56 protein-coding genes (2 of these 56 only partly in view) are annotated in these 56,368 nt (G+C 70.5%); 37 read left to right on the plus strand and 19 right to left on the minus strand.

Annotation, left to right across the window (positions count from 1 at the left end; genetic code table 11):
* The 4 genes from OHA17_RS21645 to OHA17_RS21660 form a co-directional block, all read left to right on the plus strand.
* Positions 1 to 251: the end of a hypothetical protein gene (locus OHA17_RS21645; RefSeq protein WP_406507961.1), read on the plus strand. It extends 523 nt beyond the left edge of the window; only the last 251 of its 774 coding nucleotides appear in the window; the start codon falls outside the window, past its left edge; it ends in the stop codon at positions 249 to 251.
* 151 nt (positions 252 to 402) lie between these two features.
* On the plus strand, positions 403 to 1,458 hold the full coding sequence (locus tag OHA17_RS21650; protein WP_406507962.1) for an ROK family protein: 1,056 nt from the start codon (positions 403 to 405) through the stop codon (positions 1,456 to 1,458).
* 11 nt (positions 1,459 to 1,469) lie between these two features.
* Positions 1,470 to 2,480, plus strand: coding sequence for an ROK family protein (locus OHA17_RS21655; protein ID WP_406507963.1), 1,011 nt, complete (start codon positions 1,470 to 1,472; stop codon positions 2,478 to 2,480).
* A 23-nt stretch (positions 2,481 to 2,503) separates the two neighbouring features.
* Positions 2,504 to 3,124, plus strand: coding sequence for a hypothetical protein (locus tag OHA17_RS21660; RefSeq protein ID WP_406507964.1), 621 nt, complete (start codon positions 2,504 to 2,506; stop codon positions 3,122 to 3,124).
* Here the strand turns inward: OHA17_RS21660 and OHA17_RS21665 are convergent.
* The gene (locus OHA17_RS21665; protein ID WP_406507965.1) at positions 3,114 to 3,428 is read right to left on the minus strand and encodes a DUF397 domain-containing protein; all 315 of its coding nucleotides are present in this window, start codon (positions 3,426 to 3,428) and stop codon (positions 3,114 to 3,116) included. The genes OHA17_RS21660 and OHA17_RS21665 overlap by 11 nt on opposite strands.
* Positions 3,425 to 4,261, minus strand: coding sequence for a helix-turn-helix transcriptional regulator (locus tag OHA17_RS21670; RefSeq protein WP_406507966.1), 837 nt, complete (start codon positions 4,259 to 4,261; stop codon positions 3,425 to 3,427). The genes OHA17_RS21665 and OHA17_RS21670 overlap by 4 nt, the downstream gene beginning before the upstream one ends.
* Before the next feature lie 156 nt (positions 4,262 to 4,417).
* Here OHA17_RS21670 and OHA17_RS21675 point away from each other — a divergent pair, with 156 nt between their 5' ends.
* The 10 genes from OHA17_RS21675 (at position 4,418) to OHA17_RS21720 (ending at position 11,955) form a co-directional block, all read left to right on the plus strand.
* Positions 4,418 to 4,846: a hypothetical protein gene (locus tag OHA17_RS21675; protein WP_406507967.1), complete on the plus strand. Its 429-nt coding sequence runs from the start codon at positions 4,418 to 4,420 to the stop codon at positions 4,844 to 4,846.
* Between the two features lie 312 nt (positions 4,847 to 5,158).
* Complete coding sequence (locus OHA17_RS21680; RefSeq protein ID WP_406507968.1) at positions 5,159 to 5,788, plus strand: RNA polymerase sigma factor; 630 nt, start codon at positions 5,159 to 5,161, stop codon at positions 5,786 to 5,788.
* A complete protein-coding gene (locus OHA17_RS21685) occupies positions 5,785 to 6,876 on the plus strand; it encodes a CU044_5270 family protein (protein WP_406507969.1) in 1,092 nt (363 codons plus the stop codon). Before OHA17_RS21680 ends, OHA17_RS21685 begins: the two co-directional genes overlap by 4 nt.
* Positions 6,877 to 7,082: 206 nt before the next feature.
* The gene (locus tag OHA17_RS21690) at positions 7,083 to 7,658 is read left to right on the plus strand and encodes a MepB family protein (protein WP_406507970.1); all 576 of its coding nucleotides are present in this window, start codon (positions 7,083 to 7,085) and stop codon (positions 7,656 to 7,658) included.
* Positions 7,659 to 7,784: 126 nt separating this feature from the next.
* Entirely contained in the window at positions 7,785 to 7,997 is a 213-nt protein-coding gene (locus OHA17_RS21695; RefSeq protein ID WP_406507971.1) for a DUF4287 domain-containing protein, read from the plus strand.
* A 147-nt stretch (positions 7,998 to 8,144) separates the two neighbouring features.
* The gene (locus OHA17_RS21700) at positions 8,145 to 8,480 is read left to right on the plus strand and encodes a hypothetical protein (protein WP_398878815.1); all 336 of its coding nucleotides are present in this window, start codon (positions 8,145 to 8,147) and stop codon (positions 8,478 to 8,480) included.
* Positions 8,481 to 8,498: 18 nt separating this feature from the next.
* Positions 8,499 to 8,810: a pore-forming ESAT-6 family protein gene (locus OHA17_RS21705; protein WP_398878801.1), complete on the plus strand. Its 312-nt coding sequence runs from the start codon at positions 8,499 to 8,501 to the stop codon at positions 8,808 to 8,810.
* A gap of 90 nt (positions 8,811 to 8,900) precedes the next feature.
* Positions 8,901 to 9,278, plus strand: coding sequence for a DUF6507 family protein (locus tag OHA17_RS21710; RefSeq protein WP_406510780.1), 378 nt, complete (start codon positions 8,901 to 8,903; stop codon positions 9,276 to 9,278).
* The gene (locus OHA17_RS21715) at positions 9,271 to 11,538 is read left to right on the plus strand and encodes a protein phosphatase (protein ID WP_406507972.1); all 2,268 of its coding nucleotides are present in this window, start codon (positions 9,271 to 9,273) and stop codon (positions 11,536 to 11,538) included. The genes OHA17_RS21710 and OHA17_RS21715 overlap by 8 nt, the downstream gene beginning before the upstream one ends.
* Positions 11,539 to 11,559: 21 nt before the next feature.
* Complete coding sequence (locus tag OHA17_RS21720; RefSeq protein ID WP_406507973.1) at positions 11,560 to 11,955, plus strand: hypothetical protein; 396 nt, start codon at positions 11,560 to 11,562, stop codon at positions 11,953 to 11,955.
* 585 nt (positions 11,956 to 12,540) lie between these two features.
* Here the strand turns inward: OHA17_RS21720 and OHA17_RS21725 are convergent.
* The 8 genes from OHA17_RS21725 to OHA17_RS21760 form a co-directional block, all read right to left on the minus strand.
* Positions 12,541 to 13,380: a serine hydrolase domain-containing protein gene (locus OHA17_RS21725; protein ID WP_406507974.1), complete on the minus strand. Its 840-nt coding sequence runs from the start codon at positions 13,378 to 13,380 to the stop codon at positions 12,541 to 12,543.
* A gap of 12 nt (positions 13,381 to 13,392) precedes the next feature.
* Complete coding sequence (locus OHA17_RS21730) at positions 13,393 to 13,812, minus strand: thiol-disulfide oxidoreductase DCC family protein (protein WP_406507975.1); 420 nt, start codon at positions 13,810 to 13,812, stop codon at positions 13,393 to 13,395.
* Between the two features lie 120 nt (positions 13,813 to 13,932).
* Positions 13,933 to 14,172 carry a hypothetical protein gene (locus tag OHA17_RS21735; RefSeq protein ID WP_406507976.1) on the minus strand — a complete coding sequence of 80 codons (240 nt, stop codon included), beginning with the start codon at positions 14,170 to 14,172 and terminating at the stop codon, positions 13,933 to 13,935.
* Positions 14,173 to 14,581: 409 nt separating this feature from the next.
* Positions 14,582 to 15,583 carry an HTTM domain-containing protein gene (locus tag OHA17_RS21740; RefSeq protein WP_406507977.1) on the minus strand — a complete coding sequence of 334 codons (1,002 nt, stop codon included), beginning with the start codon at positions 15,581 to 15,583 and terminating at the stop codon, positions 14,582 to 14,584.
* Positions 15,580 to 16,218 (minus strand): DUF5819 family protein, encoded by a 639-nt coding sequence (locus tag OHA17_RS21745; RefSeq protein ID WP_406507978.1) that lies wholly within the window; start codon positions 16,216 to 16,218, stop codon positions 15,580 to 15,582. Before OHA17_RS21745 ends, OHA17_RS21740 begins: the two co-directional genes overlap by 4 nt.
* Positions 16,215 to 16,532: a hypothetical protein gene (locus OHA17_RS21750; protein ID WP_406507979.1), complete on the minus strand. Its 318-nt coding sequence runs from the start codon at positions 16,530 to 16,532 to the stop codon at positions 16,215 to 16,217. Before OHA17_RS21750 ends, OHA17_RS21745 begins: the two co-directional genes overlap by 4 nt.
* Before the next feature lie 886 nt (positions 16,533 to 17,418).
* Positions 17,419 to 19,005: a protein kinase domain-containing protein gene (locus tag OHA17_RS21755; RefSeq protein ID WP_406507980.1), complete on the minus strand. Its 1,587-nt coding sequence runs from the start codon at positions 19,003 to 19,005 to the stop codon at positions 17,419 to 17,421.
* Between the two features lie 250 nt (positions 19,006 to 19,255).
* A complete protein-coding gene (locus tag OHA17_RS21760; protein ID WP_406507981.1) occupies positions 19,256 to 21,451 on the minus strand; it encodes an MMPL family transporter in 2,196 nt (731 codons plus the stop codon).
* 274 nt (positions 21,452 to 21,725) lie between these two features.
* Between OHA17_RS21760 and OHA17_RS21765 the strand changes: the two genes are divergently transcribed.
* From OHA17_RS21765 to OHA17_RS21790, 6 genes are all read left to right on the plus strand, one after another.
* The gene (locus OHA17_RS21765) at positions 21,726 to 23,057 is read left to right on the plus strand and encodes a histidine kinase (protein ID WP_406507982.1); all 1,332 of its coding nucleotides are present in this window, start codon (positions 21,726 to 21,728) and stop codon (positions 23,055 to 23,057) included.
* Positions 23,054 to 23,743: a response regulator gene (locus tag OHA17_RS21770; protein WP_406507983.1), complete on the plus strand. Its 690-nt coding sequence runs from the start codon at positions 23,054 to 23,056 to the stop codon at positions 23,741 to 23,743. The genes OHA17_RS21765 and OHA17_RS21770 overlap by 4 nt, the downstream gene beginning before the upstream one ends.
* 91 nt (positions 23,744 to 23,834) lie before the next feature.
* Entirely contained in the window at positions 23,835 to 25,196 is a 1,362-nt protein-coding gene (locus OHA17_RS21775; protein ID WP_406507984.1) for an aspartate aminotransferase family protein, read from the plus strand.
* 97 nt (positions 25,197 to 25,293) lie between these two features.
* Positions 25,294 to 25,965: a GntR family transcriptional regulator gene (locus tag OHA17_RS21780; RefSeq protein WP_053730110.1), complete on the plus strand. Its 672-nt coding sequence runs from the start codon at positions 25,294 to 25,296 to the stop codon at positions 25,963 to 25,965.
* Positions 25,962 to 28,385 (plus strand): dolichyl-phosphate beta-glucosyltransferase, encoded by a 2,424-nt coding sequence (locus OHA17_RS21785; RefSeq protein WP_406507985.1) that lies wholly within the window; start codon positions 25,962 to 25,964, stop codon positions 28,383 to 28,385. The genes OHA17_RS21780 and OHA17_RS21785 overlap by 4 nt, the downstream gene beginning before the upstream one ends.
* Positions 28,386 to 28,580: 195 nt before the next feature.
* Positions 28,581 to 29,231, plus strand: coding sequence for a hypothetical protein (locus OHA17_RS21790; RefSeq protein WP_053730109.1), 651 nt, complete (start codon positions 28,581 to 28,583; stop codon positions 29,229 to 29,231).
* Between the two features lie 56 nt (positions 29,232 to 29,287).
* Here the strand turns inward: OHA17_RS21790 and OHA17_RS21795 are convergent, their stop codons facing one another.
* A complete protein-coding gene (locus OHA17_RS21795) occupies positions 29,288 to 30,028 on the minus strand; it encodes an SLATT domain-containing protein (RefSeq protein WP_406507986.1) in 741 nt (246 codons plus the stop codon).
* 376 nt (positions 30,029 to 30,404) lie between these two features.
* On the opposite strand from OHA17_RS21795, the gene OHA17_RS21800 reads away from it, so the two are divergent.
* From OHA17_RS21800 to OHA17_RS21830, 7 genes are all read left to right on the plus strand, one after another.
* The gene (locus tag OHA17_RS21800; protein WP_344377127.1) at positions 30,405 to 30,740 is read left to right on the plus strand and encodes a YbaB/EbfC family nucleoid-associated protein; all 336 of its coding nucleotides are present in this window, start codon (positions 30,405 to 30,407) and stop codon (positions 30,738 to 30,740) included.
* A 113-nt stretch (positions 30,741 to 30,853) separates the two neighbouring features.
* Complete coding sequence (gene recR / locus OHA17_RS21805) at positions 30,854 to 31,453, plus strand: recombination mediator RecR (RefSeq protein WP_406507987.1); 600 nt, start codon at positions 30,854 to 30,856, stop codon at positions 31,451 to 31,453.
* Between the two features lie 32 nt (positions 31,454 to 31,485).
* Complete coding sequence (locus OHA17_RS21810; protein ID WP_406507988.1) at positions 31,486 to 32,145, plus strand: DUF5063 domain-containing protein; 660 nt, start codon at positions 31,486 to 31,488, stop codon at positions 32,143 to 32,145.
* A gap of 243 nt (positions 32,146 to 32,388) precedes the next feature.
* Positions 32,389 to 33,669 carry an aspartate kinase gene (locus tag OHA17_RS21815; protein ID WP_189961838.1) on the plus strand — a complete coding sequence of 427 codons (1,281 nt, stop codon included), beginning with the start codon at positions 32,389 to 32,391 and terminating at the stop codon, positions 33,667 to 33,669.
* The gene (locus OHA17_RS21820) at positions 33,666 to 34,724 is read left to right on the plus strand and encodes an aspartate-semialdehyde dehydrogenase (RefSeq protein WP_406507989.1); all 1,059 of its coding nucleotides are present in this window, start codon (positions 33,666 to 33,668) and stop codon (positions 34,722 to 34,724) included. The genes OHA17_RS21815 and OHA17_RS21820 overlap by 4 nt, the downstream gene beginning before the upstream one ends.
* A gap of 267 nt (positions 34,725 to 34,991) precedes the next feature.
* Entirely contained in the window at positions 34,992 to 35,663 is a 672-nt protein-coding gene (locus OHA17_RS21825; protein WP_344377121.1) for a SigE family RNA polymerase sigma factor, read from the plus strand.
* Positions 35,664 to 35,839: 176 nt separating this feature from the next.
* On the plus strand, positions 35,840 to 36,943 hold the full coding sequence (locus tag OHA17_RS21830) for a hypothetical protein (RefSeq protein ID WP_406507990.1): 1,104 nt from the start codon (positions 35,840 to 35,842) through the stop codon (positions 36,941 to 36,943).
* A 103-nt stretch (positions 36,944 to 37,046) separates the two neighbouring features.
* On the opposite strand, the gene OHA17_RS21835 is transcribed toward OHA17_RS21830, so the two are convergent.
* From OHA17_RS21835 to tatA, 4 genes are all read right to left on the minus strand, one after another.
* Positions 37,047 to 37,850 carry an SURF1 family protein gene (locus tag OHA17_RS21835; RefSeq protein ID WP_406507991.1) on the minus strand — a complete coding sequence of 268 codons (804 nt, stop codon included), beginning with the start codon at positions 37,848 to 37,850 and terminating at the stop codon, positions 37,047 to 37,049.
* Positions 37,851 to 38,185: 335 nt separating this feature from the next.
* On the minus strand, positions 38,186 to 39,961 hold the full coding sequence (locus OHA17_RS21840) for a prolyl oligopeptidase family serine peptidase (RefSeq protein ID WP_406507992.1): 1,776 nt from the start codon (positions 39,959 to 39,961) through the stop codon (positions 38,186 to 38,188).
* A gap of 196 nt (positions 39,962 to 40,157) precedes the next feature.
* The gene (locus tag OHA17_RS21845) at positions 40,158 to 41,117 is read right to left on the minus strand and encodes a threo-3-hydroxy-L-aspartate ammonia-lyase (protein ID WP_406507993.1); all 960 of its coding nucleotides are present in this window, start codon (positions 41,115 to 41,117) and stop codon (positions 40,158 to 40,160) included.
* A 22-nt stretch (positions 41,118 to 41,139) separates the two neighbouring features.
* Positions 41,140 to 41,400 (minus strand): Sec-independent protein translocase subunit TatA, encoded by a 261-nt coding sequence (gene tatA, locus OHA17_RS21850; RefSeq protein WP_406507994.1) that lies wholly within the window; start codon positions 41,398 to 41,400, stop codon positions 41,140 to 41,142.
* 174 nt (positions 41,401 to 41,574) lie between these two features.
* Between tatA and OHA17_RS21855 the strand changes: the two genes are divergently transcribed.
* From OHA17_RS21855 to OHA17_RS21865, 3 genes are all read left to right on the plus strand, one after another.
* On the plus strand, positions 41,575 to 43,086 hold the full coding sequence (locus OHA17_RS21855; protein WP_406507995.1) for an LCP family protein: 1,512 nt from the start codon (positions 41,575 to 41,577) through the stop codon (positions 43,084 to 43,086).
* Positions 43,087 to 43,231: 145 nt separating this feature from the next.
* Positions 43,232 to 44,752, plus strand: coding sequence for an alkaline phosphatase (locus OHA17_RS21860; protein ID WP_406507996.1), 1,521 nt, complete (start codon positions 43,232 to 43,234; stop codon positions 44,750 to 44,752).
* Between the two features lie 83 nt (positions 44,753 to 44,835).
* Positions 44,836 to 45,348 carry a hypothetical protein gene (locus OHA17_RS21865; protein WP_406507997.1) on the plus strand — a complete coding sequence of 171 codons (513 nt, stop codon included), beginning with the start codon at positions 44,836 to 44,838 and terminating at the stop codon, positions 45,346 to 45,348.
* A 63-nt stretch (positions 45,349 to 45,411) separates the two neighbouring features.
* Here OHA17_RS21865 and OHA17_RS21870 read toward each other — a convergent pair whose 3' ends face one another.
* Together OHA17_RS21870 and OHA17_RS21875 are read right to left on the minus strand one after the other, a co-directional pair.
* Positions 45,412 to 46,503, minus strand: a complete 1,092-nt coding sequence (locus OHA17_RS21870) for a type III polyketide synthase (RefSeq protein WP_406507998.1) — start codon at positions 46,501 to 46,503, stop codon at positions 45,412 to 45,414.
* A gap of 523 nt (positions 46,504 to 47,026) precedes the next feature.
* Positions 47,027 to 48,706: an IclR family transcriptional regulator C-terminal domain-containing protein gene (locus tag OHA17_RS21875; RefSeq protein ID WP_406507999.1), complete on the minus strand. Its 1,680-nt coding sequence runs from the start codon at positions 48,704 to 48,706 to the stop codon at positions 47,027 to 47,029.
* A gap of 212 nt (positions 48,707 to 48,918) precedes the next feature.
* Here OHA17_RS21875 and OHA17_RS21880 point away from each other — a divergent pair, with 212 nt between their 5' ends.
* The 7 genes from OHA17_RS21880 to OHA17_RS21910 all read left to right on the plus strand — a co-directional run bounded on the left by OHA17_RS21880 (position 48,919) and on the right by OHA17_RS21910 (position 55,765).
* Positions 48,919 to 49,686, plus strand: coding sequence for a CoA transferase subunit A (locus OHA17_RS21880; protein ID WP_406508000.1), 768 nt, complete (start codon positions 48,919 to 48,921; stop codon positions 49,684 to 49,686).
* On the plus strand, positions 49,683 to 50,438 hold the full coding sequence (locus OHA17_RS21885) for a 3-oxoacid CoA-transferase subunit B (RefSeq protein ID WP_406508001.1): 756 nt from the start codon (positions 49,683 to 49,685) through the stop codon (positions 50,436 to 50,438). Before OHA17_RS21880 ends, OHA17_RS21885 begins: the two co-directional genes overlap by 4 nt.
* On the plus strand, positions 50,435 to 51,157 hold the full coding sequence (gene pcaH / locus OHA17_RS21890) for a protocatechuate 3,4-dioxygenase subunit beta (protein WP_406508002.1): 723 nt from the start codon (positions 50,435 to 50,437) through the stop codon (positions 51,155 to 51,157). Before OHA17_RS21885 ends, pcaH begins: the two co-directional genes overlap by 4 nt.
* The gene (locus OHA17_RS21895; protein WP_406508003.1) at positions 51,157 to 51,732 is read left to right on the plus strand and encodes a protocatechuate 3,4-dioxygenase subunit alpha; all 576 of its coding nucleotides are present in this window, start codon (positions 51,157 to 51,159) and stop codon (positions 51,730 to 51,732) included. The genes pcaH and OHA17_RS21895 overlap by 1 nt, the downstream gene beginning before the upstream one ends.
* A gap of 61 nt (positions 51,733 to 51,793) precedes the next feature.
* Positions 51,794 to 53,035, plus strand: coding sequence for a 3-carboxy-cis,cis-muconate cycloisomerase (gene pcaB / locus OHA17_RS21900; protein WP_406508004.1), 1,242 nt, complete (start codon positions 51,794 to 51,796; stop codon positions 53,033 to 53,035).
* Positions 53,036 to 53,106: 71 nt separating this feature from the next.
* Positions 53,107 to 54,357, plus strand: a complete 1,251-nt coding sequence (locus OHA17_RS21905; protein WP_406508005.1) for an alpha/beta fold hydrolase — start codon at positions 53,107 to 53,109, stop codon at positions 54,355 to 54,357.
* Position 54,358: 1 nt separating this feature from the next.
* Entirely contained in the window at positions 54,359 to 55,765 is a 1,407-nt protein-coding gene (locus OHA17_RS21910) for a 4-hydroxybenzoate 3-monooxygenase (protein WP_406508006.1), read from the plus strand.
* On the opposite strand, the gene OHA17_RS21915 is transcribed toward OHA17_RS21910, so the two are convergent.
* Positions 55,720 to 56,235, minus strand: coding sequence for a molybdopterin-dependent oxidoreductase (locus tag OHA17_RS21915; protein ID WP_398878740.1), 516 nt, complete (start codon positions 56,233 to 56,235; stop codon positions 55,720 to 55,722). The two genes, OHA17_RS21910 and OHA17_RS21915, sit on opposite strands and share 46 nt — an antisense overlap.
* Before the next feature lie 74 nt (positions 56,236 to 56,309).
* On the minus strand, positions 56,310 to 56,368 hold the 3' end of the coding sequence (locus tag OHA17_RS21920; protein WP_406508007.1) for a DNA-binding response regulator. The gene runs 607 nt beyond the window's last position; 59 of the gene's 666 nt are visible here — the last part of the coding sequence; its start codon lies beyond the right edge, outside the window — the gene reads right to left on this strand; its stop codon occupies positions 56,310 to 56,312.

A 56,368-nucleotide genomic window follows, 5' to 3' on the forward strand; every position in this document is an offset into this window, starting at 1 on the left:
ACGCCCAGCGCAGCCGCCGGCTCATGGGCGAGCACATTCCGTACGACGAGTTCGAGGACGAGGGCGCGGTGGAGATCGTCCAGGCGCTGTACGGGTGTGTGGCTCCGGGCCGGGCGGACGCGCTGCGCCGACTCGGCGGTGAGGAGGACTGGCCCGGCCAGACCGAGGAGGTCATCGCGCTCACGCCGGTCGCGATCCGGGCCGCGGCCCAGCGCTACCCCGAAGTCGTGGACCCCACCGTCATGCCCTGAACCGCCACGCGGAAGCCGTGGATCCCACCTCCAACCCCTGAACCGCCGCCCGGAAGCGTGGATCCCACCTCCGACCCCTGAACCGCCACCCCGAACCGATGGCCCCACCTGCATGCCCTGAACTCAACCGCCGCCCCGCGCAAGGTGAGACATGAACGCGAACGACGACGCCACAGTGCGGCAGATACTGCGCCGCAGCCACGAACTCGACCACGGGGACTTCGCGATCGGCATCGAGGTCCAGCCCTACAAGCTCGTGGGGGTCCTCGCCGAGATCGACGGAAGAGTGGTGGCACGTTCGCGCCGGGACCTGACCGACATGAAGCCGGGCGAGGTCGTCAAGCACGCGGCGGAGCTGGCCGGGCAGCTGGCGGCCGTCCGGCTGGGCCGCGGGTTCCCGAGGAGCAGGCTCTGTCTCGGCGTGCAGGTCGGCGGTCCCGTCGATCCGGACACCGGCACCGTCCTGCACCTCGTGAACGCGCCCGACGACCGGGGCAAGGACCGGCCGCCGCCCTATGAATGGGTGGACTTCCCGCTGGGACCCCAGCTCGCCGCCGCGTTCGGCTGCGCCACCGCCCTGGAGAACGACGCGCACGCCTTCGCGGCGTACGAGCAGCGGCTCGGCGTGGGCGACGCGTGCGCGACGTTCGCGGTCGTCCTGATCCGCGACGGCGTGGGCGCGGGCGTGGTCGTACGGCGTCAACGGCTGTCCGTGCCCATGGAGTTCGGGCACTTCCAGGTGTGGCCGCGCGGCCGGGACTGCGACTGCGGGATGCGCGGCTGCATCGAGAGCCAGCTCGGCAACCGGGCGCTGACCGCCGTGGTCAAGGAGCGCACCGGCCGCGAGCTGGACGGCCTGGAGGCGGCGATCGCGCTCGCCGACGGCGGCACCGCGCAGGCCCCGGAGGCGATCGCCGCCTTCCGCAAGGCGGGCGTCTCGCTGGCCCGGGGCATCGCCACGCTGCTCACCACGTTCGGCCCCAGCCGGATCGTCATCTACGCCGCCGAGGACCTCATCACCGGCGGGCCCGGCCGCCGCGCCGCGAACGCCTTCCTGCGCGCGCTGCGGAACGTCCCCGAGCACACCTTCCAGACAAGCCGTAACTGTCACATCGTCACCAAGCCGCTGGACGCCGTACGGGGTGCGCAGGGCGCCGCTCTGATCGCGCTGCAGAACTGCTTCGGCGTCCAGCTCCAACCCCGCTAGGAGCACACCGCATGGGCTCTTCCCCCACCCCCGACGAGCGCCCCGTTCGCTCCATCGGGCTCGATGTCGGAGGCACGAAGATCGCGGCCGGAGTAGTGGACGACAGGGGGCACGTCATCGAACGCGTACGGCAGGTGCCCTGCCCGGCGGACGATCCCGAGGCCGTGCTGCGGACCGTCTCGCGGATCGTCGACCGACTCCGCGACCGTCACCGGGGCGTGGTCTCCCTCGGCGTCGGTGCGGCCGGTCTGGTCAGCTGGCCCGAGGGCCGCATCCGGACCGCCCCCAACAACGCCTACCGCGACCTGCCGTTCCGCCGGATGCTGGAGGAGTCCACGGGGCTGCCGACCGTGGTCGACAACGACGCCAACGCCGCGTGCTGGGCCGAGTACCGCCTGGGCAACAGCGCGTCGTACATGGCGTTCGTGACCGTCGGTACGGGTGTGGGCGGCGGGCTCGTCCTCGACGACCGGCTCTTCCGCGGCCGGACCGGCATCGGCACCGAACTCGGCCACATGATCGTCGACCCGCACGGCGGGACGCGCTGCGGCTGCGGCACGATCGGGTGCCTCGAACCGCTCGCGTCCGGCCCGGCACTCGGCCGGTACGGCAGCGCGGCCGCCGCCGCCGACCCCACCGGCCTGCTCGCCACCCTCGCCGGCGACCCGTCCGGGGTGACCGGCGAAACAGTCTCGGCGGCCGCCCGTTCCGGCGACCCCACGGCCCGTGCCCAACTGGCCCTGCTGGGCCACTGGTTGGGCATCGGGATCGCGACGCTGGTCAATCTCTTCGACGTCGAACTGGTCGTGATCGGCGGCGGCGTGGCCGACGCGGGCGACACACTCCTGGCCCCGACCCGCCGCAGCTTCGAGAGCTACGTCACCGCCCGCGGCCACCGCGAACTCCCGCCCATCAGGCCCAGCTTGCTCGGCCCCGGCGCGGGCTGGATCGGCGCGGCACTGCTCGCGCTGGACGCCTACGAGGAGAGCGCGCTGCGCGGTAGCCGCGCCGCCCTCAACTAACTGATGAACAGGGGGAGTTGATGATGCCGGAAGATGCGCATCAGCAGTGGAAGAAATTCAACGACGGGGTCAACTGGACCAACCATGCCGTGGGCGCGACGCAGAAACTGAGGTACGGGCAACTGGACGACCTGGGCGTGGTGGTGGCCCGGTCGGGCCGTGAGGCCGCGTTCAAACGCCTCGGTGCCGTCAGCGAGGGCCTGGGGCAGCTGGGAAACGCGGTGAATGTCGGCGTTTGCTCCAAGGCCCAGTGGGACCGGGACAAGGAGGAGCGGCCCGAGATGGGGACGGTCGAACACGGCACGCGGTGCGCGTACCGGGGTGCCGTCGTCGGCGGCGCGGGTGTGCTGGGCGGCGAGCTCGGGACCGCCGCGGGCTCCGCTCTCGCCCTCGCTCTGGCCGGCGCCTACTCGGCGTCCCTCGCCGGAGCCGCCGCCGGAACCGCGGTCGCCCCCGGGCCCGGCACCGTCGTGTGCGGCGTGGTCGGCGGCATCATCGGCGGTGTCGCCGCAGGCATGGGAGCGTCGAAGGTCGCCGGCCTGCTCGTCGACGACACCATCGACTCCGTCGGTTCCGGCGCCACGGCGGCGGCGGACCGCCTCAAGAAGGGGCTGAGCGCGGTACGAACCCGCTTCAGCCGTTGATCCGCCCGGCCTCTTCCCACCCCAGGAAGGCCGTCCACGCGCGGGGAGCGACGGAGAAGGAGGGCCCGTCACTCACTTTCGAGTCCCGTACGTGGACGGCTTGGGGGCAGGTGGCCACCTCTACGCATTCGCCGCCGCCACTGTCGCTGTACGAGGACTTGTGCCAGGGGAGGGCTACCTCCACGCAGTTGCCGCCGCTGTCGCTGCTGTACGACGACTTGCGCCAGGCGACGGCCGCCTCTATGCACTCACCACCGCTCGCGTTGCTGTAGCTGGACTTGAACCACCGCAGGGTGCTGCTCATCTCTGCTCTCCTGCCAACTCCTCGATGAGGCCCAGCGATTCGCGAGGATCCAGGGCCTGTGCTCGGATCTTCGCATAGCAGTGGGCATACGTACTCACCTTGGCAGAGTCGGCGATGATGAGGCTCTCGCCCTGCACTTCCAGGAATGCGAGGTGGTCGTGTTCCGGAGTTTCCGCCAGCGTCATGCCGCCACGGTCGCCTGCGTGTTCACCGCTCAACCCGCAGTTCATTGGCAGTACTTGGAGCGTCACGTTACGCCGACGCGCGCACTGAGCGAGATGCAGCATCTGGCCGCGCATGATCTCCTCGCTGCCGATCGCCCGCCTCAGCACCGACTCCTCCACCACCATTTCGATCAGCGCGACCGGGTTCCGGTCGAAGAGCACCTTGCGTGCCATCCGCGCCTCTACCAGTTCCTCGACCCGCTGCTCGGGGAAGGGCGGGTAGCCACCGCCGATCAGCGCCCGGGCGTACGCCTCGGTCTGGAAGAGGCCATGGAGGATGAAGGTCGCGTACAGCCGCAGAGCCAAGGCCTGCTGCTCCAGTAGGGAGTAGTCCTGGAACTGCACCGGGAACTTCTCCAGCCGCACCGGAACCCGCGCATCCTCAAAGATGTCCATCCCATCCCCGAGGACCCGCTCCAGCTGAACCAGCATGTCGTCGGACGCCGGCTGCGCCAGCGTCTCCATGGCGCTGACGGCCGCGCCGGAGAAGCCGAGTTCGGTTCCCAATTGCTCCTGCGTCCACCCCTTCCGTACGCGCAATTTGCGGGCCAGATTGGCCACCATCTGCGCAGTCGGTCCTGCCGTCACCTTGTTTTCCGCTCGTGCCATATGCGATCACGCTCCGACTCAACCGGTCTCAACCGGTCACAACTCAACCCCGCCGAATTCGACTCGCCTCAAAGGCAGTTGGGGCTGGTCAACGGCTCCCCGACGGTCCTCATGAGGCCATGGAAAACGCTAGCGGGGTGCGTCGAAACTGTCCCCGTGGATACGCAAATTGGCGAGGTAAACCTGGACTGGATTCCGCTCTCCGGGTTCCACCTGAGAAAGGCGGGCGTGCAATTCGACGCCGTACGGATCGAGGGGGATGCGGGGCGCTGTGTGGCGGATCTGATGGAGGAGCTGACCGGGGGCGACCCGGGGCCGATCGTCGCGGACGCGGCGGGGCGGCGGCCGGTGTACTTCCTGGTGCCGCCGCGCAGCACGTCCCACAGGCCGTGGCCTGAGCTGGCGCAGCCTTTCAACTCGGGCCCGGGGAAGGTGAGTTACGTGCCGGTCCCGGCGTTGTGCGGGCACACGTGGCCGCTGTCGTGGCGGTGCGCGCCGTCGGGCCCGGACCGGTTCGTACACACACCGCTGTTGAACTCGGTGGTGTGGCAGCTACGCGGGACGAGTCATTCCGGTGATGGGTGATAGGTGGAACTGGTGGCGGTGTCGCCGGGCAGCCCGGTGCAGCAGGTGTTCCGGGCCGCGAGCGGGGGTGGGCAGGCCGTGACCCGCAGTCCTGTTGATTGGCGGGCTCGGACATGCCAAGGGCCATGATGTCGGCTGGACGAGCCCTCATTTCCCGCCTTGGAGCAATGCCCACAGGATGTCCGGCATGCTCATTGGGATGTGCGCGACAAGACCGTTCGGTAAGGGCACGCCGGCGAGGTCCTTTCGGCCGGGATCCCGTACGTGACGCAGGTCACTGGAACGCCCGACAGTGAGCGGACAACTCTGAGCGTGAACCATTCGATATACGACCGCATACGCGACGGCGACCCCGGGGCGTTCCGGGAGCTCTTCGACGAGCACGCGCAGCTGGTCTACCGGCATGCCGTGCGTGTCACGGGCGACTGGGCGTTGGCGGAGGACGTCGTCTCGCTGACGTTCCTGGAGGCGTGGCGGCTGCGTGAGCGCCTGCGCGACGAGGGTGAGAGCCCCAGACCCTGGCTGATGGGCATCGCCGTGAACGTCCTGCGCAATGTTTCGCGCGCGGCCCGTCGGCACAGAGCGGCGATGGCCCGCGTCCCGGTGCGCAATACCGTGCCGGACTTCACGGACGAGTTGGTGGGCCGCATGGCCGACGCGGAGCAGCTCGCGGCGGCTCAGCGGGCCCTGGGCAAACTCCGCCGCTGCGAACGCGAGGTGGTCACCCTGTGCGTCTGGTCCGGGCTGACCTACCCGGAGGCGGCCGAGGCCCTGGGTGTGCCGGTGGGCACCGTGCGGTCCCGGCTGTCCCGGGCGCGGACCCGGCTGCGCAACCTCGCCGAACGTGAACTGTGGAAGGGCGCCGAAGCAGCGGCGCAGGGCCCCGCAGGGCCTTCCGAAGACCCCCGTACGGCCCGGCCGAAGAAGGAGCGGAACCGATGACGCGCATGCCCTGGGGACGGCACGAGCCGCTCCATGTCTCCGAGTTCGACCTGCTGATTCCGGCGCCGGGCGACGACCCGCAGATGGCGGCGGACCGGCATTCCGCGCTCGCCACACACCTGGAGAGCGAGATCCGGCGCGCTTCCGCGCCTGCCGCTGTCCGGCGCGCCCGTCTGTGGCGTACGGCCTTGATCGGCGTCCCGGTGGCCGCCGTACTGGCTGCCGGTGTGATCGTGCCAGGGTCCCTGCACCTGGGCGGGGCGTCCGGCCAGGGGGTACGGGCCGGCGGACACCAGGACACCGGCCCGCGGGAGAAGCCCCAGTGGATGCCACTCGTACCCGGCACCACCGAGAACCTCTCCGCGACCGTCGACCGCATCGTGCTGGCCGCGGCGGCACAGCCCTCCCTCACGCCACGGCAGGACCAGTTCATCTACATCAAGAGCAAGGTGTCCTTCCTGCGGGTCGGCACCAACCCCGCCACCGGGAAGACGGACACCTGGATCACCCCCCTGCACACCCGCCAGATCTGGAAGTCCCCTGACGGGGAGAAGGGATTCCTGTACGAACCGGGCGGCGCCCTCAGCGATGTGGAACCCAACGGCACGGACCTCGACCACGGGCCGGGCGTCTCGGGCGACACGCGGCATTCCTACGACAGCATGAGGGCCCTCCCCACCGACCCCGACGCCCTGCTGAAGCGGCTCTACCAGGGCGGGAAGCGGGGCAACCCCGACGACGACTGGATGGCGTTCAAGGAGATCAACAGTCTCCTGTCCGAGCAGATCGCCCCCTCCGCCACCAGTGCCGCCCTCTACAAGGTGGCGGCCCGGATCCCGGGGGTCGAACTCGTCCCGAAGGCCACCGACGCGGACGGCCGCCAGGGCATCGCCATCGCCTTCACCCGGGGGTCCACCCGACACGAGTGGATCTTCGACAAGGACACCTACGCGTACCTGGGCCAGCGCCAGGTCCTGGTGAAGGAGGAGGAAGGCCTGAAGCCGGGCACGGTGGTGGGGCAGACGACGGTGATCGAACGAGCCGTTACGGACGCGAAGAAGGAACTCCCGGACGGCAAACGCCTGTGACAACGCCTATGACAACGCCTATGACAGCGCCTGTGACAGCGCCTGTGACAACGTCTGTGCCAACGAGCAGCGGGCATGGTGATGGACCTGCCCACCCGCAACTGCTGGGCGCAGGACCGGCCGACCGGTCCTGCGCCCGGCTCGTGGCACACCGCCCGCATCCGCCGGGTCGGCGTTCGTGCAATCCCCTGTGACAGGGTGGACGGATGACGGCGAACCGCGAGTACTCATCCGACCCGCACTCCATCGGACTCGTACCGTGGTCGGACAACACCCCGGTCCACACCGATCTCCTGGCGGCGAAAGAGCTCGTCTACGACCCTTGCGGATTCACCTGCTCGCAGCCGGTTCCCGAATCCGAGAGTGCCGAGTACGCCGCCCACGAATTCACCCTGGACGGCCTCTCCGTCCGGTTCCGCGCGGCCAAGACGACCCCCACCAAGGTCGGCCAGTTCGTCACCGTGTGGAAGAGGTCCCCGGGTGGGCCCATCGAGCCCTTCGATGTCACGGATCCCGTAGACCTCTTCGTCATCAGTTGCCGTGACCATGACCGTGTCCACTTCGGCCAGTTCGTCTTCCCCACGGACGTGCTCCGCCGTCGAGGTGTCCTATCAGTGGGCGGCTCCGGTGGGAAGCGAGCCTTCCGCGTGTACCCGCCCTGGGTGACCACGACCAACCGGCAGGCCGGTCGTACGCAGGAGTGGCAGCTGGACCACTTCTTGCGCCTGGACCAGGACGGGCCGGTCGACCCGGCTCGCGCCCGAGAGCCCTACCACCCCTAGGGGGGCCGCCTGTTGGAGCCCCTGCAGGCGCGGAACGACTGGCCTGTGGGGGTGTTCAGCCTGCCTTCGACGAGCAGGCGTCCTTGGGCAAGCGGCGTTGTCAGTGGCGGGTGCCAGAGTGGAGCCATGACTGACACGCTGAAGGGCCCCGCCAGCTATTTTCCGTCGATCGAGAAGAAGTACGGCCGGTCGATAGCCGAGTGGAAGGACCTCATCCGTACGTCACCGTTGACCAAGCACATGGAGCTGGTCGGCTGGCTCAAGACCGAGCGCGGCCTGGGGCACGGCCATGCCAATGCGCTCGTCGCCCACACCCTGACGAAGGGCGAGCGGGGATGAATTGACTTCGCGTCCTTGGCTCGGAACCGCGTTGCATCCGCAACGCCCGTTCGATAAAAATTGACCTATCCGGTGGGGCGTATGAGGCGCAAGGGGCAACTTGCGGAAGCCCGGCCCGCTGGAGATGACGATTACGGGGGTGTGTGCGTGAAGTTCGACATGGGGTCCACGACTCTGTCCGATCTGGGGAAGAGCACCGAGGGTTCGAGTGGTGATCTGGGTTCGCTGATCCGGCAGTTGATCGCTGCGGCCGAGCCGTTGGAGGGGAAGTTCAACGGGGCGGGGAAGGCCGCGTTCGACTCGTTCAAGAACCACGCGGACGAGATCACAGGCGATCTGAACGGGTCGTTGCAGGACATTCTGGGTGGTCAGTCCGGGATGGACACGGCGTTCGGTACGGGTGATCACGAGCAGGAGTCCAACGCCCACCAGAACATGTCGGCGGCCAACTTCGACGCGGCCCGCTTCGGCGGACGTCACTAACACCGGGGGATCAGGATCATGGGTCAGAATCTGGACCGGCTCAGCTACGACACCGGCGCATCGACCGAGGTGCAGGGTGGTCTCGCCGGGATCGTCGGGCACCTGGAGCGTGTGCTGACGGACCGCGACCGTGCCGTGAAGGCGGCGATGGCGGAGTTCACCGCCGATGGTGTCTCGGACGAGTACCACGGCAAGGAGCTGCGCTGGAACAAGGCGGCGGCCGAGGTGCGGGAGATCATCCGTCTGGTGCGCGGCACGCTGGAGCTGAACGACGGGACCGCGCAGTCCACGCTGTCGAAGGCGAAGGCGGCCGTCGACGCCATCGGCTGAGCCACGACACAAGCGACATACAGAACGGGTCTTGCGGGCACCGGAGTTGGGGCAACGGGGAGCAGGGAGTTTGCGGTGACGGGGTGGGACGTGAGTCCGTCCGGTGTGCAGGGTGCGTTGCAGAAGACGGCGGTGTCGGCTGGGGAGTTGTCGACGGCGGGGACGAATCTGAGTGACACGTTGCCGCGGACGGTGACGGCTGCGGGCACGGTTGCGTCCGGGTATACGGGGCCGGCGTTGGCGACGGGGCCGGTGGCGGCGGCGCTGGGTGAGTTCATGCAGCACTGGCAGAAGGACCTTCAGTACGTCGTGGAGCGCACGGGCAAGTCGTTGACCGGGGCGGCCGAGGCGACGAATGAGTACGTCAAGGGTGATCTGAGGATGGCCGCGCAGACCCAGCACGCAGCTCTGGCGGAGCCGATACCGGCGCCGCCGGGGTTCTCGGGGAAGCGGGCCGGCGGTGAGTGAACCCGAGTCGATCGTTCCCTCGGGGATACCTCAGTTCACCGGCGACCTGGACAGCCTGGACCATGACACGGCGCTCCTGAATGCGGAGGCCGGGGCGTTTCGTGATGCCGGGGCGGGGATCCACTCCCACTTCCAGGGGGTGGCGGCGTTCTACAAGGCGCCGGAGGCGGAGCAGTTGTTCGCCACGACCGCGCCGGTGGCCGCGAAGACGGCGACGTTCGCGGACAGCCTGGAGAAGGTGTCCAGTGCTTTGAGTGCCTACAGCCAGGAGGTGCGGCCGCTGGCGAAGAAGCTCGAAGACCTGCAACGCCAGGCGTTCGCGTTCACCGCGAGTATCGCGGGCGACGAGCACTGGCAGCGTGATGAGAAGAAGCGGGACCGCAACGACGGCATCAAGGACGAGGTCCATGCCACGTTGCAGGCGTTCTACGAAGCCGAGATCACCTGCCACAACAAGATCACCGCACTCGTGGGCGGCACCACTCTGGTGCTCGGCAACCACGGTGACAAGAAGCTGGTGCGTTTCGGCACCATCGAGTACGGGGCCACCGCCGATGACCTGAGCCACCTGGACAAGGCCCCCTGGGGCAGCTACGCGGAGCCCGAGTACACCGGCCTGAACTGGCTGTGGCACCAGGGCAAGAGCCTGGTGTGGGACGGCTTCGTCGTCGACGGGGTCTGGGGCACCGTCAAGGGGCTCGGCACGCTCGTCGGCACCGATGGCTGGGACGCCGCCGGGCAGGCCTGGACCGGGCTGGGCAAACTCGCCACCGGCCTGGTGATACTCAGCTTTCCCGGTGCCCGGGAGGCCTTCATGGCCACGCCCGACAGCATGATGCCGAAATGGTTCCGCGATTCCCGCACCGCGCTGAAGGAGACCGGCAAGGCCCTGATCGCCTATGACGAGTGGGGCAAGAACCCGGCCCGCGCCACCGGTGCCGTGGCCTTCAATGTCCTGACCACCGTCTTCACCGGCGGCGCCGGCTCGGCCGCGAAATCCGGCGCGGTCGCCAAGACCGTCTCCGCACTCGGCAAAGTGGGACGCGCCGTCGACCCCATGACGTACGTCTTCAAGGCAGGCCAGTTCGGCGTCGTCAAGGTCGCCGATGTGTTCAAGGGCCTCAAGGGCCTGTCCGTCGGCCCGCTCTCGGACGCCGCCCACCTCACCCACGACCCCAACGTCCCCCACGTCACCGACACCTACGCCGAATGGCCCGACGGCACCAAGCTCTCCTTCAAGGACGGCGAGTACACCGTCACGCGCCCCGATGGCACGGTGTCCGCAGCCCATGTCGAACTCTCCGCCGACCAGATCGCCCAGCTCAAAAGCTCCGTGCCGCACGCGGCGGAGCCTTCCCTGCCCGGGTCCGAATCGCCCGTGCTTGTTGGCGCTGGCGAACAGGCCAGCCATGGAACGCTGGACAACACCACCCGCGACTCGATCCCGGGCCCGACCGCAGCGCATGAGCCACCCGGGGGTGGCGGTACGCACAACACGCTGTCCACAGGCGGCCATGCCGCGGACCATCCGACCGGCGGCGGCTCGGGCAGCGGTGCGGGTTCGCACACGCCGTCGGGTGGCGGCGGGTCCCACACGCCGAGCGGCGGCGGTGGCGGCGGCGAAGGGCACACTGGCGAACACGGCAACCATGGCAATCCCGATCACTCCGCCAGTAAGGACACCGATCACGGGACGGCGGAGCCCGCGCCGGATCCCGCACACACCATGCGGTCGGACTATGTCCCGCCGGACGCGCCGGAATCCAAGCTGCCCGCTCCACCCAAGGAGCACGGTGACGTCGTGTTGGCGACTGGTGACCACGTCTACCAGCAGCCGCACCTGACTACAATCGGCTACGACAGCATGACCCAATTGAACCGGGAATTCACGGCACGGCTAGACGGCTACCACGACGTGATCGTTCACGGCAATGACAAGGGATTCTTCATGCCCGGCAGGAAGAATGCTGCTGGAGTCGATTTCCCGCCTGGCGAGGTACACCCCTCCCACATAGTCGAGGCCATCAGGAACAATCCCAGTTACAAGGGTGGGCCCATCAGGCTCATCTCTTGCCATACGGGACGGATTCGCGACGGCATAACAGATATCCCTGCGGCGCAGCAGCTGGCGAACGAACTGGGTGTTCCGGTCATGGCTCCGACGGACGAAGTGGGTATCTACCCCTCACGGCCAAAGGGCCAAGTACCGGAGGTACAAAATGGTGGATACTGGAGGACCTTCCTCCCCATTGCCAAGTAGCCCTTGAAGGGAAGTGTCAAGATGAAGGTTCTCGGCTTCTACAGCGAGCTTTGGTCGTCGAGCCCGGAGGCCACCAGCAGCATCCGCTCGTTCGTGGCGGATGCGCCGCAGCCGAACGAGAGCGAGATCGCCTCTTATCTCCGCGGCGGGCATATGCTCTTCGCCTCCATGGGCGTCGTCGACGACGTGCTCGGGTCGGGCGAAAACATCATGGGCGGCGGTTCGATGTTCACGGACGGAGAGTGGGTCTGGCGCGGTGACCTCTGGTTCTACGTTTCCAGGTACCATGCCGTGCTTCCGGAAGAATTCCGGGCCAGGGCCGAGTCTTCGGGTTACGTAGTTCCCGCTGTCGAGCAGGAGCGTCTCATGGCCCTTACGGACGAGCTCCAGGCATTCCGGTCCGGTAAGCGGAAATAGGCCCGGTGGTCGATACCTCCGCTTACCATGGCTCCGCACCGCTCTCGCCACTACGCCCAAAAAGAATGCGGGGCGCCGTGCTTGAATGGCCCCGAGGAGCTCAAATTTCGGGGACGCTGGATAACCTCAAAAATCCAGCTTCCCGGTCGTGACCATGCCGGTCATGTGACCCCTGCGAGAGGGCGGCACCATGACCAGCGACCGCTAGGAAAAGGCCACGCCCACGGGAACCACGGGGGCACCGCATGACCAAAGGGAGCGCGAAGATTCCGAAGGTGAATGGTAATGGCCTCCCTGGTTTACTTCAAAAAGTATCCGAGCAGTCGGGTGTGATTTCCTATTCATTCGGTGAGGATCCGGCAGAAATGACACGCCGACTCGCCATGGACACCGAAACTCGAACTTCGAAACCCGATGACGGCCAAGTCGACTACGTATACCTCCAAGCTTCCCGAAAGATTAACTCCGTATTTGCGGAAAGGGGTCAATGGCCCGAGCGCGGCATGAGCGCCAGCTGATCAACTCCTCTCCGTAGCCTGCGCCGGGACGGCGAGAGCTGTGGCAGGGACAGCTCTCGGGACGGGTTCAGCTCGCCTTCGGCGCAGCGATGTTCCGCAGAAGCCCGATGCCGAGTTCGTCGGTCTGTTCGGCGTTGCCCGAGAGGCGGTGGATCAGGACCCAGGTGCCGTCCGGGAGGGCGCCGGTGAAGACGGAGGCGTCGCGGGTGGCGCCGTTGTGCCAGCGCAGGGGGCCCGCGGTCTGCCAGAACGGTGTGGGCTCGCCCAGTTCCTGCTCGACGAGCAGGGCCACGGTGAGGCGGGCGGCGGCGCGAGGGGTGGCCCACAGGCCGCCCGCGGGCAGGATGGCGCCGTTCATGGTCCAGGGGCGGACCGGGCGGCCGAACAGCCCGGGTCGGAGCAGCCGCCGCTCCGGTGGCGGGTCGGCCGATATCTCCGTAATGCCTAGCGGGGCCAGTACGTGGCGCTCCAGGAGATCCCTGTACGAGGTGCCCGTTGCCGAGACGAGAGCGGCGCCCAAGAGGGCGTAGCCGAGATTCGAGTACTCCTCGGTGTGCCCCGGGGCGGTGGTGGGCAGCGTGTCGAGCCGGCGTACGAGGGTGTCCAGGGCCTGGGCGCCGAAGGGGGCGTACGGGTCGCGTCGGTGCAGGTGCGGTGGCAGGCGGGGCAGGCCCGAGGTGTGGGCCGCGAGGTGGCGCAGGGTGATGCCTGTGCCGGGCGGTGCGGGGAGGAACTGCTCTATGGGATCGTCGAGTTGGAGCTCACCAACCTCGGCGAGGCGCGTCAGCACGGTGGCAGTGAGGGGCTTGGTCAGCGAGCCGATCTGGACGTACCGATCGAGATCGTGGCCGTCCACGGCCTGGGGGGCGTCGGCGCTGCTGAGTATGCAGGTGGGAACGGGGCGCATGCGGGGAGGCTTTCAGGTTTGGGTGCGTGGAAGCGAGCAGGCCGGTGTGCCGGCGGGCATCCGGTGGCGATTTCGAGCGACCCATCGGTAGATCCCGTGAGCAGCCAGGCTGAGGGGAGGGAGCCGCACCAGGAATGTCGCAACTCGGTATCGCCGCTGCGGGGAAGAGCCGAGAAAACGGGCCAGCGCTGTCGCACCGCCGCAGCGGACGGACGTTCCCGCGAACAGGATCACCTCGTGGTCCAAGCGCTCAAGGTGAGGTTGCGTCAGCTGCGAGGGGAGGCTCTGCCACGGTGCGGCTGGAATTGCGGGCTTGGCTCGGCGGCGGATCTGGTCGATGGCGGTTTGGCAGAATCCGCAGTCGCCGTCGAAGGCCAACAGCACGTCCGGTCGGGTGGCGCCGCTTGCAGGGGCAGCATCTGTTGCTGACATCTCTCTCCTTGTTTCCAGGGGTTGGATGGCGGTACTGCTGCACGGGCGCTTGCCTTGTCGTCGAGGGGCGGCAGCGGCGCGAGATGGCACCTCCAGGTATCGGCGTGCATCAGGTGCGCGTCAAGCCAGGCCCAGCCAGCCTTCCAGCGTGGCCTCGCGGGTTCGGGACCGCAGGATTTCGCCAGGCGAGACCTCGTTCCACCAGTGTGTTAGGGCGGCGGGTGAGGATTCGCGGCGCACGAAGCGGGCGAGCAGCCCTAGCGAAAGATCGACCTCTCGCTGGCTGTAAGCGACCGCTGCACCTGAGAGCACTCGCGTCTCGCTACGGTCACCCTCCTTGGTAATGAGGGTGACGGTCATCTCCGCCGGGCTGCTTGGAGTCCATGCGTCGAGGGCCGCGGCCGCCACGGACAGTGCGTGGGTTGCCCACCGTGTGACCGTGGACCGGACCGGTGCGTCGGCTACCTGGAGATCCATCACGGCCGCCCAAGGCCATTCTTGCGGCGCCTCTCCAGTGATCAGCACCCCCATCGGGAAGAGGAGTACGCCCGCCCTCCCTGGCATGGGCGGCGTGCCCAGGTATACCCCTTCCCCGTTGATCCAGAAGAGGCCGACCATGCTGCCGGCCCTGTGATCCGCAGCAGGGGACGGTGATGATTGCAAAATGTCAGCTCCTTCTTTACTGGCTGAGGCGCGGTGCACCCTGCCGAAGCACCGAACATAGACGCGCGTTGTCCTAGTGCCACCGCATTCGCGCCATGCCGCAGGATCAAGCCGCCTTCTCCGGGGCCAGGTCCGAGACTGGGCGCTCCCCCTCGGAAACTGCCCGGGCCCCGGCGGTCCGCGAGCGGGCTCTGTCAACCAGGCGGCTGCTGATGACGACGGCCTGGTCGAGGCCTCGGCTCAGGAACACGAGGTCGCATGCCACCATCGTCAGGGCGAATCCGGTCAACCCCATCAGTAGGGCGATCCCTAGATGGAAGCCGATCGACATGACCGCCGCCCACGGCCGCAGGGCCGGCACCAGGATCCCCAGGGGGAAGTAGACCAGGAAGAACACCGTCAGATAGGTCCCGAAGAACACCAGGAGGTCGTTCTCGTAGACCAGATGAGACAGGGCGGGGGACGAGAATTCGGGCACCCTGAGCACATAGAACAGGGCGGTGCCGTCCTGCCACATCTGCCCCTGGACCTTGTAGAGGCCGCTGACCATGTACACGAGGCACATCTGCCCGGCGATCGCGAGGACGCCGAGATTGTGCAGCGGACTCGCCAGCGCGCGCAGCTGGCCCGGAACCCGCTCCGCGATCTTTCGTGACAAGCCGCTGGTGAGCGAGAAACGGTCGTAGCAGCGGGTCAGCAGGAGCATCGGGATGACGAGATACGCCAGGTTGTCTCCCCCGTCCAGCAGGACGGGCTGGCGCTCGTAGATCGACCACAGGAACACCCAGTGGACGGCCAGGCCCACCCGGCCGCCGATGCCCATAGTTACCAGGAGCGCGGCGAGCATTCCCAGGTGGAAGACCGCCTGGAACCACAGCCCCGAGGTACTGACCGCATACAGGCTGAATGATCCATTCTCATGGATCTGGTCAACGAATTCCTGCCATGGAAGAGCGCCGTGCGGGCCGAAGAGATATGACCGGTCGCTGTATTGACTGGCGTAGAACATGAGGCCGACGAATCCGAGGAGGGCCCGAGTCCCGGACACTCCGACCGAGCTGATCGGGACAGTACTCCACTTGTCGATCGCCGAGGTTATCTTTTTCATTTCAGATCACCCGCCGCCCGCCATGCAAGATTCTGGAAATTATGCTTTCCGGCGGCGGAAGCGTCCTTGCGTTGGGACCATGACGGCAGTTCATTCACATAGACACGCACCTGAACGCCGGCCAGATCACCCCGGCACACACCAGACAGCTGCCGCATGGAGTACCTCGCCAGGAACTTCTCCCCCTGTTCCTGCGATGTTTTTTCGTGCGGCAGCAGGGGGATCTGGGGCTTCTTCTTCTCCTTCTCGGTGTTCCGTAGTCGCTCCAGGATCGGGTCGCTCACGTCCATCTGTGTGATCGTCCCGCTAACGAGCCGGTTCATCCGCGAGGGGAAGAAGCGGTCGCCCTGCTCCTGCTTCACATACCGGCGTGTGACGTCGTAGAAGTCGGTCACGCGGCCGTCATTGCAGCGGGCCCGTGCCAGGATGCCCCGGTCGTCCGAGACCGGGTTCGGCGCGAACAGCATCCAGTTCTGGGCCAGGTAGGGCTGGGTCACCGAGTTGATCTCGTCGTAGTGGCGCAGTTTGACCGGGTTGAGCGGCATCTGAGTAAGGGAAGAGACCATGAAATAAGCGCCCAGGAGGGCAGCGCCGACAAGCAGCGCTGCCCTCCGGACCACGGTGTGCTCCGTCACTTGTCGAAGACCGTGTCAATCGTGTTCACGCTGCCAAGGTCCTTGTTGGGCTGGCTGTGGGTCCCGAAGAAGTCGTTGGCGACCGAGCCGACCGCACCGGCCACCGACGGGCAGGCGGCCTTTGCGTGGACGGCGACCTTGCCGAGTACGCTGCCGATCGCCTGCGGCTGTGCCTCCGGGTCCTGTGTAGCCGCCACCTGCGTGCTCTCGGCGCGCGGCGGCGTCGAGGCGGCCTGCGCCGAACCCTGCATGCTCAGCACAAGAGCAGCCCCGCCCAGGACGATTCCCCCAGCCGCCAAAATCTTCCTCTTCATGTGTCTCTCCTTCTCTACCCGGAATTCCGTCCGGGTGTATCTCGATTTGCTTCCGATAGGCAGAACAAAGGGAATGAGGCATTCGACTGAGAGTGCCAGGTGGCACGCTTCAGCCTCGTAAGAAGTGCCAAGACCCCCGTTCCATTCGCGGGGAAGCAGGAGGTGCGTGGTCAATGCCCCCCACCGGTCTTTTATGTGCGGCCGGTTGTGCCCCGTCGAATTCGAGATGACGCTTTCACGCGACGAGATCAAAAGTCCACCCCCAGTGGATCTTCTGCTCCGGGCTTGAAGTCGACAGTTGCCAGACTCTCGGGCGCCCGGGCGTATCGAATAAAATCGAACAGCAAAACATATCAAAAATGGACATTGGTGGCCGTTTGGAGAACGGAGAATCTGGTTCCGCTCGGCGGAGTCGTGCACTCCGCCACTGCCTACTCATGTTTGACGCCAGCGTTTTGCGTCAGGGTTTTTGTTTCACGATGAAATGAGATGGCAAGAGATGGCTAAAAAGGGGGTGCGCCCTTGTGACTGCCGTCACTTTGTGCTGGCTCGCGATGGCGGTGGGCTGACCGCCCAGGAACGGGTCCGGCGTGAGCAAGTCCGGCTCGGCGGCTGCTGATGAGATCCAGGCCAGAGTCGGTGACAGGGGGCAGCCGTTTCAGGGTGACTCGGAGGCCGGCTATCCATCGGCGCCGGGTCTGGGACACCGGCGGTCGGCGAGTCCTGGCGGGCTCGGGTGTCTGGCTGCGCTTAGAGGGCGACGCCAGCCTGGACCCGGGGGCGATCGTGGCGGACGCGGTGCTGCAGCGGCCGGTGTACTTCCTGGTGGCAAAACCACCTCACCGGAAGCCGACTGGATCCAGCGAGTCACCGGCGTGCCCGGGGCTTAACTCCTCCTCGTGTAGTCGAGGAACTCTCCCGTGCCCACCGTCTGGCGGTGCAGTCGGCCGTCCGGCATCAGGGATACCGTGCTCGGCTTGCCCGGGTTGCAGGCGCCCGTTGAGCCCGGGGCCACCTCGGACGGGCCTATCTGGAGCAGGGTGTCCGTCGAGGCGGGGGGTTCGGTGAGGCGGGCCTCGAAGATGCAGTGGTAGCCCTCGCCGTCGGCCGTCAGGGTGAGGACCTCGTCGCCCACCCGGCCCGCCCGGATCACCAAGTGGCGTGCGTTGTCACCCGAGTTGCTCGGGATCACGGCCGACCAGCTGCCTATGTACGACTGCGGTACGCCGTCGACGGGGGCCGGGGACGTCGTCGTGCCCGTGCCGTCGGGGCTCGCGTCCCCCGAGTGCGTTGAACTCACGGACGGGGAAGGGGAGTTGGTGGTCACCGGCTTGTCCCTCTGCCCGCCGTCGCTCATGAACGCGTACACCGAACCGCCCGCGCCCACCGCCACCACAAGGGCCACCGCTATCAGCGCCGCCGTCGACTTGGCGTTGCGCGTCGGTGGGGGCTCCGGTGCGGGGGAGTGGTACGGGTTGAAGGGCGGGGGCGGGGGTGGGGGCTGGTACGAGGGCGGGGGCCTGAGGCCGGTCGGCGCCGCGTGCGTATGCGGTGCGGGCTCGCTCCCGGGGTCCTCGATGTCCAGCAACCGCACTGCGTGGCTGCCCAGTTGGGCCACCAGCGGCGCGGGCAGCCACGGGTCCGTCGCGTCCTCCGGGACGCGTTCCAGGATGCGGTCCAGGGTGGGGCGGGCCGACGGGTCCTTGTGCAGGCAGTCGCCGATCAGCTCCTGGAGGGACTCGGGGACGCCGTCGAGGTCCGGCGGCTCCTGCGCGATGCGGAACATCAGCGCGTGCACCCCGCTCGCCGCCTCCCCGAACGGCAGCCTGCCGCTCGCCGCGTACGACAGGACCGAGCCGAGGCAGAACACGTCGCAGGCCGGGGTGATCCGGTCGCCGCGGACCTGCTCGGGGGCCATGAAGCCGGGGGAGCCGACCAGCGCGCCGGTCCTGGTCAGCCCGGCGTCGGTGCCGGTCTCCAGGGCGCGGGCGATGCCGAAGTCGATGACTCGGGGGCCGTCGATGGTGATCAGGACGTTGGAGGGTTTGAGGTCGCGGTGGACGAGGCCGGCCTCGTGGATGTCCTTCAGGGCGTGGGCGAGGCCGCGCGCCAGGACCCGTACGGAATGCTCCGGCAGCGGGCCGTGCGGGCCCGCCACCACGGACTGGAGGGAGGGGCCCGCCACGTAACCGGTCGCGACCCACGGCACCGGGGCCTCGGTGTCCGCGTCGAGTACGGGTGCGGTCCACTCGCCGCCGACCCTGCGCGCCGCGATGACTTCCTGGCGGAACCGGCCCCGGAACTCGTCCTGCTCGGCGAGGTCGGGGCGCACCAGCTTCACCGCGACCGTACGTCCCCGGTCCGAGCGCGCGAGGTAGACCTGGCCCATGCCGCCGGACCCGAGCCGGGCCAGGAGCCGGTAGCCGCCTATTCGTTCCGGATCGCCCGGCTCAAGATGTTGAGTGCTGCCCATGTCGGACGCGCCTCCCCTGCTCACACCGCCCCTACGGGCTGAGAATAGTGCGGGGGCCCTCCGGGGGTGGGGTCGGGTTGCGTAGTTCCCCGCGCTCCTTGAAACCCCGCCTTCGGCCGCGGGCCGTGCGTGGTTGCTCGCTCCCCCAAGGCCTTAAGGGCCAGGGGGGACCCCCATCGCGGCGGAGCCGCATATGTCACAGCCCCGCGCCCCTTAAGCCCGTCTTCGGCCGGGAGCCCGCCTCACGGTTTCAGTACGCCGTGACCCGGTCGGGTTCCGGGGCGTGGTGCAGGTCGGTGTTCGTGGTGGCGCGCGGGCGGACCGGCCACCAGATGGCTCGGCCCAGGAGTGCGGCCAGGGCCGGGACCAGTACCAGCGACAGGACCAGCGCGGAGAGCATGATGCCCAGCGCCATCGCGAAGGCGACCTGCTCGCTGCCCGGGGTCGTGGCGAGGCTCGCGAACGAGCCGGCGAGCACCAGGCCGGCCGTGGCGATGGCCGGTGCCGTGTGCCGTACGGCGCGGGCCACCGCGGCGCGGGCCGGGCCCGGGCGGCGCATCTCCTCCCGGATCCGGTCGGTGATCAGGATGTTGTAGTCGGTGCCGAGCGCCACGACGAACAGGAACAGGACCAGGGGGAGCGTGAAGCTGACGCCCGGTTTTCCGAGGGCGTGCTGGAACAGCAGGGTCGCCGCGCCGAGGGTGGCGGCGAAGCCGAGACCGACGGAGACCATCAGGATCACCGGGGCGAGCAGGCTGCGCAGGAGCAGCAGCAGGATCAGCCCGATCAGCGCGGCCGCGACGGGGAAGACGACCCTGAGGTCGTGGTCGACGGCGGTCGAGATGTCGGCGATGATCGCGGGCGTTCCGCCGACGTGGGCCGTCGTCCCGGCGGGCGTGTACCGGGCGACCGCGTCCCGGACCGGCCCGGAGGCCAGGTCGCGGGCCTCGCGGCTCTGCGGGTCTGCGGTCGGGTAGAGGTCGATGCGGGCGGCCCGGTGGTCCTTGTTCAGTACGGTCGGCGCGACCTGGCCCACGCCCTTGACCCGGGTGAGCGCCTGGGCGAGGCCGTCGAGGCGGGTGGTAGTGAGGGGGCCGCCGTCCTTGGCGGTGACGTACACGCTGGTCGGGTCCGAGACGCCGGCCGGCAGCGCGCGGGAGATCTCGGCGGCGGTGGCCGCGGCCGGGGTCTTCTCGCCCGAGCCGCCCTGGCCGTAGTCCATGCGGATGCCGATCAGGCCGGTGGCCAGCGCGCCGAGCAGGGCGACGGAGGCGGTCAGCATCAGCAGCGGGCGCCGCGTGACCAGCGCGCCCAGGCGGGCGGCCCGGCCCTCGCGCGGCTCGCGGCGCAGCGCCCGGGACGGCCAGAACATCTTGCGTCCGGCGGCCGCGAGCAGCGCCGGCATCAGGGTGAGGCTGCCGAACAGCATCACCAGGACCGCCACGGCGATCGCCGGGCCAAGGGAGCGGAACTGCCCGAAGGTCGCGACGCCCAGGGTGGCGAACGCGGCCACGATCGTCAGCGCCGCCGAGGTGATCGCGGTGCCCACCCGGGCGCATACCTGCGCGGCCGCCTCGCGCGCCAACTGCTGTGGCTGGGACCGGAGTTGCTCGCGGAAGCGGAACAGCAGGAACAGCAGGTAGTCGATACCGATGCCGAGTAGGACCACGTTGATCAGGCTCGGGGTGCTCGCGTCGAGCTTGAGCCCGGTGAGCATCGCGGCCACCCCGACGGCGCCCGCCGCCGCGCCGCCGATGACCGCGACCGCGAGCAGCGGCAGGATCGCCGCCAGCACGCTGCGGAACACCAGCACGTTCAGCAGGACGATGAGCCCCGTCAGGAGAGCGCCCCCGATCGTCGTGGCGGTCTTGTTGGCATCGGTGGTGTCCACGGTGTCGGCGAGCGCTCCGGTGAAGCCCGTACGCATTCCCGCCTCGGCGAACTGTGTCCGGGCGGCGTCCCGGAAGGCCCGGTAGACACCCTGTACGCCGGTGTCCGAGGGATTTCCGGTCAGCTCGACGGAGAGCAGCTCGAAGCTCCGGTCGGGCGCGGTCATCGCCGGGGCGATGCGGGGTGTCTGCGAGCGGTCCGGGACCAGGAACTTCGGCGCGTCGTCCTCCCTCGGCATGACGACCCGCCGCCCGCCGAGCTTGGCAGCCTCGGCCTCGACGCGCTTCTGGTCGGCGGCGCCGAGGGCCTTGCCGTCCGAGCGGGCGACCAACACGGTCACCGTGGTGGCATCGGGATCCACCCCGAACTGCTCCTCCGCTATGCGCAGGGCGGCGGCGGAGTCGTAGCTGCGGGGCAGGAAGTTGCCGGTCTGGTTCTGGGTGACACGGGCGAACAGGGTCGGGGCGAGGGCGGTCAGGGCGAGCCCGAGGACGGCCCAGAGGGCGATGACCTTCCAGGGGTGTTTGGTGGAGTATCCGGTCAGGGCGCGGATCACGAGGTCCTCCGGCGGACGGGCTAGGGGTGTCCCATGACCCATCGGGCACCCCCTAGGAACGAAGTACGTCGACCGGGTGCTCCCGGCCGCTCTCCAGCCCATCAGGGGGCGGGGCCGGTCGGCGTCCTGGTTGCGGATGATCCGGGCGGGGGCCCTGGGTCCCCTGCGGGGCGGTGACCAGGACCGTGGTCCTGGGCCGGGGCGGGACCCGGCGCCGATGCCGACAGGGGGAGGGCCGTGACACGCTGGCCGGGACGGACAGAGGGGAACAGGCATGCGCGGGCTGCGACACGTGGGGCGGGGCGAGGCGCCGGGCACCGGGGCCGGTGGCGCGGGGGAGTCGCCCGATGCCCGGCCCGGCGAGACCGAGGGTGTGCCGGGCGGCGGTCCCGGCGCGGCCCGGAAACTCCCACCCCTCCGCCCCGACAACCCCGAGCCGCCCCGCACCCCCCAACCCCCCTGGACCCGCAACGACGCCCTCGTGGCCGGGGCCTCCTGTGCCATCAACCTCCTCAGCTACGTCTTCGTCAGTGACCCCGGCGGGCAGCGCGGCGTCAGCGTCGCCGGGTTCCTGCTCGTCGCGCTGGCCGCCGTGCCCCTGCTCGCCCGGCGCACCCACCCCGTCGCCACCCTCGCCGCCGTCCTCGTCCTCGACTCGGCGGCGTCCCTCGCCCTGCCGCTCTCCACCCACTTCGGGGCCGTTCTCATGGTCGCCCTGTACTCGGTCGCCCGGGCCCGCAGCGGCCGGGTCGCGGCGGGCGCGGTCTTCGTGACGGCCGCGGCGAGCCTGCTCAGCCAGAGCGGTGGGCGGTTTCCGCCCTGGCAGGAGGCCCTCTCCGCGATCCTCTCGCCGCTCATCGTCGTCGGCGCCGCCCTGGCCGTCGGCCGCTGGCAGCGCGAGGTGGACGCCAATCGCCGGCTCCTCGCCGACCGCGCCGTGGCCGACGAACGCCGCCGCATCGCACGGGAGTTGCACGACATCGTGGCCCACCACATCACCACCATGCAGCTCATGGCCGGCGGCGCCCGCGCCAACCTCGCCCGCCCCGAGGTGGCCCGGGACGCCCTGGTCACCATGGAGGCCTCCGGGCGGCTCGCGCTCGGTGAGATGCGCCAGCTCCTCGACGTACTGCGGGCCGGAGACGAGCCGGAATCCGCGCCGGCCCAGCCGCAGCCCGGCGCCGACGACCTCGACCGTCTGGTCGACGAGGCCCAACTCGGCGGACTGTCGGCCGAGTTCAGTGTCCACGGGCCGCCGCGCCCGCTGCCGCCGACCGTCGGTCTCACGGTCTTCCGGGTCGTCCAGGAGGCCCTCACCAACGCCCGCAAGCACGCCGGGTCCGCCCACGCCTCCGTACGGCTGACGTACCGTCAACAGCACGTAACCGTCGAGGTGTTGGACGACGGCGGGGGTGCGTCACCCCCGCATCCCGGCTCCGGCGGGTACGGGCTCATCGGCATGCGCGAGCGCGTCGCCCTGCACGGCGGCACCCTCACCGCCGGGCCCCGGGCCGACGGCGGGTTCGCCGTGCTGGCCGAGCTGCCCCTCCCCCCGGACGAGGCGGCCGTCGAGCGAGAAGCCGAGCAAGAAGGAGTACGCCCATGACCGAGGCTCCGATCAGGGTGCTCATCGCCGACGACCAGCCACTCGTGCGGCGTGGCCTGTCGCTGATCCTGTCTCCCGACCCGTCCTTCGAGGTGGTCGGGGAGGCCGAGAACGGCGCGCAGGCCGTCGCCCTGGCCCGCCGGCTGCGCCCCGACGTCGTCGTGATGGACATCCGGATGCCCGTACTCGACGGGGTCGCGGCGACCGGCGAGCTCGCCGCCGCCGTGCCTGGCAGCCGGGTCCTCGCGCTGAGCACCTTCGACATGGACGAGTACGTGGTGGGCGCGCTGCGCGCCGGGGCCTACGGGTTCCTGCCCAAGGACAGCTCGCCGGAGGACCTGAGCGCGGCGATCCGTACCGTCCACGCGGGCGAGGCCGCGGTCGCGCCGCGCCTGCTCACCCGGCTGATCTCCACCTTCGTCACCGCGCCCCGCGATCCGCGGCCCGCCCCGACGGGACTCGGAGAGCTCACGCCCCGCGAGGTCGAGGTGTGGCGGCTGATGGCCACCGGCCTCGACAACACCGAGATCGCCCGCGCCCTGGAGCTGAGCCCGTCCACGGTCAAGAACCACATCACGAGGATCTTCGACAAGCTCGCCGTCCGGGACCGCGCCCAGGCGGTCATCGCGGCCTACGAGTCGGGGCTCGTGACCGCCCGCGCGGCGGCCGGGGAGGGGCCCGGGTGAGGCGGAGCCCCGACACCTTGCCGAGCCTGGAAGGTCTCGGTGTACAAGATGGCCATGGCCGCTCCCACCTGCGCGTCCTTACCCTGGAAGCATGACCCCTCAAGGCATCCCCGATCCTCAGGCCGGCGCGGCAGTGAAGGCCGCCGACCGTGCGCACGTGTTCCACTCCTGGTCCGCCCAGGGCCTGATCGACCCGCTCGCCGTGGCCGGCGCGGAGGGGTCCTACTTCTGGGACTACGACGGCAACCGCTACCTCGACTTCACCAGCGGGCTCGTCTTCACCAACATCGGGTACCAGCACCCGAAGGTCGTCGCCGCGATCCAGGAGCAGGCCGCGAAGATGACGACCTTCGCGCCCGCGTTCGCCGTGGAGGCCCGCTCGGAGGCGGCCCGGCTGATCGCCGAGCGCACCCCCGGGGACCTCGACAAGATCTTCTTCACCAACGGTGGTGCGGAGGCCGTCGAGAACGCCATCCGCATGGCCCGCCTGCACACGGGCCGCCACAAGGTGATGAGCGCCTACCGCTCGTACCACGGCGGTACGAACACGGCGATCAACCTCACCGGCGACCCGCGGCGCTGGGCCTCCGACAGCGGCTCGGCGGGCGTCACCCGGTTCTGGGCGCCGTTCCTGTACCGCTCGCCCTTCCACGCCACGACCGAGGCGGAGGAGTGCGCGCGGGCCCTGAAGCACCTTGAGGAGACCATCGCCTTCGAGGGCCCGGCGACCATCGCCGCGATCATCCTGGAGTCGGTGCCCGGCACGGCCGGCATCATGACGCCGCCGCCCGGCTACCTGCCCGGCGTGCGCGAGCTCTGCGACAAGTACAAGATCGTGCTCGTCCTGGACGAGGTCATGGCCGGGTTCGGCCGGACCGGCAAGTGGTTCGCCTCCGAGCACTTCGACGTCGTACCGGACCTCATGACCTTCGCCAAGGGCGTCAACTCCGGATATGTGCCGCTGGGTGGCGTCGCCATCAGCCAGAACATCGCCGAGACCTTCGAGCACCGGCCCTTCCCCGGCGGGCTCACCTACTCCGGGCACCCGCTGGCCTGCGCCGCGGCCGTCGCCACCATCAACGTGATGGAGGAGGAGGGCGTCGTCGACCAGGCCGCCCACATCGGAGCGACCGTCCTGGAGCCGGGCCTGCGCGAGATCGCCGAACGGCACCCCTCGGTCGGCGAGGTGCGCGGCATGGGCGTGTTCTGGGCCCTGGAGCTCGTCCGCAGCAAGGAGACGCGCGAGCCGCTCGTGCCGTACAACGCGAGCGGAGCGGACAACGCGCCGATGGCCGCGTTCGGCGCCGCGTGCAAGAAGAACGGTCTGTGGCCGTTCATCAACATGAACCGCACCCACGTCGTGCCGCCCTGCAACATCACCGAGGCGGAGGCCAAGGAAGGCCTCGCCGTGCTCGACGAGGCACTGACGGTGGCTGACCAGCACACCGTGTGACGCTTCTGTCCCGATCCAGCGGCAAAAGCCCGCTCTCCTTTGTCCGGTTTCCGGGCACCCCATAGGGTGGCCCGAAGCCGGAGGAGGGGAGCGAGTCATGCCCGCTAGCGGAGCGGTCACCCGCAGCACCCTCCGACAACAGATCGCGGACGCGCTCCGTGACGAAGTGCTCGCGGGGCGTATGCAGCCCGGCGAGGAGTTCACGGTCAAGCAGATAGCCGAGCAGTACGGCGTCTCCGCCACGCCTGTGCGCGAGGCGCTCGTCGACCTCTGCGCACAGGGCCTGCTCGACTCCGACCAGCACCGCGGCTTCCGCGTACGGGTCTTCTCCGTCGAGGACTACAAGGGCATCGTCGAGGCGCGGGCCCTGGTGGTCGACGGGATATTCCGGCGGGCCGCGGTCCCCGGCTCCCTGGAGGCGTACGGACCGGCCCTCGTCTCGGTACGCCGCCGGGGCGAGGAGGCCGCGCGGGCCGCGCGCGGCGGTGACCTGAACATCCTGGTCGGCTACGACCTGCGGTTCTGGCGGGAGCTGTGCGCGCTCGCCGGCAACACCTACATCTCCGACTTCCTGCACCGGCTGCGCATGCAGAGCTGGGTGTTCGCGGTCCCGTACCTGCGCTCCCACTGCGACCTCAGCGACTGGCTGTGGACCGGGCACGGCGAGGTCGTCTCCGCGCTCGCCCGGGGCGACTTCGAAGAGGCCCGCTTGCTGATCGCCGCCTACAACGACGAATCCCTGATGTGGGCGGAGCGGCTGCCCCGGTGATCAACGAACCGGCCGGACAGGTCGAACTGAGCGTTGTCGTCCCCGCGTACAACGAGGAGCAGCGTCTCGCGCCCACCCTGGAGGCGATCCGGGACCACCTCGGCGACAGCTGCAGCTGGGAACTCATAGTCGTCGACGACGGCTCCGCGGACGAGACCGTGCGGGTGGCCCGCGAGGCCGCCGCCGTCGACCCCCGCATCAACGTCGTCGTCAGCGAGAGCAACCGCGGCAAGGGCCACGCGCTGCGGCTCGGGGTGCTCGCCTCCTACGGACGCCGCGTCCTGATCACGGACGCCGATCTGGCCACCCCCATAGAGGAGTTGGACCACCTCGCCAAGGCGATGACCGAGGGCGAGACGGCCGCCGCGATCGGCTCGCGCGCCCACCCCGAGGCTCGCATCGAGGTCCACCAGAGCCGGCTGCGCGAGGTGCTCGGCCGGATGGGCAACCGGCTCATCAGGGCCGTCGCCGTCCCCGGCATCCGCGACACCCAGTGCGGCTTCAAGCTGTTCGACGGCGAGAAGGCCCGCGCCGCGTTCTCCGACGCGCGCCTGGACGGCTGGGGCATCGACGTCGAAATACTCCAGTTCTTCCGCCGCAAGGGCTGGGCGGTGTCCGAGGTGCCGGTGCGCTGGTCGCACCAGGACGGCTCGAAGGTGGGCGCCGCGGACTACGGCAAGGTGCTGTGGGAGCTGGCCCGCCTCAAGGCGCGCGCGGTCCGCCGCGTCGACCTGGTGCTCGGCGCCCTGTATCTGCTGTCCTGCGTACTGCTCTACAAGAACCTGTGGGGCGACCTCGGGCGGAGCTACCTCACCGACTCGATGCAGGACCAGAACCAGTGGGAGTGGTTCTTCTCGGTCACCGCGGACAACGTGACCCACCTGCGCGACCCGCTGTTCACAGACGTCCAGAACTTCCCCGACGGCGTGAACCTCATGGGCAACACCCCGATGCTGGGCCTGTCCGTGCCGTTCACCCCGATCACGCTCGCCTTCGGGCCGACCGTCACCTGGGCGCTCATCCTCACCCTGGGGATATCCGCGACCGCGTACGCCTGGTACTGGCTCTTCGCGCGCCGGGTGACCGGGAACCGGTGGGCGGCCGGGCTCGGCGGGGCGCTCGCGGCCTTCGCGCCGCCGATGATCTCGCACGCCAACGCGCACCCGAACTTCTGCGTCCTGTTCATGATCCCGGTGATCATCGACCGCGCGCTGCGGCTGTGCGAGGGCCGGGACGTGCGCCGCGACGGGCTGATCCTGGGCCTGTTCACGGCGTACCAGATCTTCCTCGGCGAGGAGGTGCTGCTGCTCGCCTCGCTGGGCATGGCCCTGTTCGCGCTGTCGTACGCGCTGGCCCGGCGCGATGTCGCGCGTGCGGCCGTGCGACCGCTGGCCAAGGGGCTCGGGTACGCGCTCGGGGTGTGCCTGGTGCTCATCGCGTACCCGCTCTACCGGCAGTTCGCGGGGGCGCAGAGCTATCACAGCGTGCTGCACGGCGACAACGCGGGCAATTCGCCGCTCGCGCTGATCGAGTTCGCGGGGCGCTCGCTGATGGGCGACGACGCGACCGCCGACAAGCTGGCCCTCAACCGCACCGAACAGAACGCGTTCTACGGCTGGCCGCTGGTGGCCCTCGCCTTCGCGCTCGTCGTACGCCTGTGGCGGCGGCCCGAGGTCAAGGCGCTGGCGTTCACGGGTGTGGCGGCCGCGGTCCTCTCGCTCGGCCAGAAGATCCGCGTCCCGTACACGGACGTGGTCCTCCCGGGCCCCTGGAAGCTCCTCGCGCACAAGCCGCTCTTCGAGTCGGTGATCGAGGGCCGGGTCGCGATGATCTGCGCGCCGGTGCTCGGCGCGCTGGTCGCGCTCGGCGCGGGACGCCTCGCGCTCAGCCGGGTCCGGGCGACGCGGGCGGCCGGCTTCACGGCGATCGCGCTGGCCCTGCTCCCGATCGTCCCGACGTCGTTCCCGACCGACGCGCGCCCCGAGGTGCCCGAGTTCATCGCGTCGGGCATGTGGAAGAAGTACGTGAAGCCGGGGGAGTCCCTGGTCCCGGTGCCGCTCCCCGACCCCGGCTCGGCGGAGGCCCTGCACTGGCAGTCGTCGACGGGCCTCGGCTTCTCCGTGCCCGGCGGCTACTTCAACGGCCCCTGGGGCCCGGACCGCATCGGCATCTACGGGGCCTCCCCGCGCTGGACGTCGAACCTGTTCGGCGACATCCGCGCCGGCAAGCCCATCCCGGACATCGGCACGGACTGGCAGAACCAGGCCCGCGCGGACCTCGCGTACTGGCACGCGGGCGTCCTCGTCCTCGCCCCCCAGCCGCAGGCGCCCGAGCTGTACGAGACGGTGACCCGGCTGCTCGGCCGCGAGGGCACGAAGGTGGGCGGGGTGTGGATCTGGGACGTGTCGTCGGTCCGGTGACACGTTCCGCATCCGGGGCGTGCTCAAGTGCGAGCATCCGAGTAACGGACGGGTTGGTGGGTAAACCCTCCCGACCGGGGCGCGGGGGGATCCGGTCACCCCGCATCAGGAGTTGACGGGCACTCTTCGCGCGGCGTGCCCGGCGCACTACGCTGTCCCGACCATCGCACGAAACGAGTTGAGAGCGAGCCCGTCTTGGCCTGTGACCTGTGGCTGGTCCCCCTCGTCGATGTGCTGTGCCACAGCCCCGACAACCCGTTCGCGGAGGAGATCGCCTCGTACGACAAGGCGCTCGGCGACGCCGGGCTCCCGCCCGTACCGGTCTTCGCGTACATGCCGGGCCTGTCCGGTGACGTGGCACCTGTCGCGGGGTTCGACTACGACGCGCTGCACTTCCTGCGCCGGGCCTACCTCCTCCAGCTGTGCGGCCTCGCGGTCACGCCCGTCGACGAGCTCGGCGGCGACTACGAGCAGCTCCTGGAGATGTTCGAGGCGACCGCCCAGCAGTCGCACCTGGTGTGGCACTACGACCACGCGGGTGCCTACGTCCCGGTCGACTTCGCGATCCCGCTCTCCAACGAGGAGCTCCTCGCGGGCGGCGGACCGCTCGGTTCCGCTCAGGGGCTGCTGCGGGAGCTGGAGTTCGTGGGGCCCGCGATCGGAATAGATCCGGCCAACCCGCCGACCGCACCCGCCCCGCCGGACCGGCCCACCTCACTGGAAGAACCGGCCGGACCCATCCCGTACGACGAGAGCCCCTTCGCGCGCGAGCGGCACGTGTGGCTCGGGCTGCACGCGGCGGCGACCCGCAGCCTCGCCCAGGGCTCGATGATCATCTTCAGCTGAGCAGGACGACCGCCTTCGGCCGAGGGGCCCAGACCCCGCCCCCGGCGCCCCGACGTTCAGCGCGGCCCCTCCGGCGGCCGCTGGCGCGGCATGTTCGGGCGGGCGGCCGGGGGGAGCGGGAAGCGGCCGGGACCGGGGGCGCCGTCCGTGCGCGGGGCGGCCGCGCTCAGGGTCTGCATGACGAGCGGCGCGGGCCCCGAGCGGAACTCCACCATCCAGTCCGCCGTCTCCGAGCGGACCAGCTCGGTCACGTCCTCGGTGAACCGGCGCAGCACCGCCAGGCACCGCTCGGCCGCCTCGCTCGCGGTGCCCTCGGTGGGCCCGAGCACCTCGCGCACGCTCTCCGACGCCCAGTCGAACTGGAGGGTCTGGAGCCTGCGCTGTACGGCCTGGGCGGTGGCGACGTCCCTCATCCAGCCCGAGGTGAGCCCGAAGTAGCGGTCGCAGGCCATGCAGGCGGCGCCGAGCAGCAGACACAGATAGCCCCAGCCCGCGGCGCCCTCCAGGGTGCCGGTCAGGTCGACGAGCGGAAGCACGGCCCCCGCGATCGCGCCGCTCGCCGTGCCGCAGCGCAGGGCGCGGGCGCCGCGGCGCTTCCAGAGCCGGTCGGCGAGGTACCAGTCCGCGGTGCGCAGGGCGCCGTCCTCGACCCAGCGGTACAGCGCGTCGAGACGTTCGGCCGGCTCGCCCCAGTCGCCGAGCGGGAACGGCCGCCCGGTCAGATCGCCCGTCTGCGCGCCCTCGTCCCGCCGGGCCTGGCCCGGGGGCCCCTCGGGCTGCATGTCCGGCTGGCTCACCCGGCCGCTCCCTCCGCACTGCTGCTGTGACCCTCTGTGACATCGAGTGACGTACGGGCACCTGGATGTGTATCTGGACGTACTGGACGTGTACTGGACGTAGTAAAGGCCGTGCCGCAGTGCGGCCATCCCCGGTGCGCGCGTGCGTATTGACGCGTACTGACGCACCCGATCGCCATTCCTACCGCCGAATGGTGGGCCCGGCGGGCGATATCCAGGTATTTCCGCCCGGAAGTGTCCCTTGATCAGGTATAGGAATGCGCACCGCATCACTCGAAAGAGTTGCGGAGCAGGGCGCCTGTCGACCACGTAGGCTCGGAGTGCCGAAAGCGGCAGCCGTCCTACCGGCCCGCCTTACCAAAACCTGGAGTGAAACGTGATCCCTGGTGGTGGCCAGCCCAACATGCAGCAGCTTCTCCAGCAGGCCCAGAAGATGCAGCAGGACCTCGCCCTTGCCCAGGAGGAGCTCGCGGCGACCGAGGTCGAAGGACAGGCCGGCGGCGGTCTCGTCAAGGCGACCGTGACCGGCTCGGGCGAGCTGCGCGCCCTGGTCATCGACCCGAAGGCGGTCGACCCGGAGGACACCGAGACCCTCGCGGACCTCGTCGTCGCGGCCGTGCAGGCCGCCAACGAGAACGCGCAGCAGCTCCAGCAGCAGAAGCTGGGCCCGCTGGCGCAGGGCCTCGGCGGCATGCCGGGCCTGCCGTTCTAGGACCGGGCCACCGGCGTGCGCCCGCCCGCGCGGACGTACCCGTGCGCCTGACCTACTGAGGCGGACGCACAGCAACTACCGTAGGCGTCAGAAAACCCACGAGAGGCGTTCCGTTGTACGAAGGCGTGGTTCAGGACCTCATCGACGAACTGGGCAGGCTGCCCGGCGTCGGTCCCAAGAGCGCGCAGCGGATCGCCTTCCACATCCTGCAGGCCGAGCCGATCGACGTGCGCCGCCTCGCGCACGCCCTCCTGGAAGTCAAGGACAAGGTCCGGTTCTGCGCGGTGTGCGGCAACGTGGCGCAGGAGGAGCGGTGCAACATCTGCCGCGACCCGCGCCGCGACCAGACGGTCATCTGCGTCGTGGAGGAGCCCAAGGACGTCGTGGCCATCGAGCGGACCCGCGAGTTCCGCGGCCGCTACCACGTGCTCGGCGGCGCCATCAGCCCGATCGAGGGCGTCGGCCCGGACGACCTGCGCATCCGCGAGCTGCTCGCCCGCCTGGCGGACGGCTCGGTCACCGAGCTGATCCTGGCCACCGACCCGAACCTGGAGGGCGAGGCCACCGCGACGTACCTCGCCCGCATGATCAAGCCCATGGGCCTCAGGGTCACTCGGCTCGCCAGCGGCCTGCCGGTGGGCGGCGACCTCGAATACGCCGACGAGGTCACCCTGGGCCGGGCCTTCGAAGGAAGGCGGCTGCTCGATGTATGACGCCCACGAGGGGTACGAGGAAGGTCAACTCGATGTCTGACGCAACGCTGCACGCGACCACCCAGGACCCGGACTCCTTCGCGGTCCAGATCGCCGACCAGGTCGAGTCCTTCATCGTCGCGGTCACGGAAGTGGCCAAGGGCGACGAGCCCGACAGCGCCGTGCCGTTCCTCCTCCTGGAGGTCTCCCAGCTGCTCCTCGCCGGCGGCCGGCTCGGCGCGCACGAGGACATCGTCCCGGACGAGCGGTACGAGCCGGACCTGGGCCCGGAGGCCGACGTCGACGAGCTGCGCGAGCGGTTCGCCCGCCTCCTGGAACCCATCGACGTGTACTCCGAGGTCTTCGACCCGTACGAGCCCCGCAAGGCGCCGGTGCCGTGCCGGATCTCCGACGACCTCGCCGACGTCGTCACCGACCTGCGCCACGGCCTGGCCCACTACCGCGCGGGCCGCACCACCGAGGCCCTGTGGTGGTGGCAGTTCTCGTACTTCTCCAACTGGGGCTCGACGGCCTCCGCCGCGCTGCGCGCGCTGCAGTCCCTGGTCGCGCACGTCCGCCTCAACCAGCCGCTCGAAGCCCTGGACGGGCTCGACACGGACGAGGACCTGGCGGAGGACGCCCTGGAGGAGGAGGCGGGCCGCGTCATGGTCGAGGAGCTGGCGGGCCCACTGGGCCTGCGCGACCTCAAGTAGGCCTGCGCGTACGGGAGTTGGCGCGGGGGTCCGGTTTGCCCCCGTTGGTCCGGCGTTTGTGACCCCGGCCACAAAGTCGCGTACAACGGCCATGCAGGGGCAGGCGGATCTCGCGAGCGGATCGGACAACGCCCGGTGATCAAGTCGTGAGCGGGACATCTCACGAAGTGATACGGCGCGGGCGAATCCGGCCCGCTCGTTAGACTGAGCCGACCGCAGTAATGAACTGAGCGAGGAGCGCACGTGGGCCTTGTCGTGCAGAAGTACGGAGGCTCCTCCGTTGCCGATGCCGAGGGCATCAAGCGCGTCGCCAAGCGGATCGTGGAAGCCAAGAAGACCGGCCACCAGGTGGTCGTCGTGGTTTCCGCGATGGGCGACACGACGGATGAGTTGATCGAGCTCGCGGAGCAGGTGTCACCCATGCCTGCCGGGCGGGAATTCGACATGCTGCTGACCGCCGGAGAGCGGATCTCCATGGCACTGCTCGCCATGGCGATCAAAAACCTGGGCCACCAGGCCCAGTCGTTCACGGGCAGCCAGGCCGGTGTCATCACCGACTCGGTCCACAACAAAGCGCGGATCATCGACGTCACCCCGGGCCGCATCCGGACCTCGATCGACGAGGGCAACATCGCCATCGTCGCCGGGTTCCAGGGCGTCAGCCAGGAGGGCAAGAACATCACCACGCTCGGCCGCGGCGGGTCCGACACCACCGCCGTCGCCCTCGCGGCCGCGCTCGACGCCGAGGTCTGTGAGATCTACACGGACGTCGACGGCGTCTTCACCGCGGACCCCCGCGTCGTGAAGAAGGCGAAGAAGATCGACTGGATCTCCTTCGAGGACATGCTGGAGCTGGCCGCGTCCGGCTCCAAGGTGCTCCTGCACCGGTGCGTCGAGTACGCCCGCCGTTACAACATCCCGATCCACGTGCGGTCGTCCTTCAGCGGACTTCAGGGCACCTGGGTCAGCAACGAACCACGTTCCCAGTCGGAAGGCCAGCAGGTGGAGCACGCCATCATCTCCGGAGTCGCCCACGACGTCTCCGAGGCGAAGGTCACGGTCGTCGGGGTGCCCGACAAGCCGGGCGAGGCCGCGGCGATCTTCCGCACCATCGCGGACGCCGAGATCAACATCGACATGGTGGTGCAGAACGTCTCCGCCGCGTCGACGGGACTCACCGACATCTCGTTCACGCTGCCCAAGGCCGAGGGCCGCAAGGCCATCGACGCCCTGGAGCGGTCCAAGCCGGCCATCGGCTTCGAGTCGCTGCGCTACGACGACCAGATCGCCAAGATCTCCCTCGTCGGCGCCGGCATGAAGACCAACCCGGGCGTCACGGCGGGCTTCTTCGAGGCCCTCTCCGACGCGGGCGTCAACATCGAGCTGATCTCGACCTCCGAGATCCGCATCTCGGTCGTGACCCGCGCCGACGACGTGAACGAGGCCGTGCGCGCCGTGCACACCGCCTTCGGTCTCGACTCCGACAGCGACGAGGCCGTCGTCTACGGAGGCACCGGGCGATGACCCGCAGACCGGCACTCACGGTCGTCGGAGCGACCGGGGGCGCCGGTTCGGTGATGCTCCAGATCCTGTCCCAGCACGCCGATGTCTGGGGCGAGGTCCGGCTCGTCGCGTCCGCGCGCTCGGCCGGCCGCAAGCTGCTCGTACGGGGCGAGGAGTGCGAGGTCCTCGCGCTGAGCGAGGAGGCCCTGGACGGGGCCGACGTCGTCGTCTTCCTCGCCCCCGACGAGATCGCCGCCCGCTGGGCGCCGGTCGCGGCCGCCAAGGGCGCGGTGGTGGTGGACAGTTCGGCCGCCTTCCGGATGGACCCGGACGTGCCGCTGGTCGTGCCGGAGCTCAATCCCCATGCCGTACGGATGCGTCCGCGCGGCATCGTCGCGAGCCCGCACCCCACCACCCTCGCCATGATCGTGACGGTGGGCGCGCTGCACGCCGAGTTCGGCCTGAGCGAGCTGGTGCTCTCCACGTACGAGGCGGTCAGCGGCGAGGGGCAGGCCGCGGTCGAGGCGCTGCGCCGGCAGATCTCGCTGGTGGCCGGGACCGGGCTCGGTACGAGTCCGGGCGATGTGCGCCGGGCCGTCGGCGACGACCTCGGGCCGTTCGCTGCGCCGGTCGCGCTGAACGTGGTGCCGTGGGCCGGGGAGCTCGCCGAGGGAGGCTGGTCCTCGCAGGAACTCGGACTCCGGGACGAACTGCGCAAACTGCTGGACCTGCCGCGGCTTCCGGTGGCCGCGACCTGTGTGCGGGTCCCGGTCGTCACCACGCACTCGGTGTCGGTGCACGCCCGCTTCGAGAACGAGGTGGACGTGGCGCGGGCCCACGAGATCCTGGCGACCGCGCCGGGTGTGGTGCTCTTCGACAACCCGGCCGTCGGAGAGTTCCCGACGCCCGCGGACGTGGTCGGCACCGACCCCACGTGGGTGGGCCGGGTGCGCAGTTCGCCGGACGATCCGCACGTACTGGAACTTTTCGTCTGCGGTGACAACCTCCGCAAGGGCACGGCCCTGAACGCCGCGCACATCGCCGAGCTGGCGGCCCGCGAATTCACCGCACGATGAGGTCCACCGATTTGTAGGATCTGTGAACGCTCTGTGAGCAAGTCGCTGGTCTGTATCACTTGAACTGCGCCAACGCCTTGTTACACGATTCATTTCCGTGTCCCTGCAACCGCAGTCCGGCATGGAGCGTCTATGCGGTCGCCCCTCAAGGTGCCGTAAAAATCGGGGCATTGGGGAAGAGCGGGTACGGATGAGGGCATGTGGTGCACCGCCAAAAACAGTGTCGTACGCGTACAACCCTGACGGGGAGGAACGTGTCCAACAGGCGTGGCAGAGGTACTCGATTTCCGAGCGGTACCGGCACGCGGTGGCACGGTCGTCCGCCCGCGTCGGCGCCTCGGTGCGCCCGGCGGCATGCCGGTGATCGCGCCCATGCCCGCCACCCGTCCGGCCCGCGTACCCTCCCAGGCGCCCTCGCGCGAGAGCGCTGACGAGGTCATGGCGGCCGGCACCACTGTCGATCACCTCACCGAGACCTACCGCGCGCACTACCGCTCGCTGCTCGGCCTCGCGGCCCTGCTCCTGGACGACACCGCCTCCTGCGAGGACGTGGTGCAGGAGGCGTTCATCCGGGTCCACTCGGCGCGCAGCCGGGTGCGCGAGCCGGAGAAGACCCTCGCCTACCTGCGCCAGACCGTCGTCAACCTGTCGCGGTCCGCGCTGCGCCGCCGCATCCTCGGGCTCAAGCTGCTCTCCAAGCCGATGCCCGACATGGCGAGCGCAGAGGAGGGCGCGTACGACCAGCTGGAGCGCGACGCGCTGATCAAGGCGATGCGCGGGCTCCAGCGCCGCCAGCGCGAGGTGCTCGTGCTGCGGTACTTCGCGGACATGACGGAGGCTCAGGTCGCCGAGACGCTCGGGATATCCCTGGGCTCGGTGAAGGCGTACGGATCGCGGGGCATCGCCGCCCTGCGGATCGCCATGGAGGCACCGGCATGACGGGGCCCGACCGGAACGGCGACGGGCGGCCGGGGGACGGCGGCACTCATGGGGAACAGGGTGCCTACGCAGAGCGTGGCGTCCACGGAGAGCGTGGCGCCCATGGGGAGCACGAGAAAAGCGGGCCGGACCAGCGGCCCAGGAATGACCTGAACGACCTGACTGGATACGGATTCGTGGACAAAACGCCGGAAAAGAACAGCACCGGCACTCCCCCCTTCGGCCTCCCGCCCGCTTCCGCGGGCGCGGACACGGCCGACGAACTCGCGCTGCGCAGGCTGCTGCACGGCGCGGTGGATGACCTCACACCCTCGGAGGGGGCGCTCGACCACCTGCGGGCCGCGGTGCCCGTGCGGCGGGCCCGCAAGCGGCAGGCCGTCGTCGGCTCGGTCGCGGCCGCGCTCCTGGTGGCCACCGCCGTACCGGCGTTCATCCACGTCGCCAACACCTCGGGCAGCGCGGGCGACCAGCCCGCCGTCGCCGGACACGGCGAGCGGACGCACGGCACCTCGGACTCCGCTTCCGGCACCTCGGACGACGTGCAGGAGAGCACCCCGCCCTCCGGCGTCGACAGCCGGTCCGGCCCGCCCGACAGCACGGGCCGTACGCCGCAGCCCAGCAAGGGCACGACCGGAGCCAGCGCCGGCGGTGCGACCGGGGCGGGCAGCGGGCCCGTGCAGGCGAACTCGCCGGTGTGCGAGGCGGGCGAGCTGAGCGTGAAGTCGGCGAGCGTCGGCAAACCCGACTCGACCGGCAAGGTCTACGGCGCGTTCCGCATCGTGAACGCGTCCAACAAGCAGTGCGCGATCGGCGGCGCCGGCAAGTTCAACGTGCAGGCGCAGGGCGCGGCCAACCCGGCGAAGATCACCGTCGTCGAGCACGCGGCGGGCGACCCCGCCCCCGGCCTCCCCGACCCCTCGCAGGACACCACCCGCCTGGTCCTCAAGCCGGCCGCGGCGTACGAGGTGCGGTTCGCCTGGGTGCCGTCGGACACCTGCCCCAAGGCCCCGCCGTCGCCCGACCCGAGCCCGTCGAACGGCAGCTCCGGCAGCACCAGCGGGATCGTCTCCCCGACGACGGCCGCCGGCGGCCAGACCGCCCAGCTCGGCGCGGACGGCGGCTCGCCCACCGCCACGGCGGACGGCACGGTCGCGGTGACCCACGTCGCCGAGCCGGGCGCCCCGTCCGCGGAGGCGAAGATCCCCAACGCGTGCGCCGGAACGATCTACAAGACGGGCGTGCTGGACGCGGGAACACCGTCGGTGGCCCCGCAGCAGTAGCCCTGGTCGGAAGCGAAGTATTCGGGACGGCTCCTCGTTCGCGGAGGGGGAGGAGCACGAAGGGGGCCCGCCTGATGGCGGGCCCCCCTTTTTTTCGTGGCTCTTATTGAAGCGAGGCAGATGCGGCCGGGGCGTCATCCGTCGCGGTTTCGTTCTCCGCCTCGGGGGCGAGGCCGAGCTCGGCGTCCTCCAGGGCCTCCGCCTCGCGGCGTACGAGGCGGAACCACATGAAGACCACGAACCCGGCGAAGACGAACCACTCGCCGGTGTAGCCGAGGTTCTGGAACGCCTTCAGGTCGAGCCCGCTGTTCTGCGGGGCGCTGGCGGGTACGGGGGTCATCCCGGCGTCGGCGCCGGGCAGCGTCACCCAGGCGTCGTACACCTGGTACGGCACCAGGTTGACCAGGGCCGCCGCGCTGATCATGCCGACCTGGCCCTGCGGGAGGCCGCCCTGCGCGTGCACCCCGTCGGAGCCGGCGTTCTCGGAGGCCTGCAGTACGCCGGTGACGTCGACCTCGCCGGCGGGCGCGGCCGGAGCCTTGGCGCCCTGCGGGATCCAGCCCCGTACGACGGGCAGCGCCTTGCCGCCGTCGGTGCGCAGCAGAGTCAGCACATAGCTGCCCGACTTGCCGTCGACCTCGCGGTCGGGCACCAGGAACTGCTCGGCGTACCGTCCGCGCGCCTCGGCGGGGCGGCCGGAGGTGCGCTGGTCCACGGGGAGCAGTCCGGCGAGCGGTTCGGCCTTCTGCGTGGCGGGGTCGGGCGCCTTCTCGGCCGCTTCGTGGGACTGCACGCGGTCCTCGAAGCGGCCCAGCTGCCAGCTGCCCATGAAGATGCAGACGGGGATGGCGAGCAGGACGAAGACGTGGATTCCCCACCAGCGGGGTGTGAGCAGGAACCGGTACACACACCCCACGGTACGGAATCCTGCCGGGGGGTGGGGCTGCGGGGTCCCCGCAAGCCCCCCCGGGGCCTTGGCCCCGGGCCCCCGGCCGGTCGGTTCGGCTGCGGGCCGTGCGTGGCTGGTCGCGCAGTTCCCCGCGCCCCTAGCAGGGCTGGTGCCGGCCAGTACTGGCATCTTCAGCCCGTCCGGCGTTTGAGGACGAGCGCCCTTCAGGTGCGATACGGGGTCTGGGGCGGAGCCCCAGGAAAACCGGCTTCACCTCTTTCCAACCCCCGGCGGGTTTCGGGAAGGGGTGGGGTGGGGCCTCCCGGGGTCTGGGGCGGAGCCCCAGGGTGTTTTCAGGGCGCCAGGTGGCGGGCCGCGAAGGCGAGTTCCAGGCGGACCTGCTTGATGCGTTCCTCCACCACCAGCGAGCCGTGCCCCGCGTCGTAGCGGTAGACCTCGTGCGCCGCCCCCCGCGCAGCGAGCCGGTCCACATAGTTCTCCACCTGCCGGATCGGACAGCGCGGATCGTTCACCCCCGCGGAGATGTAGACCGGCGCCCGCACGGCGTCGACGTACGTCAGGGGCGACGAGGCCCGGAAGCGGTCCGGGACCTCGTCCGGGGTGCCGCCGAGGAGCGTCCGGTCCATCGCCTTCAGGGCTTCCATCTCGTCGTGGTACGCCGTGACGTAGTCCGCGACCGGCACCGCCGCGAGCCCCAGCGCCCACGCGTCCGGCTGCGTGCCGAGGCCGAGCAGCGTGAGGTAGCCGCCCCAGGAGCCGCCCGCCAGGATGAGGCGCGCGGGGTCGGCGAGGCCCGAGGCGACCGCCCAGTCGCGGACCGCCGCGATGTCCTCCAGCTCGATGAGCCCGACCCGGTGCTTGAGCGCGTCGGTCCAGGCCCGCCCGTACCCCGTGGAGCCGCGGTAGTTGACCCGGACCACCGCGTAGCCGTGGTCGATCCAGGCCGCGGGACCGGACGCGAACGAGTCGCTGTCGTGCCAGGTCGGCCCGCCGTGGATCTCGAAGAGGGTGGGGAACGGGCCGTCGCCCGCCGGGCGTTGGACCAGGGCGTGGATGCGGCCGCCGGGCCCCTCCACCCAGGCGTCCCGCACCGGCACGGACCCCGGCGCCTTGAACCCGGGAGGGTCGAGCACGACCTCGCCCGTCGTGGAGCGCACCTCGGAGGGGCTGGCCGCCGACGACCACAGGTACTCCACCGTGCCGTCGGGCCGTGCCGTCGCCCCCGACACCGAACCCGCCGGGGTCTCGATCTCGATCAGCGAGCGCGTCGCGAGGTCGAAGCGGAACAGGCCGCTGCGCGCCTCGAAGCTGTGGACCACGAGCAGCCCGGAGCCGTCCGGGTACCACTCGGCGGACACGTCGCCCGGCAGGTCGAGCGCGAGGTCGATCTCCTCGCCGGAGGCGACGTCCCAGATCATCGGCTCCCAGCGGCCGCGCCGCTGGTGGGCGACCAGCAGCCGGGTGTCGCCCGCCAGCGGCGCGAACCCGAGCACTTCGAGCCCGAGCTCCTCGGTGCCGCCCTTGGTGTCGTCGAGCTCGGCGACCGCCGAGCCGTCCGGGCGCACCACGCGCAGCGCCGAGTGCATCGCGTCGCCGTGCTCGGTGTGCTCGACGGCGATCAGCGTCCCGTCGTGCGACAGGTCGCCCACGCCCGCCGACTCGCGGTGCCGGTAGATCTCGACGGGCGCGGAGCCGGGGCGTACGACATGGATCGTGGAGCCGTCGTCGTCGGTGGAGCGGCCGACCACCGCCGTGCCGTCCCGGCCGAGCGCGAGGCCCGCCGGGTAGGACGGTTCGAGCCCGGGCACGGCCGGCTCGTCGTCACCGCCCCGGAACGGCTGGCGCCGCCACACGCCGAACTCGTCGCCGTCCGTGTCGTCGAACCACCAGATCCACTCGCCGTCGGGCGTCAGCACCCCGTCGGTGGTGCCGTTGGGGCGGTCGGTGGCGCGGCGCTGCGACCCGGTCGCACGGTCCCACGCGTACAGCTCGTACGTCCCTGTCGCGTTCGACACGAACAGTGAGCGGTCCGGGGCGTCCTCCGCCCAGTCGGGAAGCCCCACCCTCGGCGCCCTGAACCGCTTCTCCCACTCCGGCATCTCGTTCATGCCCCCATCATGCGCCGTGCCGCTCCGCTGGGGGTGCGGTGCCTTCGGTCTGCGGGCCGTGCGTGGCTGGTCGCGCAGTTCCCCGCGCCCCTAGCAGGGCTGGTGCCGACCAGTACTGGCATCTTCAGCCCGTCCGGCGATTGAGGACGAGCGCCCTTAAGGCGCGAACGGGGTCTGGGGCGGAGCCCCAGGAGCGCTACCCCACCAGCTCCGCGAAGCGGGCCACGTCCACGTTGCCGCCGCTGACGATCACTCCCACCCGCCCACCCCGGTACCGCTCGGCCAGAGCGACCGCCGCGGCCACGCCCAGGCACCCCGTCGGCTCCGCCACCAGCTTCATGCGCGCGGCCAACAGCCGCATGCAGTCCACGAGTTGGGCGTCCGACGCCGTGACGATGTCGGTCGCGCGGTCGCGGATCACCGGGAACGTGTACGCGCCCAGATGCTGCGTCTGGGCGCCGTCCGCGATGGTCGCCGGGGTGTCGATGTGCACGATCCGGCCCGCGCGCAGGGACCGCCGCCCGTCGTCGCCCGCCTCCGGCTCGACCCCGTACACCTCGCAGGAGGGTGACAGCGCGCCTGCCGAGAGGAGGCTGCCCGACAGGAGCCCGCCACCGCCCAGTGGGACGAACAGCGCGTCGAGCGGGCCGGTCTCCTCGAAGAGTTCCTTCGCGGCGGTGCCCTGACCGGCCATCACGTGGGGGTGGTCGTACGGCGGGATCAGCGTCAGGCCGCGCTCCTCGGCGAGCGCCCTGCCGATCTCCTCGCGGTCCTCGGTGTAGCGGTCGTACGAGACCACGCTCGCCCCGTACCCCTTGGTGGCCGCGAGCTTGGCCGTGGGGGCGTCGTGCGGCATGACGATGGTCGCCGGGATGCCGAGCAGGGAGGCGGCGAGCGCGACGGCCTGGGCGTGGTTGCCGGACGAGTAGGCGACCACGCCCGCGCGGCGCTGCTCCGCGTCGAAGCGCGACAGCGCGTTGAACGCGCCGCGGAACTTGAAGGCCCCCATCCGCTGGAGGTTCTCGCACTTGAAGAAGAGGCTGAGGCCGAGCTCGGCGTCGGTGAGCCGCGAGGTCAGGACCGGGGTGCGGTGGGCGTGCGGGGCGATCCGCTCATGGGCGCGGACCACGTCGTCGTACGTCGGCAGCTGTTCCATGCCTGCCGAGCGTACGGCGGGATCACTGGACCGGGCGCGCGTCCGTGGGGGTCGGAGTCTGGACCGGGGCCTGGGCCGGGGTGACCTGCGGGGCCGGGGCGGCCGCAGTGGGTGAGGATTCGGTGCCGTCCTCGCGCATCGCCTTGGTCTCGCTCTTGAGGATGCGCAGGGACTTGCCCAGCGCGCGTGCCGTGTCGGGCAGCTTCTTCGAGCCGAACAGCAGGATCAGTACTACGGCCACGATCAGCAGATGCCAGGGCTCAAGCCCGTTGCGCAGGAACATCCCGCCGTCCTCCCTCGTTCGCGTCCTACAGCCGGTTTCGTCCAGCCGATTTCTTCGTACGGCTGGGGCTGATGGCTCTCAGTGAGACTTGCTACATTGCGCAACTGTACAACCAGAGTGTGCGACTCACCGTCTCCTCTACAGAAGAGGCGTGAATGAGGGATGAGGGGTCCGATGGCGGGCAGCCACAAAGCGGGAGCGGCAAGCAGGCGCGAGGGCGGCGGCTCCGCCGCGCCACGGCGCCGCAACAAGCGCAGCCGCGCCCGCATCGCCGGGGTCACGGTCCTGTCGGTCGTCGTGCTCGCGGTCGCCGGAGGTGGCTGGATCTACTTCCAGCTGAACGGCAACATCAAGACCTTCGACGACGGCGGAGTCTCCGCCAACCGCCCCGCCGCCTCGACCAAGGGCTCGAACGTCCTGGTCATCGGCTCCGACACGCGCTCCGGCGACAACGCCTCGTACGGCCACGGCACGGGTGACATCGGCCGCTCGGACACCGCGTTCCTGATGCACGTGTACTCGGACCAGAAGCATGCCGTCGCCGTGTCCATACCGCGCGACTCCCTGGTCGACATACCCCCGTGCAAGCTGCCGAACGGGACGTGGACCAAGGACAAGCACAATGTGATGTTCAACTCGGCCTTCGAGGTGGGCGAAACGGTCGAGGGCAACCCGGCCTGCACCCAGAACACCGTCGAGAAGCTGACCGGTCTGCGCGTGGACCACACCGTGGTCGTCGACTTCGCGGGCTTCGCGAAGATGACCGAGGCCGTCGGCGGCGTCCAGGTCTGTGTCCCCAACGACGTCTACCAGGGCGACCTCAACCCCAAGCTGGGCCACAAGGGCAGCCTGATCTTCGGCAAGGGCCCGCAGACCGTCTCCGGCCAGAAGGCGCTCGACTACGTACGCATCCGGCACGGCATAGGAGACGGCTCCGACATAGGCCGCATCCAGCGCCAGCAGGCGTTCGTCGGCAGCCTGATCAAGAAGGTCAAGGGCAACGGGCTCGACCCGACCAGCTTGCTGCCGCTCGCCACCGCCGCCACCAAGTCGATGACCGTCGACCCGGGCCTCGGCTCGGCGAACAAGCTGATCTCGTTCGCGATGTCCATGAAGGACATCGACCTGCACAACACCAAGTTCGTGACCCTGCCCTGGCGGTACGAGGGCGCGCGCGTCGCGGTCGTCAAGCCCGAGGCCGACGCGCTGTTCGCGGCCCTCAGGGCGGACCGTACGGTCGACGGCCAGGACGCCGCCGGGAAGGGCGCGAGCGCCGCGCCGAGCCCGGCCGCCTCCGCTCCGGCCCCCGCCTCCGGCCAGGGGATCAGCGTCGCCGTCTACAACGGCACCATCGAGAAGGGCCTCGCGGGCAAGGCCGCCGAATCCCTGAAGTCGGCGGGCTTCACGGTGACCGGCGCCACGACCGCCGCCACCCAGGACTACACGCACACCGTCATCGAGTACGGCCCGAACGACGAGGCCAAGGCCAAGACGCTCGCCACGCACTTCCCCGGCGCGCTCATGCGGCAGTCGAAGACGCCGGGCCTGAACGTCATCCTCGGCACGCAGTACAAGGAGAGCGGCGCGGACGCGGCGCCCAGCGCCCCCGCCTCGGTGCCGCCCGCGGTCGCGGACAAGGCCCGCTCGGCCGACGACAACATCTGCTCCAACCTGTCGTACGGGTAAGCCGGCGGCCAGGCCCGCGGGTAAGGGAAGCACCCAGAGTAGGCAAAGGGCCGGGACGCAAAAGTTATGCGGCAGGTAAAGGGGTTCGCTTCGCGGCTGCCTGAACCTCCCGGTCCGTTCACATGCGACTCATAGCTTCACCGCCATGACACACAAGGCAATGAAGGTGCTCGCGGTGTTCGCGGCGGCCTCCGCGGTCGCCGCGGGCTCGGCCGTCACCGCCAGCTCCGCACCCCAGCACGGCGGTCACGGCGGCGGTCGCGAGATACGCAACGTCATCTACCTGCTCGGCGACGGCATGGGCCGCACCCACGTCACCGCGGGACGCGAGCGCTACTACGGCGCCCAGGGCAAGCTGAACATGGAGCGCCTGCCCTACACCGGCGCGGTCGCCACGTACGCCGTCGAGAAGGGCGGCGACCAGCCGGCCCTGGTGACGGACTCGGCGAGCGCCGCCACCGCCTGGGCCTCGGGCGTCAAGACGTACAACGCCGCGATCGGCGTGGACAGTTACGAGAAGAAGCGCGCCACGCTCATGGAGCAGGCCAAGGCGGCCGGCTTCGCCACCGGCAACGTCTCGACCGCCGAGATCACCGACGCCACGCCCGCCGCCCAGTTCAGCCACGCGCTGCTGCGCGGCTGCCAGGGGCCGACGTACTCGGACGCGGCCTGCCTGCCGAAGAACGCCGACGGCAGCTATGAGAAGGCGCCCGCCGACAAGACGCTGATCACGCCGATCGCCGAGCAGATCGCCCGCAACGGCACCGCCGACGTGGTGCTCGGCGGCGGTCTCGCCCGCTTCGAGCCGGACGACCAGAAGGCGCTCCAGGCGCAGGGCTATCAGGTGCTCGGTTCGTTCGGCGACCCGAAGCTGGCCGCGCAGACCGCCGATTCGCAGCAGGTCGCCACCAAGGCGGACCTCGACAAGGCGCGCGGCAAGAAGGTCGTCGGGCTCTTCAACCGCGGCAACCTGACCGTCGAGCAGGCGAAGGCGTCCCTGCCCGCGGGCGCCCCGCAGAAGCAGGAGCCGACGCTCGCCGAGATGGCGAAGAAGTCGATCGACCTGCTCGACGGCCGCTCGAAGAAGGGCTTCTTCCTCCAGGTCGAGGGCGCCCAGATCGACAAGCGCTCGCACGCGAACGACGCCGCCCAGACGCTCGCCGAGGTCAAGGCGTTCGACGACGCGGTGAAGGCGGCCACCGACTTCGCGAAGAGGGACGGCCACACGCTGGTCGTCGTCACCGCGGACCACGAGTGCGCGGGCTTCAACATCATCGAGAAGGGCACGTACACCAACGCCGAGTCGGCGGCGCCCCCGGCGAACACGGACGCGGGCAACCCGGCGAACAACTCCCGTCCCTCGCGGGCCACTTCGGGCGCCAAGGACCCGGCCCGCTCGTCCGGCATCGTGAACGGCGCGGGCGCGGGCGACGCCAAGAACTTCGGCCCGGCGACCTTCCGCACCCCGGACGACCCGAAGGGCGTCAAGGACGGCAGCCCCGAGGCGAGCCTGTGGCTGACGTACCTGTCCGGTAACCACACCGGCGCGGACGTCCCGATCTTCGCGTACGGCCCGGGCGCCGACCGCTTCGCGGCCAGCCAGCTCAACACCGACCTGTACGGGAAGATGTACGGCTCGCTGTTCGGCCGCTCGCCCCGCGGCTGACCCCGCCCGCCGATGAGGGGCCGGGGGCAGGCAGCCCCCGGCCCCGTTCACCGCAGTACGCGCAGGAGCAGGAGTACCCACCCATGAGACGCATCGCCCCGGCCGTCCTGGCCGCCCTCACGCTCGCCCTGGCCACGGCCTGCGGCGGCGGATCCGGCGGGAGCGGGGCCGAGGACGCCCCGGTCCCCGTCCCCTCGGTGAGCTTCGCGGCACCCAAGCAGGCCGCCGCCCCCGCCGCGTACCGGAAGCTGGCGAAGGGTGAAGTGCGCCTGGAACAGGGCCCGTTCACGGACCGCGTGAAGATCACGGGCAGCGCCCTGGCCGCCGGATCCGCCGTGACCGGCCACCTCGCCGTCACCTCGGACGTCAGTGAACTGATCGCCCTGGAGCTGAGCGCCGCCTACTACGACGCGGACGGCAAGCTGCTCGGCACCGGCTCGTTCCAGTACGCGGAGGAGGGCCACGACGACCACGGGGGCGCCCACACCCCGGCCGCCGAAGGCGCCGGCATCGACTTCGAGGTGCGGCCCAAGGCGTCGCTGACCGGCACGCCGACCAGTGCGGTGCTCTCCGTCCCCGTGCTGGTCAACGAGTAGACGAGTAGGGGAGACGAGCGGCGGGCAAGGGAAGCGGGCAACGGGCGGGGAAGTGGCCGGAGTTCAGATCCGGGCGGCCATCGCGTCGAGCTCGTCGTCCATGTCCGGGCCCGCCTTCCAGCTGCCCACGCCGATCTCCGCGGTGATGCCCGGGCCGAAGCCGGCGATCACGCCGCGGGCGCCGTCGTCCATGCCGCCCTCGTCGAAGAGGCGGGCCAGGGCGTCGAAGACCACCGAGCTCGCGATGTTGCCGCGTTCGGTGAGGGTGGTGCGGCTGAAGCGGAACATCTCGGGGCCCAGCTCCAGGAAGTGGCACAGGTCGTCCAGGATGCGGGGGCCGCCCGCGTGGATGATGTAGAAGTCGAGCTCGCCGACCTCCCAACTGTGCTGAGCCACAAGGGACTTGAGGGCCGGGGCGAGCATCTCCATGGTGCCCGGGACCCGCTTGTCGAGCTGGAAGTGGAAGCCCGTCTCGCGCACCGCGTACGAGATCCAGTTCTCGGTGTCCGGCACCAGGTGCGAGCCGTTGCGCTCGATCCGCATGCCGGTGCCGCCCTCGCCGCGCACCACCGCGGACGAGAGGGCGTCCCCGAAGAGGCCGTTGGAGAGCAGCGAGCCGACGCCGATGTCGGTGGGCTGGTAGAGCAGCGAGCAGAACTCGCAGGACACGATCAGCACGTTGGAGCCCGGGTAGGCCGTGATGAAGTCGTGCGCGCGGTTGATCGCGGCGCCGCCCGCCGCGCAGCCCAGCTGGGCGATGGGCAGCTGCCGGGTGTCGCTGCGGAAGCCCATCGTGTTGATCAGCCAGGCGGTCAGCGAGGGCATCATGAAGCCCGTGCACGACACATAGACGATCAGGTCGATGTCGGCGGGCTCGACCCCGGCGTGGGCGAGTGCCTCGCGCACCACCGCGGGTGCCCGTCTCTTCGCCTCGGCCTCGTACACCCGGTTGCGGAACTCGAACCCGGGGTGGGCCAGGGTGTCTTCGAGGGGCTGGACGAGGTGGCGGGTCTTGACGCCGGTGTTCTCGATGAGGCGCAGGACGAGGTCGCGCTGCGGGTGCCCGGCGTGGGTCTCGCGGGCGAGCGCCAGGGTCTGCTCCTGGGTGATGACGTGGTCGGGCACGGCGACCGCCGGTCGGCACAGGGTTGCCATCTAACTTCCCTTCGTTGACGGGTGGTTGGTCACCAGGCGACCGGAAGGCGGAGAGCCTGCCGCCGGATGGAGTGGGTGTGCCACGGCACGCCGGCGGCGCCCACCGCCCGGATTCCGGGGACGCGGGTGACCAGCCGGGCCTCGCCCTCGCCCTACGCCATCCGGACCCGCACGAACCGGCTCCTCGGCCGGCGTCCGCTGGAGCCGCGAGTCGCATGCGAGCGCATCGGCGTAGCCGAGAGGGCAGCTCCACACGGGCTCTGTGGTCTCCACGAGGCGTACTCCGGTGTGTCAGGGACAGGCTGGGGCGGACTAGCCCTGTATCCCCGAATGACGTCATGAACATGTCCGGGTTCACCCGAATTAACCGATTAGAGGGAAAGTGCTGTCGCTCAAGGTGACAAATGCGTCCTGATCAGGATCCGGGGCCTCAGGGCCGGTCTTCCGGACGGACACGGGTACCGCCTGGAGGCACACCGGTACCGGCTCGAACGGCGCCGGTACCGGGCAGCGGAGGCGCCGGTTACGACAGCGGCGTGCGGCAGAACCGGCTGACCACGTGCAGCTCGGCCTCGATGGCCGCGGCCGTGGCGCGCAGCTCGGGCAGCACCTCGGCGAGGCACTCCGGCACGGTGCGCCGCGTGGTGTGCATGGCCACGTTCACGGCCGCCACCGCCCGCCCCCCGGCGTCCCGCACGGGCACGGCGATCGAGCGCAGCCCCTCCTCCAACTCCTCGTCGACCAGCGCGTACTCCTGGTCCGCCACCTGTTCCAGGACCGAGGCCAGCGCGGCCGGGGAGGTGACGGTGTGCGGAGTGAGCGCCGCCAGCTCCGCACGGCCGAGCCGCGCCGCGCGCTCCCCGGCGTCCAGATCGGCGAGCAGCACCCGGCCCATCGAGGCCGCGTACGCGGGGAAGCGGGTGCCCAGGGTGATGTTGACGCTCATGATCCGGGTGGTGGCGACCCGGGCCGTGTACTGGATGGCGTCGCCGTCGAGCACCGCGAGCGACGCCGAGTCGTGCACGGTGCGCACCAGGGCGGCCAGGTGCGGTGCCGCGATGTCGGACAGCGTCGTACGGGACAGGGGCGGGCAGCCGAGGGCCAGGACGCGCGGGGTCAAGCGGAAGGAGCGGCCCTCGGTGGCGACCAAGCCCAGGTGATCCAGGGTGATCAGGGCGCGCCGGGCGGTGGCGCGGGCGAGGCCGGTGGCCTCGGCGACCGCGCTGAGCGTGAGCTCGGCCCGGTCGGCGCCGAACGCGGTCAGCACGGTCAGGCCGCGGGCCAGCGATTCGACGAACTCCGAGCCGAGCTCCTGCTTCGAGGCCGAGGTCCAGGCGGCGAGCGCGTGGGGCCGCGCCGGCGCGGTGTCGAGCGAGGGGGTGTGGTCGCGGGCCAGCTCGGCCTCCATCGCCGAGGCGGCGGCTCGCAGGCGGGGCAGCACGGCCTTCCGTAGCGATGCCGCGCTGTGGCGGCTGGTGTGGCTGACCACGCTGACGGCGCAGACCGGGGTGCCCGCCGGGTCGCGGAGCGGCGCGGCCACGGCGATGAGGCCCGGCTCGATGAGCTGGTCGTCGCTCGCCCAGCTCGCGGTGCGGGCCGCTTCGACGCGCTCCTCGAAATCGTCGGCCGCGGTTCCGGCCGTGGTCCCGGCTCCGGTTCCGGTTTCGGCTTCGGCGGGCGGGGCCGCGGTGAAGGCGAGGCCCGCCGGGTCGGCCGTGCGTCGGTGGTGCCAGGCCCGCCACTGCTCGGGCGTCCAGTGCCCGGCGAACAGGGGGCCCGGCGCGGTGCGTTCGGCCGGGAGGAGGTCGCCGATGCGGAAGGTGAGGGACATCGCTCGGCGCCGGGTGCTCTGGTGGACGAAGCGGATGCCGTCGCCGTCGGGTACGGCCAGGGACACCGACTCGTCCAGTTCCTCGGCCAGTTGGACCGCGTACGGGCCGAGCAGGGCGGGCAGCCGCAGGGCGCCGAGGTAGGCGTTGGCGAGCTCCATCAGGCGCGGGGCGAGCGTCGCGGTGGGCCCGTCGAGGCGCAGGTACCCCATGCGGGCCAGCGTCGCGGCGACCCGGTCGACGGTGGAGCGGGCGAGCCCGGTCACCCGTACCAGCTCGCCGAGGCTGAGCCGCCCGTCGGCGTCACTGAGTGCGCGCAGCACGGCGACCCCGCGCATCAGCGGGCCGACGGCTTCGGCGGGGGCGGTGCTCATGTGGCCTCCGGGAGTGGGGAGTTGAGGCACGGGGATTGAGGCATGGAGGTCGCGACGCGGGGATCGAGACACGGGGTGTTGACGCGTGCGCCGGCTGAACGCACACTCGGGGCGAGCGCAATTCTGAACTCTAGTTCATCTGGCGAACACATAGCGAGAGCTTCACGGGCAGGTGCCGAGCGAGAACGGGCGTGGGCGTTTCCATGGACAGAATGGACAAGGTCGTACGGGTCCCCGCCGACGCGGTGGCCGACATCCCCGACGCGGCCTCCCTCGCGGTCGGCGGCTTCGGCCTCAGCGGGGTGCCGAACGTGCTGATAGCCGCCCTGTACGCGCAGGGCGTCACCGAGTTGAGCGTGGTCTCCAACAACTGCGGGGTGGACGGCGGCGGCCTCGGCGTGCTGCTCGCGGCCGGCCGCATCGCCCGAGTGACCGGCTCCTACATCGGCACCAACAAGGAGTTCGCCCGCCAGTACCTGGGCGGTGAGCTGGAGGTGGAGCTGGTCCCGCAGGGCACCCTCGCCGAGCGCCTGCGGGCGGGCGGCTGCGGCATCCCCGCGTTCTACACCCCGGCGGGGGTCGGTACCCAGGTCGCCGAGGGCGGGCTGCCCCTGCGGTACGGCGCCGGGGGCGAGGTGGCCGTGGCCTCACTGCCCAAGGAGGTGCGCGAGTTCGGCGGGCGCGAGCACGTCCTGGAACACGGCATCACCACGGACTTCGCCCTCGTACGGGCCTGGAAGGGCGACCGGCACGGGAACCTGGTCTTCCGCCGAGCGGCCCGCAACTTCAACCCGCTCGCGGCGATGGCCGGCCGGGTCACGGTGGCCGAGGTCGAACACCTCGTGGAGGCGGGCGGGCTGGACCCGGACGAGGTGCACGTGCCGGGGGTGTTCGTGCAGCGCGTCGTGCCCCTGACGCCAACTCAGGCTGCAGACAAGGGAATTGAGAGACGCACAGTACGGGTGGAGGGGCGCCGGTGAGCGGGTGGACGCGGGAGGATATGGCGGCGCGGGCGGCCGCCGAACTCGGGGACGGCAGCTGTGTGAATCTCGGCATCGGGCTGCCGACCCTGGTCCCAGGTCATCTACCCCCGGGTGTCGCGGTGGTGGTCCACTCGGAGAACGGCATTCTCGGCGTCGGACCGTACCCCCTGGAGGCGGACGTGGACCCGGACCTCGTCAACGCGGGCAAGGAGACGGTGACCGTGCTGCCGGGCGCCGCGTTCTTCGACTCCGCGCTGTCGTTCGGGATGATCCGCGGCGGCCACGTCGACACCGCGATCCTCGGCGCGATGCAGGTGTCGGCGGGCGGCGACCTCGCCAACTGGGCCGTGCCGGGGCGGCTGGTGAAGGGGATGGGCGGCGCGATGGACCTCGTGCACGGGGTGCGCCGCGTGCTCGTGCTGACCGAGCACACCGCGAAGGACGGCACTCCGAAACTCGTGGAGCGCTGCACCCTGCCGCTCACCGGCCGGGCTTGTGTGCACCGGGTCATCACCGATCTGGCCGTGCTCGATGTGCACCCCGACGACGGTTTCGTGCTGGTCGAGACGGCGCCGGGGATCGAGGTGGAGGAGGTGCGCGCGAGAACGGGGGCGTTGGTTCACATCCGTACCGCAGGCGGCGACACCGCGGGAAGCGGTACGGCAGGCGGCGACACCGCAGGCTGCGGTACGGCAGGTGGCGACACCGCAGGCAGCGATTCGGGCTCGGGAGAGGTGGCAGGGCGATGACGCTCACTCAAGGGCAGGTCGGCATGGTCGAGGAGGCGCCCGCACCAGGTGTGGTGGGCCCGTACCGCAGTGGCGCGTTGCGCGAACCGTTGCGGGCGCCGGTCTCCGTGGGCGGGGACCCGGAGGCGGTGGAGCTGTGCGGCCCGGTGTTCGGCGTCACCGAGGTCACGCCGCTCGACGCGGACCTGACCCGCCAGCACGTGGGAGACCCGCACGGAGAGCGGATCACGGTGTCGGGGAGGGTGGTCGACCGCTCTGGGCATCCCGTCCGGGGCCAGCTCGTGGAGATCTGGCAGGCGAACGCGTCCGGTCGCTACGCCCACCGACGCGACCAGCACGCGGCCCCGCTCGACCCGCACTTCACCGGGGCGGGCCGGTGTCTCACGGATGCCGAGGGGCGGTACGCGTTCACGACGATCAAGCCGGGGGCGTACCCCTGGGGCAACGACGAGAACGCGTGGCGTCCGGCACACATCCACTTCTCGCTCTTCGGCCGGGCGTTCACACAGCGCCTGGTCACCCAGATGTACTTCCCGGGCGACCCGCTCCTGGCGTACGACCCGATCCTGCACACGGTCACCGACCAGGCGGCGCGGAACCGGCTCGTGGCGGCGTACGACCCCGAACTGTCCGTCCGTAACTGGGCGTTGGGCTACCGCTGGGACATCGTGCTCGACGGCCCGGCCGCGACGCTGCCCGACCCGGAGGTGACCGCGTGATGCCGGAGCCGGTTGGACTTGACCCGACCCCCTCACAGACGGTCGGCCCCTTCTACGGCTACGCCCTCCCCTTCCCCGGCGGCGAGGAGATCGCGCCGACCGGGCATCCGGCCTCGATCACTGTCCACGGGTACGTGTACGACGGGCGCGGGGAGCCGGTGCCGGACGCGCTCCTGGAATTCTGGCAGGCCGCGCCCGACGGCTCCCGCACGGGCGGGGCCGGCTCGTGGCGCCGGGACCCGGCGAACGGGGCCTTCCTCGGCCGGGACGGCATCGGCTTCACCGGCTTCGGCAGGGTGGCGACGGGCGCGCACGGCCACTGGTCGGTACGCACCCTGCCCCCGCCGCCGGCCGCGCCCTACCTCGCGGTGTGCCTGTTCGCGCGGGGCCTGTCGCGCCACCTCTTCACCCGGGCGTACGTCGAAGGGCTGGGCGGGGAAGGGGAGTTGAAGGGGCTTGCGGGGGAGCAGGGGGAGACGATGCTGGCCCGGAGGGAGGGCGAGCGAGCCGGGCTGTTCCGCTTCGACATCCACTTGCAGGGGGAGAGGGAGACGGTTTTCCTTGACTTCCAGTGAGGTGCCTTCGAGTGACGCGCCTTTGAGTGACATGGCTTCCCGTACCAAGGGTTCCAGTGACGTGCCTTCGAGGGACGCGTCTTCGTACGGGGGCGGGGATGTCGGCCTGCTGACCCCGGTGAGTGCGGGGAGCCCGGCCGAGGGGGCGACGGGTGACGCGGCGGTGCTGCGGGCGATGCTCGACGCGGAGGCGGCGCTGACCAGGGCGCAGGCGGGGATCGGGGCGGTGCCGGGGCGGGCGGCGGAAGCCGTCACGAAGGCGGCGGGTTCCGTCGGGTTCGACGCGCGGGGGCTGGCCCTGCGGGCCGGGGCGGGCGGCAATCCGGTGATCCCCCTCGTGACGGACCTGAGGGCGGCGGTGGCGGAACTCTCGCCCGGGGATGAGGAGTTCGTCCACCGGGGTGCCACCAGCCAGGACATCCTGGACACCGCGCTGATGCTGGTCGCCGCCCGCACCCTCGACCTGATCGGGGTCGACCTGGCGGCGACGGCCGCGACCCTGGCCCCCCTCGCCGATCGGCACCGGGCGACCGTGATGGCGGCCCGCACCCTGACCCGGCATGCGGTCCCGACGACGTTCGGCCTGAAGGCGGCGGGCTGGCGCTCCCTGGTCCTCGACGCACACGACCGTGTCGTACGGGTCCGGTCCACCCTCCCCGTACAACTGGGCGGCGCGGCGGGAACGCTGGCGGCCTTCGAGGCGTACGGGATGGAGGGGGAGGCGCTGGTGAGCGCCTTCGCCGCCGAACTGGGCTTGTGCGCACCGGAGTTGCCGTGGCACGTGCTGCGTACACCGGTGGCGGATCTGGCCGGGGCGCTGGCGTTCTGCGCCGGGGCGCTGGGGAAGGTGGCGGCGGACGTACTGGTGCTGTCCCGCACGGAGGTGGGGGAGGTGGCCGAGGGCACGGGCGGGATTTCCTCCGCGATGCCGCACAAGAGGAACCCGGTGCGGTCCGTGCTGCTGGCCTCGGCGGCCCGGCAAGTACCGGCACTGGCGTCGACCCTGTACGCCTCGATGGCCGCGGAGGACGAACGCCCCCCGGGTGCGTGGCACGCGGAGTGGTCGCCACTGCGGGAGGCCCTGCGGCTGTGCGGGGGCGCGGCGCGAGGGGCGGCGGTGCTGTGCGGGGAACTGTCGGTGTTCCCCGCACGGATGCGGAGCAACTTGGCGCAGGGGGAGTTGGGAAAGCTGGGCGAGGCTGCGGGGGGTGTGGGGGCGGCGGAGGCGATGGTCGCCCGAGCGCTGAGGAGGGGGGCGCTGGCGGCGCCCCCGGAGGACGTTCGCCCACCCGCCCACCCGTGACGGGAGCTGAAAAGGCTGAACCCTGAGGGCTCCGCCCCCGCCCGCACCCACACCCACCCCCGGGAGGCCCCATGCTGAACCACTGCCTAACCCCCGCCCTAACCCCCGCCGCCCCCACACTCGTACTGGCCCCCTCCCTGGGCACCACCCCGGCCCTCTGGGAGCCCCAACTCCACGCACTGACCGCACACTTCAACATCCTCCGCTGGGACCTGCCGGGCCACGGCAACTCCCCCGCATGGGACCCACCCCCGCCGCGGCCCACCCTCGAAACCCTGGGCGCCCTCCTCCTGAGTCTCCTCGAAGAGCTCCGCATAGACACCTTCAGCTATGCCGGAATCTCCCTGGGCGGAGCCATCGGCACCTGGCTGGCCGCCCACCACCCCGACCGCGTCGAATCCCTCGCACTCCTCTGCACCTCCGCCCACTTCGGCCCGCCCGAACCCTGGCGGGAGAGGGCGGACACCGTACGCACCAAGGGAATCGGCGAGGTCGCCGACAGCGCGCCGAACCGCTGGCTCAGCCCCGCGTTCGACGCCCCGGGGCGCCTCCTCGCCGACCACCACCGTGTGGACCCCGAGTCGTACGCCGCCTGCTGCGAGATCCTCGCCGGGCTCGACCTGCGCCCGGAACTGGCCCGTATCACCGCCCCCACCCTGGTGATCGCGGGCCGGAACGACGTATCCACCCCGCCCTCCCACGCCCGCGAACTCGCCGACGGCATCCGGAATGCCCAGCTCCTCGAACTCCCCCGAGCCGCCCACTTGGCCAACCTGGAGCAGCCCGAGGCAGTGACCGACGCCCTGCTCAGCCATTTCGCAGGCACAGGCACAGGCACAGGCACAGGCACAGGCACAGGCACAGGCACAGGCACAGGCACAGGCACAGGCACAGGCATCCGCACCGCCGCCGGCCCCCGTACCCACCCCGACCCGCTCAGACGAGTCGGCGAGGCCACCCGCCGCTCGGTCCTGGGCAACGCCCACGTAGACCGAGCAACAGCCCGCACCACCCCCTTCACCGCCCGCTTCCAGGACTTCATCACCCGCTACGCCTGGGGCGAGATCTGGGGCGGCGGCACCCTGGACCGGCGCACCCGCAGCGCCATCACGCTCACCGCACTCGTCGCGGGCGGCCACAAGGACGAGTTGGCGCTGCACGTACGGGGCGCCCTGCGCAACGGCCTGAGCCCCGACGAGATCGGCGAAGTACTGCTCCAGTGCGCCGTGTACTGCTCCGTCCCCGCCGCCAACGCCGCCTTCGCCGTCGCGGAACGGGCGATCAGCGAGTACGCGGCCGACACTGACGAGAAGGACAGCTGAAATGCCCCCCAGCGTCCCCACCCCCACCTTCACCCCCACTCCCACCCACACCACCATCGGCATCATCGGCGCAGGCCCCGCCGGACTCCTCCTGGCCCGCCTCCTGCACAACGCCGGAATCGACTGCGTCGTCCTGGAGAGCCACGACCGCGCGTACATCGAGCAACGTCAGCGCGCCGGCATCCTCGAACAGACCACCGTGGACGTTCTACGGGCCGCCGGCTCGGGCGAGCGCATGGACCGCGAGGGGCTGCCCCACGGCGGCATCGAGCTCCGCCACGACCGCCGCTCCCACCGCATCGACTTCCCGTCCCTCACCGGCGGCCGCCGAGTGATGGTCTACGCGCAGACCGAGATGGTGAAGGACCTGGTGGCCCTGCAACTGGCAGCCGGTGCCCCGCTGCTCTTCGATTCGGAGGTGACGGGAATCGAAGGCGTTCGCGACACGAACGCCACTGCCACCGAGGCTGGCACCACGGCTGGCACCGCGACCACGGCTGGCACCGCGACCGCGCCCGGCACCGGCACCGTGACCGGAACCCCGACCGCCGCCGCGACCGGCACCAGTACCCGCACCAGCACCCGCACCCGCCCCACCACCGAGACGCCCACCATCCACTACCGCCGCCACCCCGACCGCAGGCCCGCCACCCTCACCTGCGACTACATAGTCGGCTGCGACGGCTTCCACGGCATCGCCCGAAACGCCGTCCCCGCCGAGCTCCGCAGAACGTACGAGCGCACCTACCCCTACTCCTGGCTCGGCATCCTCGCCCAAGCCCCGCCCGCGTACGACGAGTTGATCTACGCCCACTCCTCGCGCGGCTTCGCGCTCGCCAGCATGCGCTCGCCCACCGTCAGCCGGCTCTACCTCCAGGTCCCCAACGGCACCGACCCCGCCGACTGGCCGGACGTCCGCATCTGGGACGAGCTCGACTCACGCCTGGCAACCGACGCCGACCCGGCCTGGAAACTGGAACGCGGCCCCGTCGTCGCCAAATCCGTTCTCCCCATGCGGAGTTGGGTCATGGAACCCATGCGGTACGGGCGGCTCCTGCTGGCCGGGGACGCGGCGCACATCGTGCCGCCGACCGGCGCCAAGGGCCTGAACCTCGCCGTGGCCGACGTCGTCGTGCTGGCCCGCGCGCTGGTCCAGCGGCACGTCACCGGCTCGACGGAGCTCCTCGACGCCTACTCCGAGACGTGCCTGCGCCGGGTCTGGCGCGCCGAGCACTTCTCGTACACCATGACCGAGCTGCTCCACGCGGACCCGGCGCACTCCGCGTTCGAGACCCGGCTCCAGCTGTCCCAGCTCGACCGCATCGCCCACTCGCGGCACGCGGCCGCCGAGCTCGCCGAGAACTACACGGGCCTGCCGATCGCCCCGCCCTCGCCGTACGCGAGCTGATCGGCCGCCTCGCCCGCGCCGCCGCACGCACGCAGCCGGATCTGAGTGATCCCGCTGATGTAGCGCGCCCCGCACCGGTCCGACGGAACCACCAACTGCGCGCCCAGAGCGTCCAGTTGGACCCCGTCGAGGGCGGTGGCGAGCAGCACCGGCGAGTCGCCGAAGTCCTCGTCGATCTCGGCCCAGGACAGCACCGTGGCGTGCCCGTCCTCGCCGGTGACCTCCAGGAGGAAGCGGGACCGGTCCTTGCGGCGGGCCGGATCGAACCCGGGCCCCGCCGCCGTGATCACCTCGCGCAGCAGCGGGCCCGTGAAGGTGTGGGCACGCGGGCCGCTCGTCGCGCAGTCGAAGGTGACCGCCGCCGTCCGCTGTGCCCACCGCTCGCGCAGCTCGGCCACGCTCAGCCGGACCGGCCGGTCGACCGCACCCACCACCGCCATGTGCCGATCCGCCACGCGTTTATGAGTCATGTACGAGATTATGGCTCGCATATGCTGTTTTGCATCAGGGCGTGCGAACGCGAAGTCGGCCGGGGCCGCTGCGGTCAGAACCGCCCCTCCAGCTCACGCGCCCGCAGCCCCGCCTGGAACCGGGAAGTGGCCC

Source organism: Streptomyces sp. NBC_00212 (genome assembly GCF_045206365.1).
Taxonomy (GTDB): domain Bacteria; phylum Actinomycetota; class Actinomycetes; order Streptomycetales; family Streptomycetaceae; genus Streptomyces.

Bases quoted from the DNA above. Each gene is read 5' to 3' on its own strand.
- OHA17_RS21895 (WP_406508003.1), top strand. From the start codon at position 51,157: ATGCCGGAGCCGGTTGGACTTGACCCGACCCCCTCACAGACGGTCGGC.
- OHA17_RS21730 (WP_406507975.1), bottom strand. From the start codon at position 13,812: ATGTCAGCAACAGATGCTGCCCCTGCAAGCGGCGCCACCCGACCGGAC.
- tatA (WP_406507994.1), bottom strand. From the start codon at position 41,400: ATGTTCCTGCGCAACGGGCTTGAGCCCTGGCATCTGCTGATCGTGGCC.
- OHA17_RS21655 (WP_406507963.1), top strand. From the start codon at position 1,470: ATGGGCTCTTCCCCCACCCCCGACGAGCGCCCCGTTCGCTCCATCGGG.
- OHA17_RS21765 (WP_406507982.1), top strand. From the start codon at position 21,726: ATGCGCGGGCTGCGACACGTGGGGCGGGGCGAGGCGCCGGGCACCGGG.
- OHA17_RS21840 (WP_406507992.1), bottom strand. From the start codon at position 39,961: ATGAACGAGATGCCGGAGTGGGAGAAGCGGTTCAGGGCGCCGAGGGTG.
- OHA17_RS21820 (WP_406507989.1), top strand. From the start codon at position 33,666: ATGACCCGCAGACCGGCACTCACGGTCGTCGGAGCGACCGGGGGCGCC.
- OHA17_RS21695 (WP_406507971.1), top strand. From the start codon at position 7,785: ATGACTGACACGCTGAAGGGCCCCGCCAGCTATTTTCCGTCGATCGAG.
- OHA17_RS21865 (WP_406507997.1), top strand. From the start codon at position 44,836: ATGAGACGCATCGCCCCGGCCGTCCTGGCCGCCCTCACGCTCGCCCTG.
- OHA17_RS21740 (WP_406507977.1), bottom strand. From the start codon at position 15,583: ATGAAAAAGATAACCTCGGCGATCGACAAGTGGAGTACTGTCCCGATC.
- OHA17_RS21720 (WP_406507973.1), top strand. From the start codon at position 11,560: ATGAAGGTTCTCGGCTTCTACAGCGAGCTTTGGTCGTCGAGCCCGGAG.
- OHA17_RS21665 (WP_406507965.1), bottom strand. From the start codon at position 3,428: ATGAGCAGCACCCTGCGGTGGTTCAAGTCCAGCTACAGCAACGCGAGC.
- OHA17_RS21725 (WP_406507974.1), bottom strand. From the start codon at position 13,380: ATGCGCCCCGTTCCCACCTGCATACTCAGCAGCGCCGACGCCCCCCAG.
- OHA17_RS21910 (WP_406508006.1), top strand. From the start codon at position 54,359: ATGCCCCCCAGCGTCCCCACCCCCACCTTCACCCCCACTCCCACCCAC.
- OHA17_RS21905 (WP_406508005.1), top strand. From the start codon at position 53,107: ATGCTGAACCACTGCCTAACCCCCGCCCTAACCCCCGCCGCCCCCACA.
- OHA17_RS21880 (WP_406508000.1), top strand. From the start codon at position 48,919: ATGGACAAGGTCGTACGGGTCCCCGCCGACGCGGTGGCCGACATCCCC.
- OHA17_RS21670 (WP_406507966.1), bottom strand. From the start codon at position 4,261: ATGGCACGAGCGGAAAACAAGGTGACGGCAGGACCGACTGCGCAGATG.
- OHA17_RS21915 (WP_398878740.1), bottom strand. From the start codon at position 56,235: ATGACTCATAAACGCGTGGCGGATCGGCACATGGCGGTGGTGGGTGCG.
- pcaH (WP_406508002.1), top strand. From the start codon at position 50,435: ATGACGCTCACTCAAGGGCAGGTCGGCATGGTCGAGGAGGCGCCCGCA.
- OHA17_RS21860 (WP_406507996.1), top strand. From the start codon at position 43,232: ATGACACACAAGGCAATGAAGGTGCTCGCGGTGTTCGCGGCGGCCTCC.
- OHA17_RS21735 (WP_406507976.1), bottom strand. From the start codon at position 14,172: ATGACCGTCACCCTCATTACCAAGGAGGGTGACCGTAGCGAGACGCGA.
- OHA17_RS21685 (WP_406507969.1), top strand. From the start codon at position 5,785: ATGACGCGCATGCCCTGGGGACGGCACGAGCCGCTCCATGTCTCCGAG.
- OHA17_RS21770 (WP_406507983.1), top strand. From the start codon at position 23,054: ATGACCGAGGCTCCGATCAGGGTGCTCATCGCCGACGACCAGCCACTC.
- OHA17_RS21650 (WP_406507962.1), top strand. From the start codon at position 403: ATGAACGCGAACGACGACGCCACAGTGCGGCAGATACTGCGCCGCAGC.
- OHA17_RS21855 (WP_406507995.1), top strand. From the start codon at position 41,575: ATGGCGGGCAGCCACAAAGCGGGAGCGGCAAGCAGGCGCGAGGGCGGC.
- OHA17_RS21690 (WP_406507970.1), top strand. From the start codon at position 7,083: ATGACGGCGAACCGCGAGTACTCATCCGACCCGCACTCCATCGGACTC.
- OHA17_RS21775 (WP_406507984.1), top strand. From the start codon at position 23,835: ATGACCCCTCAAGGCATCCCCGATCCTCAGGCCGGCGCGGCAGTGAAG.
- OHA17_RS21875 (WP_406507999.1), bottom strand. From the start codon at position 48,706: ATGAGCACCGCCCCCGCCGAAGCCGTCGGCCCGCTGATGCGCGGGGTC.
- OHA17_RS21755 (WP_406507980.1), bottom strand. From the start codon at position 19,005: ATGGGCAGCACTCAACATCTTGAGCCGGGCGATCCGGAACGAATAGGC.
- OHA17_RS21750 (WP_406507979.1), bottom strand. From the start codon at position 16,532: ATGAAGAGGAAGATTTTGGCGGCTGGGGGAATCGTCCTGGGCGGGGCT.
- OHA17_RS21845 (WP_406507993.1), bottom strand. From the start codon at position 41,117: ATGGAACAGCTGCCGACGTACGACGACGTGGTCCGCGCCCATGAGCGG.
- OHA17_RS21780 (WP_053730110.1), top strand. From the start codon at position 25,294: ATGCCCGCTAGCGGAGCGGTCACCCGCAGCACCCTCCGACAACAGATC.
- OHA17_RS21810 (WP_406507988.1), top strand. From the start codon at position 31,486: ATGTCTGACGCAACGCTGCACGCGACCACCCAGGACCCGGACTCCTTC.
- OHA17_RS21705 (WP_398878801.1), top strand. From the start codon at position 8,499: ATGGGTCAGAATCTGGACCGGCTCAGCTACGACACCGGCGCATCGACC.
- OHA17_RS21660 (WP_406507964.1), top strand. From the start codon at position 2,504: ATGCCGGAAGATGCGCATCAGCAGTGGAAGAAATTCAACGACGGGGTC.
- OHA17_RS21870 (WP_406507998.1), bottom strand. From the start codon at position 46,503: ATGGCAACCCTGTGCCGACCGGCGGTCGCCGTGCCCGACCACGTCATC.